Here is a 57671-nt window from a genome sequence, read left to right on the forward strand (position 1 = left end):
GTACCCTATCTAGCGGGCGTTTTTTATATCTGTATACTTGAAAACATCAGCCACCCAAGAAATCTTCTATGCGCCTTCTATCCACACTACTTGTATGTAGTTTTTCCATTAGCGCTTTCTCAGTTAACGCTTTCGCTTACCCCCCTCTAGATAAATTGCCTGATGGCAGTAGCACCAGTGTAATTTTGGAATCCCTGAGAGGCGATTCATACAAAATGAATTCCAACAGTGATGGCTTCTACCCACCCGCCAGTACTTTAAAACTGGTTACGGCTTTGGCGGCTAAGTTGGAACTGGGGGATGACTTTCACTACACGACCGACATAGCTCGTTCTAATGAAGATGTTGTGCTCTCATTCAGCGGTGACCCAACGCTAAAACGACAGCACCTAAAAAGCCTTTTATCTCAATACGCAAAATCTCAATCCAGAACCATCAAGGGCAACTTATACCTGGATAACACAGCTTATACCGGCTATCAGCGAGCGGTGGGGTGGCCTTGGGACATTCTAGGCGTTTGTTACAGCGCGCCCTCTAGTGCAATGACCTTAGACAGCAACTGTGCACAAGCCTCTATTTATACAAAAGATAATGGTGCGACACGCGTTTATATTCCCGCTCACTATCCGATAGACGTGACGACCACCGCTGCCACGGTAACTCGCTCTGGGCAGAAGGCAACACAATGCGACTTGGAGCTCATCACCACACCAGATAACGCTTACAAGCTCTCTGGTTGCTTGGTTGAGCGTAAAAAGCCACTGCCACTTAAGTTCGCCATTCAAAATCCAGAACTTTACACCTATCAAGTTGTTGCATCGCTTCTCAAAGAACTGAAAATAGAAGTAAAAGGTGATGTGATTATTGGTAAAAAAGAGAAAGCAGACAAAACCACGTTAGTCGCTAGTCACAACTCAGAAAAGCTTCCTGAACTGCTCGATATCATGCTCAAGAAGTCGGATAACCTTATCGCAGATAATCTAACTAAAACGCTAGGAGCCACATTTTATGTTCAACCAGGCAGTTTCAATAACGGTACTGAAGCGATAAAGCAGATATTGCTGACCAAGGCTAATATTGACCTCAGTAAAGCGCAGCTCGTCGATGGTTCAGGGCTATCTAGAAATAACCGAATGAGGTCACAGACCATGGCTCAAGTGCTTCGTTATATCTGGGAAAACGATCAACAGCTCAACCTAATTGAGGCTATGCCTACATCAGGTGTAAATGGAACGCTCAAGTACCGTCCAAGCATGAGAAAAGCACCGATTCAGGGCAACATCACAGCCAAAAGTGGTTCTTTGTACGGAACGTACAACATGGCGGGATATGGTTTAGATGAGTCCGGGAAACCAAACTCTTTGTTTGTGCAGTTTATTCGTGATTACTTCCCTGAAGAGCAAGATCCAGACAGACCGGTAGAGGCTCCAATCACCCAGTTTGAGCGTGCTTTCTACAAAGATGTAGTTGAGTTCAGTCAAACACAAAGCAAATCGAAGTAATGTTTGGCTCTGTGTAAACTTCTACTCAAACAATAAAAATGGCGCTGAAGACCTTCAATCTGCAGCGCCATTTTTGTTTCTCAGATGTATTTAGCTATTTTTATAGGTGCCTATTTTTATAGGAGCTAAGCGATACCGAGGAATGAGTTAACCACAGTGAAGTAGATCCACATTCCTGAGATATCAACTATGGAAGCAAGCACTGGGCTCACTAGCACTGCAGGGTCCAACTTGAACAAACGAGCCACGATAGGCAACCCGCCGCCAAGAACCGTCGATATTGTCACCTGAATAAACAGAGCAACAGCGATAGCAAAGGCAATCATGTTGATATCATAACCATCTGTCGCTTGGTTTTCACTAAAGAGCAAAATACGTCCAATCATCACTACAGCAATCGCTAAAGCTAAACAAATAGCAACTCTAAACTCTTTCCATAGAACGTTAGCCCATTGGCGTTTTTTCAACTCACCTGTGGCTAAGGCTCGGATCACCAAAGTCGCTGCTTGTGTTCCGGTGTTACCACCAGCAGCAGCAATTACCGGCATGTAGATTGCCAAAAGTACCAACTGACTGAGAATGTCTTCATACTGAGCAATGATAAGCCCTGAGACGATTCCCAATAGTGCTAACGCAATAATCCAACCGATACGCTGCCTGACGTGGCTCATGACGCCAGTCGAAAGGTAACCCTGTTGAGGTTCTACCTCAGAGTAGATCAGCCCTAGTTGGTGAGCTAGATGTCGAGAGCGCTTCTCAAAGCCTTGCTCCTCTAACTCACTAAGTAGAGCTTGAATCGTACTTAGAGAGCATTGCCCTAATACAAGTACTGCATCTTCAAGCGGCATACAGTTGAGAAGCCTAACTTGCTGCTCACGCCCGTATTGCTGAAATGCATTCGATACAGCTTGGATGTCTTGCTCTGAGTACAGAGCTTCAATAGATAAAAAAGTGTTGTTCATTACCGTCATGGCGAATCTCCCGATTGGCAAAGGTAACGACCATCAAAACAAATAGCCTATAGCTAATACACCAAGAGCGTACAGCTAAGCGCACCAAGAGCTGAAAGCTACTGATGTGTCTACTTGTTAGAATCTAGTGTGTGGAAAAGAATGCGGGGGAAAACAAAGATACCCTACCTGAACGGCAGGACAATAGATCAATACCGAGACAGGTCATTCTTCTCCATTCAAACTAGGAGGATGGTCGGTATTGTTCATAAAAATCTCCAGAATTACTGTCAATTTGACAGCGCGCATAGTGTAGCAATAGGCGTTTCAAAGTTTCGTCAATTTTAAGTCAATAAAAAAGGCATCCGTGGATGCCTTTGGTTCAATTATTGATGTGCATTATTACTTAATAGTAATACGAGCAAACTTACGCTTACCTACTTGGTAAACGGCAGTACCTGCTTCAGGCACGAATTTGCTGTCTTCAATCTTCTCGCCTTCAAGCTTAGCAGCGCCTTGCTTGATCATACGCATCGCATCAGAAGTCGAGTTTACAAGACCCGCTTCTTTTAGAACGTTCGCAATTGGCAGGCCTGCTTCGAATTCAAACTCCGGCATTTCATCAGGAACTTGGTTCTTAGCAAAACGGTTAACGAACTCTTGCTCAGCGGCTTCAGCATCTGCTTCACTGTGGAAACGAGCGATGATCTCTTTAGCAAGAAGCACTTTAACGTCACGCGGGTTCTTACCTGCATCAACGCCAGCTTTCAGTTCCGCAACTTCTTCAAGAGGACGGAAAGACAGCAGCTCGTAGTAGCTCCACATTAGATCGTCAGAGATAGACATGATCTTACCAAACATCTCGCTTGGTGCTTCGCTAATACCGATGTAGTTATGCGCAGACTTAGACATCTTCTTAACACCGTCTAGACCAACAAGTAGTGGCATCATTAGTACCGCTTGTGGTTTTTGACCTGCTGCTTTTTGCAGTTCACGACCCATTAGAAGGTTAAACTTCTGGTCAGTACCGCCAAGCTCAACGTCGCTCTCTAGTGCAACAGAGTCGTGACCTTGTAGAAGTGGGTACATGAATTCGTGGATTGCGATCGGTTGACCACCAGCGTAACGCTTTTTGAAGTCATCACGCTCAAGCATACGAGCAACAGTTTGGTTAGAAGCAAGACGAATCATGCCTTCAGCGCCAAGCTCAGATAGCCATTCAGAGTTGAAACGAATTTGCGTCTTCGCAGGATCTAGAATCTTGAATACTTGCTCTTTGTAAGTTTCAGCATTCTTCAATACGTCTTCGCGGCTTAGCGGTGGACGTGTTGAGTTTTTACCTGATGGGTCACCAACCATTGCAGTGAAATCACCGATAAGGAATGTCACTTCATGACCAAGCTCTTGGAAAGCACGAAGCTTGTTAAAGATAACCGTATGGCCTAGGTGGATATCTGGAGCTGTTGGATCGGCACCCAGCTTAATGCGTAAAGGACGACCTTCTTTTAGTTTTGCAATCAGTTCGTCTTCTGGAATCAGTTCTTCTACGCCACGTTTGATCTCGGCTAGTGCAGCTTCAATACTCGCCATTCTTGTTCACTCCCACAGATTTGGCAAAAATACATTAATTAGACATCTTACTTGAATAGCGATGTATTTTGAAACCAGTTACACTATTCCGTCGTCGATTTTCATAATATTTACAGAACGAACCGGAACATGTTGTCTATTTTTGCACGCCTTCCTATTTTGCACCGGGCTTTTATCGCATTTTTTAGTGCCATAATTTTCGTCGCGATTTTCTTACTCCCCGACGTCAACAGTTTGCGTGACGATTCGGGCGCTTTAGTTGTGGGAAAACATTACCCACTGACTATCAATGCCTCTGCACTTATTAGCTCAAGTGACGCTCCACCGACGGCAGTGCTCAATTGGGAGAAATACACCGTTCGCTCTGGCGAAAGCACCTCTGTTTTATTTGAACGTATTGGCCTCTCATACCGTCTGCTGATCACGCTACTCAATACCAATAATGATATTAAGAAGCAGCTGTCTAACCTAAGACCTGGTGATGTCTTGCAGTTCGGCTTTGATGAAAACAACGACCTTATTCAGTTAAAACGACAACTTAGTGCGTTTGAAAGCTTCAAGATCACTAAATCTGGCGATTCTTTCTCATCAAGTTTCGACAAAAAAGAAGTGGTATACCAATACAATTATGCCGAAGCCAACATCACCTCTAACTTCTGGAACGCTGGCGTCAGCGCAGGTTTAACCGCAAACCAAATTATGGAACTGGCGGGCATCTTCGGTTGGGATATCGACTTTGCGTTAGATATTCGTAAGAACGACAGCTTCAAAATCTTATACCAAGAGAAAGTGGTTGAAGGTGAAGTAGTTGGTCGCGGTAAGATCATGGCAGCCGTATTCAAAAACCAAGGCGATTCATTTACCGCGGTATTGGATGATAAAAGCGGCAACTACTTCGATGAAAATGGTCGTGCGATGAAGAAGGCGTTCTTGCGCTCACCAATTGATTTTCGTCGCGTAACATCGAACTTTAACCCTACCAGGAGACACCCAGTAACCGGTAAGATTCGAGCTCACCGCGGTACTGACTACGCAGCCCCTGTTGGCACGCCTATCTGGGCAGCCGGTGACGGTATTGTTCAGAAGTCAGGTTACAACCAATTCAATGGTAACTACGTGTTCATCCGCCACAGCAACACCTACATCACCAAGTACCTGCACATGAAGCGACGTATGGTGAAAACCGGTCAGCGCGTAAAACAAGGCCAAACCATTGGTACTTTGGGCGGTACAGGCCGTGTGACTGGCCCGCACTTACATTATGAATTCTTGGTTAATGGCGTACATAAAAATGCGCGTACCGTGAAATTGCCTCAATCCAAGTCGTTAACTGGTAAAGCAAAAGCAACCTTTATTGCCAACTCAGAGATTCGATTAAGAAACCTTGAGCGATACGGTCAGTTACTAGCGACTAACTAGGCGTTTGTAGCTTCACTGCAAAATAGAAAAATGCAAAGAGCGCCCATCAAGGCGCTCTTTTTTATGCTCACATACCACAACTAGCTACTGTTTTTCAGGTTTGTTGTTCCGTCCAAGCATTAACAAACAAGGGGTTAATACTAAAGTCAGCACCGTGGCAAACGCCAAACCACCAGCAATAGCGGTCGCAAGCTGTGACCACCATTGTGTACTTGGCGCGCCAAACTCTATCTTTTGATTAATCAGGTCGATGTTCATCTCTAACACCATCGGCATTAAACCTAAGATAGTCGTAACCGTCGTGAGCATTACTGGCCTTAAACGCTGAACACCGGTTCTTAGAATCGCATCTCGCTTGTCCAAGCCTCTTTTGATGAGCTGATTATAAGTATCAATCAACACGATGTTGTTGTTCACGACTATGCCGGCGAGCGCTATTACCCCAATTCCCGACATCACGATGCCAAACGGACGTTGGAAGATCAGTAAGCCAACGAACACGCCAACCGTTGAGAACAGCACCGCACTCAGAATCAAAAACGCTTGATAGAAGCTATTGAACTGAGTAATCAGAATCAAAGCCATTACCGCCAAAGCAACCAAGAAAGCACTTTGTAAAAAGGCTGACGAGTTTTCTTGTTCTTCGTTTTGACCACGGATGCGAAATTCCACGCTACTCGGCAGCCCTAGCTCACTCAATGCTTGTTCGATCTTTGGTAGTTCGAGAGCAAGGTTATACCCTTCTTCCATATCCGCCATGATGTTCACCACACGCTTGCCATCAAGGCGTTTAATGGTGTCTTGCTTATGGTCGGGAACGATCTGAGCGAAATTAGTAATAGGTACTAAACCTGCTGGCGTTTTCACCCTAAGCTGGTCGAAGCGCCCGATATCACGCTTATCATTAGGGTAGCGCACCAAGATATCGACCTCTTCTGAAGAGTCATCGGGCAGATAATCACCAATCTTGAGACCATTAGTCACGAATTGAACGGTATTACCCACTAAGGTCGCATCAGCTGCAAAGCGCGCAGCATCGTCGCGGCGAATATCCACCTTCCAATCGATGCCATCTTTACTCGCAGTATCGCTGATATTGGTCAGTGCTTTATTTCCATCAGCCCAACCTCTCACAATTTTTGCAGCCTGATTGAGCTGCTCTGGAGTTCTTGCCGACAGCTCAATCACTAAGTCATTTTCAACCGGAGGCCCAGCATCAGGGAACTTATATTCAATCTCAACACCAGCGTATTGATCGGTTTGTACCTTCAACTCATCAATAATCGCCTTAACGCTGCGTCGATATTGCCAGTCAACAGGCGTAATTGAGATCAAACCAATCTGGTCGTCACCACCAGTACGCGTGTAAACGGTATCGAACTCATCATGATTGAGCATCATCAGTTCAATATCACGCATGATGTCATCCTTTTCTTGGATAGACAGATCCCCATGCGAGCGAACTTTGACATTAAAGAATGGCGGATCAACTTCTGGGAAGAACTCTGCACCTAGACCCGCTTTTGAATAAGTAAAACCAACTGCAACCGCGAGCAGTGCCGCACTGAACAAAATCTTAAAGGGGTGTTTAATCGCTAAAGAAAGCGTGTGGTAGTAAGCCTTGGTTAAACCAGTAGCCTGTGAAAAGTCACCATTATGCAGTGCGACCATTCGAGCTTGGCTTTTAGACGATACGTATTGAGGTTTGCCAATCAAACCGCCCAGCACGGGCACAAACAACAACGCCATGATCAATGATGCAGTTAAAGTCGCGATCAGAGTTAGTGGTAAGAACTTCATAAATTCGCCCGTCACATCAGGCCAAAACAGTAACGGAGCAAATGCGGCTAAGGTTGTGGCTGTGGATGCGGTTATTGGCCACGCCATCCGTTTCGCAGCATCTCGGTAAGCGGCTTTGCGCCCTTCACCCTCTTGCATTCGCCTGTCGGCAAACTCGGTCACCACAATGGCGCCATCAACCAACATACCCACCGCCATGATCAAAGAGAACAGCACTACGATGTTGACGGTTAGGCCAAACACAGACAGTACTAGCAGCCCGGTAAGAAAGGAGCCTGGGATTGAAATACCCACTAACAAAGCGGTACGCACACCAAGAATGGCGATGATAACGATCACCACCAGAATAATGGCGGATAAGATATTGTTTTGCAGATCATTAAGCATGATCTTCACATCTTTAGATTCATCCCAGGTGTATTTGACCAACAGGTTATTTGGCCATTCCGCTTGCTGCTGAGCACCAGCCATTACCGCTTTGACTAGCTCAACGGTTTCGATGATGTTCTCACCTGCACGCTTCTTGATATCCAACACCACCGCAGATTTGCCATCTAAACGAGCAAAACTTTCAGGATCTCGAAACGCTCGACGAACCGTAGCGACATCGCCAAAAGTGACCACCTGCTTGCCATCCACTTTAATAGGCAACTCAAGCACGTCTTTTAAGGAGTTAAATACCGAAGGGACTTTGACAGAAAAACGTCCGTAGCCAGTATCAACAAAACCTGCGGCCACCACTCGATTGTTCAGAGCGATCAGATTATAGATATCCGCTTGATCTAAGCTGTAGCTCTCCATCAATAACGGATCGACAATGATCTCGACGATGTCAGCGCGATCGCCCGCAATATCGACTTCAAGGATTTGGCGATAGCTTTCTAATTTGTCTCCAAGCTCTCGGGCAATTTGCACTATGGTGCGCTCAGGAACGGTACCGAATAGCACAACAGACAAAACAGGTTGCTCAGAAGCCAGCGTCACCTCATTTACGGTCGGTTCGTCACTGTCTTCTGGTAGTTTTGGTTTAGCCAGATCAACCGCGTCACGCACATCGGCCATTGCTTTGGTGAGATCGACGCCAACATTAAACTCCAACACAACAGAGGCATGCCCTTCTGCTGCGGTTGCTGTCATCTCTTTTACGCCTTCAATCGACCTCAGCTCTTGCTCAATAGGTCGAACCAATAAACGTTCTGCATCCGTTGGCGAGATCCCTTGGTGCCCGACCGAAACATAGATAATTGGGATGGTAATGTCTGGGCTCGATTCCTTAGGTATCGTGATATAGGTGACGACACCGGCTACAAGGATTAACGCTAAAAGGGAGAGCATTGTTCGAGCACGAGACAAGGCTGCATCAATAATTGAATACATCGGTTATCTCCTACTCTGCGGTTACGTTAAAGAGTTCAGCGACTTGCTCAACAGCAATCACCGAATCACCATCACGCACAAACCCTTGGCCTACTGTGATGATATCGACGCGTTGTCCAAGTCCTGTGAGCCAAACTCCATCTTGTTCGGCCTTTACTAGCTGAATGCCTACAAACTTCACCGTTGGTGAGTCATCGACTGAAACCAAGGTTTTGACCCCTAGGTTACCCGCCTCATCCAATGCTAGCATCGCCGGTGTTATCTTTATTGCATCTCTTGTTTCTAGGTTGAGTTTAACTTCGGCACTGACACCTGCTGGTAATAGGCCTTTAGAGTTATCGATTTCTATCTCGATTGGGAAGGTATTAGTAGCAGCAGAAGAGATACGAGAAACATAGCGTAAACGGCCTTCCGCTTCTTCTCGCCCTAACAAACGAACCAAAGCAGATTGATTGACTAGCAAATGTTGGATATGACGCTCACTGACATCCGCCTCAATAACCAAAGGATCGAGGTCAATCACGCCAGCAACAGGATCGCCAACACTAACGAAATCACCGAGCTCCACCATCAAATCTTGAACCACACCCGAAAAAGGCGAAGTAATGACAGTATTCTTTAAAGCCAATTCCGCATTGCGCATCATGGCTTTTGCTTCTGTTAATGAAGCCTCAGCTGTGGTGTAGGCGATTTCACCTTGCAGTCCTCTTTTCTTCAGTGACTGCGCCGCTTTGAACTCTTTCTGCTTCAAGCGATATAACGCAGATGCTCGCTCTAGTTGAATCTCTAAATCACCCTTATCTATCTGGGCAATGGCTTGTCCTGCTTTAACCATCCCCCCCTTAACAACATTCAATCTGACAATCTTACCCGCGACTTCTGCACCTAGACGAGCATGCCTATCGGGCGCCGTTCTTCCATAGAGATCAATCGTTTTAAAGGTCGGTGATGAGGTGAAGGTTTGAAAGGAAACCTTAGCCAGCGGAATTTCTGTTGCTTTTTTCTCAGGCGACTCTTCTGCTTGCCCTACGCCTAAACCAAGCCAGATCGACAACAACACGACTAGAGTCAGAGAAACCAGCCACGGCTGCTTCAATTTCTGAAAAAGTGGTGAGTTAGAAAATAGAGTGGGCATAACAAATCCTTTTGTCCGATGTCATTCAGGCGCGCTAGTTGGCTTAATAGCGTGATGTGCAACTTCCTTATGCACAAAGGTAACCTTAACAGACCAATCCTCAACGAAGTTGGACGCTATCGACAGTTTAAAAAATATGCCGTGTACTAAAAATGAGAGGAATGCTTTGAAAAGTAATAAGTTACTAAGTAAAAACAAAAACGCCGAACATAAGTTCGGCGTTTGAAATGTATCTAATACAGCTTTGAGCTCAAGCTATTTTCAACTCATGCTATACGCTGAATGATGCGCCACAACCACATGTTGTTGTAGCGTTCGGGTTGTTCACAAAGAAGCGTGCGCCTTCTAGGCCTTCAGTGTAATCAACCATGCCGCCCATTAGGTATTGTAGGCTCATTGGATCAACAACCAGCGTTACACCGCTGTTTACAATTGTAGTGTCGCCATCATTTACTTTTTCATCAAATGTGAAGCCGTATTGGAAACCGCTACAACCACCACCTGTAATGTATACACGCAGTTTTAGTTCTGGGTTTTCTTCTTCAGCAATTAGCGTTTGTACGCGGGTAGCTGCTGCATCAGAAAAAGACAATGGGATATTTACTTCGCTCACGACAACCTCTCTTACCTGTGTCAAAAACAACATGATACAAATCTAATTCGAGACCATAGTTGTTGAGTATTTTCTTATATTCCGGTGATTATCTAATACCTGACTGAAACGTTCAAGTATTCACCACAGGATCGGTCCTTTTACTGCTGTAAACTCGCCAATATCTAACAATTAAAACGTGTAACCACACAAAACAACCAGATTCGGGTGATTATCTGGGCGAAAGCATTCCTAGTTGGATTAGGGATAGGTACAATGCGTGCCAATTGGTCCGACAGTCAAAAGAGGATATATCAATGACCAAATCAGCAGAGCTGTACGAAAAAGCACAGCAAACCATTCCTGGTGGCGTAAACTCTCCAGTTCGTGCATTCAATGGCGTAGGTGGTTCTCCAATCTTCGTTGAACGCGCTGATGGCCCACTTATTTTTGATGCTGATGGTAAAGCGTATATCGATTACGTTGGCTCTTGGGGTCCAATGATCCTTGGTCACAACCACGCGGTTATTCGTGACGCAGTTATTGCAGCAGCTCAACGCGGCCTTAGCTTCGGTGCTCCAACCGAAACTGAAATCAAAATGGCTGAACTGGTATCTGAGATGGTTCCATCAATGGAACAGCTACGTATGGTGAGCTCAGGTACAGAAGCAACAATGAGCGCGATTCGTCTAGCTCGTGGCTTCACTGGTCGTGACAAAATTCTTAAGTTTGAAGGCTGCTACCACGGCCACGCAGACAGCCTACTTGTAAAAGCTGGTTCTGGCGCACTGACTTTAGGTCAACCAAGCTCTCCAGGCGTACCGGCTGATTTTGCGAAACTAACGCTAACAGCAACCTTCAACAATCTAGATTCAGTACGTGAAATCTTCGCAGCAAACAAAGGCGAGATCGCTTGTATCATCGTTGAGCCAGTAGCGGGTAACATGAACTGTATCCCTCCTGTAGAAGGCTTCCACGAAGGTCTACGTGAAATCTGTGATCAAGAAGGTGCATTGCTAATCTTTGATGAAGTAATGACAGGTTTCCGCGTTGCTGAAGGTTGTGCTCAGGCTTACTACAACATCAAGCCAGACCTAACGTGTCTTGGTAAAGTGATTGGCGGCGGCATGCCTGTCGGTGCTTTCGGTGGTCGTAAAGACGTGATGCAATACATCGCACCAACTGGCCCTGTTTACCAAGCGGGTACGCTTTCAGGTAACCCTGTTGCAATGGCTGCTGGCTACGCATGTTTGAACCTTCTACGAGAAGAAGGCAACGAAAAGCGTCTAGCTTCAAAAACTAAGCAGTTGGCAAAAGGCTTCAAGCAACTTGCTGACAAGCACGGCATCCCGATGCTAGTTCATCAAGTTGGCGGTATGTTTGGTTTCTTCTTCACTGACCAAGAAACTGTGACGTGCTACGAAGATGTAACTAAGTGTGATGTAGAACGCTTCAAACGCTTCTTCCACCTAATGTTAGATCACGGTGTTTACCTTGCACCTTCAGCATTCGAAGCAAGCTTTACTTCTCTTGCTCATGGTTCAAAAGAACTTGATGCAACACTAGAAGCTGCTGACCGCTCTCTTGCGATCATTGCTGCTGAAAGCAAATAATCGAAAGCACTTTATAAGTCGCTAACCGATTGAATTTAGGGCTGCATTAAATGCAGCCCTTTTTTATATATCGCGCTCACCAGCCACAAATATGACAGCTTATTTAGCCGTCGACTAAGGCTAAAGCTGAACCAAAAGCATTAACGTTCCCAGAAAAGGAAAACCAACAACATCAAGGTACCAAGGAACATTCTGAACCAAGGGATCTCTTTTTTTGTTTGCTGTTCTTCGTCTTGGCATTTCTTATCTTTATTACAGCATCCCATTATCAAAACTCCTCATTGCTAACTCTCTGTTTTGCAGCCATTATAAACTCAGAACGCAAATATAGAGACCATTACCGTGTCAGAAAAACTCAAAATCAATTCCAGCCACTGGGTGATCATCATTGCCCTACTCGCGGCGGCTTATGCTTGTTACTTGCTTATCGAGCCATACGTTAACTCTATCGTGATGGCCTTTATCATTTCACTATTGATGTTCCCAATCCATGAGTGGCTTGAAAAAAAGCTCCCGAATAAAGAAAACATCGTCTCTCTGCTGTCTTGTATCATACTGACCTTCATTATTGTTATCCCTTTATTGGCAGTATTCGCAGCAATTGTTCAGCAAGGTTCTCTGTTCTCTCAGAATACTTACCAATGGGTGACCCACGGTGGCATTCAGACTCTGTTTGCTCATCCGTTAGTGGTCAAAGCGCTGTCATTTGTGAATAACTACCTGCCTTTCGACAATATTGAGCCCCAAGCCATCGCACAAAAAGTCGGTGAGTTTGCGACAAGCTTTGGTTCTAAGCTAGTTGGTATCAGTGCCAAAATCTTAGGTGACGCGACCAATTTCTTGATGGATTTCTTCTTGATGCTGTTCGTTTTGTTCTTCTTATTAAGAGATCACGACAAAATCATCAGTGTGGTTCGTCATATTCTGCCGCTGTCTCGTAGCCAAGAAGACAAACTTCTAACAGAGATAGAACAAGTATCTAAATCAGCAGTAATGGGCTCATTCTTAACCGCAATCGCGCAAGGTTTTGCCGGCGGTTTAGGTATGTGGATTGCCGGTTTCCCAGGTCTATTCTGGGGTACTATGATGGGCTTTGCCTCTTTCATCCCAGTTGTGGGTACCGCATTAATCTGGATTCCAGCAGCAACCTACTTGTTCCTAACTGGTGATACCACGTGGGCGATTTTCCTAACGGTTTACTGTGTAGCGATTGTTGGTTCAATTGATAACCTTCTGCGTCCGCTGCTAATGCAAGGCAGTGCAGGCATGAATACCCTGATGATCTTCTTCTCACTATTGGGTGGTATTCAACTGTTTGGCCTAATTGGTCTTATCTACGGACCATTGATTTTTGCGATTACCATTGTCCTATTCAACATCTACGATGAAGAGTTTAAGGACTTTTTAAACCAGCAAGACAAGAGTTAACGAACTTGACGTCAACTTGATTGGCGAACCCGTATTAAACACTTCAAGCTTTGGGCGGATTATGCGAAAATCCGCCCTCATTTTTTGCTAACGATTCAACAGAGTGTCCTATGTCAGCTTATATTGCACCAAGCCAGATTGCTCAACGCCAACTCGCCTACTTTGAAGGCAAACATGTTTTAGTTGCCGGTGAGGCAGAAGACTTGTTCCCTGTTGAGTTAGCGAAGCATTGTGAATCTGTCTCTGTGTTTACTTCTAATTACAGCTACTACCGTCAATTAGAAGGCTACAACACCATCCAACGTTTTTATGGTGCGGAGTTTACCGAAGAGACCAAAGCCGACTTAGTGATGTTGTACTGGCCAAAAGCCAAAGCGGAAGCGGAATTTTTGTTGGCGATGCTATTTGCCAAGCTAGGCAAAGATACCGAGATCGTCGTGGTTGGTGAAAACCGTTCAGGCGTGAAAAGCATCGAGAAGATGTTTGCTCCTTACGGCAAAGTTGTTAAATACGATTCAGCGCGTCGTTGCTCTTTCTACTGGGGTCAATGCTTCGAGCAACCACAAGCGTTCAACCTGCAAGACTGGTTTAAGACCTACACGGTTAACATTGGTGAGCAATCACTTACGGTAAAAAGCCTTCCTGGCGTCTTCAGTCACGGTCAATTCGATGTCGGTAGCCAACTTCTGTTGGATACTCTGCCAAAACTAAAAGGCAAGGTACTGGATTTTGGCTGTGGTGCAGGCGTATTGGGCGCGATGATGGCATCTCGTAACCCAGATATCGAGCTAGAAATGTGCGACATCAGTGCATTTGCCGTGGCATCAAGCCAAGCAACGCTAGAAGCGAATGGTTTAACGGGTAAAGTCTTCGCATCCGATGTCTATTCTGATACTGCAGAAGACTATCAGTTCATCATCAGTAACCCACCATTCCATTCAGGTTTAGACACTAGCTACAGCGCGACTGAGACCTTACTTTCTCAGGCTCCTAAGCATTTGAAGCGTTCTGGTGAGATGATTATTGTTGCGAATAGTTTCTTAAAATACATTCCAATTATTGAACAAGCGTTTGGAAAATGCGCGACTCTAAATAAGACCACTAAATTCGCGATCTATCACGCAAACAAATAACCTCTCTAGCACAGCGCAGGGTCATTATCTGCGCTGTCTGTTCATATTTTTGTCAAAACTCTATAAAAATGAGCTTTTGCACACGCTTTAAATACCACTTACTTGTCAAAGTAAAAAAACTCGTTAATTTCGTTAAATTGGAACCCGTTAATTCTATTCTCTGTACTTGTTTTCGCCCCTTTTAGCAGTACATCAAAGGAAAGTAGTACCCAATTTATGTTTAGATTCTATCGTAAGCAGAAGTTTAAGCGCCTTCAAAATACCCTAATGCTGGCATTTCTTGTCCTCAGTATTACCCCTGTGACACTTATCGCGATATTTTTCCTCCAATCGCACAGTCAGGATCTCCAGGAACAAAGCACCTCACACCTTGTTTCGGTTCGTGATACTAAGCAGCAGCAAATTGTCGATTACCTACAAGCTCAAGAATCCCAAGTGATGGGCTTTGTTCGCTCAGAATTGGCCAATGCCAGTGGCGGGCGATTTTATGGTTTGATCAATGCATTTCAACGATTGGGGTTAGATATTGACGAGGCACGCAGTAATGCACAGCAGCGCTATATTCAAGGCTCTGGCGATCAAATCAAAACGTCGATCCTCCCTGAATCCAGCAGCTTTATTGGCAGCGAGCGTTATCGCCTGCTCCACAAGCGCTACCATAATGCTTACCTAGAACTGCTTAAACGCTCTGATTTTGACGATATTCTCTTAGTTGATATCAACGGTAACGTCGCTTATTCCGTCTTTAAAAATGACGATTACGGCACCAATCTGCTGACAGGAAAATACAAGGACTCCAACCTAGGTATTACCTTTCAACGACTAGCCAAAGACGTAACCGACCGACGCAAATCTAACGAAGATTACACGCCGGTTATCGTTTCTGACTTTAAAGACGAGAATGGCAAACAGATCGCATGGCTAGGCGCACCTATCGTTCAACAAGGCTACCTACACAGTTACGCGATGTTTAGGCTACCAATCAACGGCATTACTAAGTTGATTGCGGATCTCAACAAGAGTTCGAATATTCAAACGCTGCTTGTAGGTGATGATCACCTGCCGCGTAGCCTTGCTCATTCACAAGAATCTATCAACTTGAGCCTAGATGTTGTCGATAAAGCATTGGCTGGCGAAACAGCGGTTGGCACCTTCGACAACACCCTAGATCAAGCGATCATCGCGGCATATACGCCAATTGAGCTGAAATACGCAACATGGGCTCTTGTCGTAGAGCTGCCAGAGAAAGAGGCGTTTGCCCGTATTCATCAGTTAGAAAAGATCTTCGTGATCGTGATGCTAACGGCGATCATTCTGGTAGTCGTTGCATCGCACTATCTGTCTAACTTCATCACATCCCCACTGCTTAAACTGACGTGGGCTGCCGAAAAAGTATCGGCGGGTGATCTCGATGAAACCATGATCAATACCGAGCGCAAAGATGAGATAGGCCGACTCGCGGTGAGCTTCGAAAGAATGCAGCGATCTATTCGTGAAAAAATGCAGCTCATCAAAAGCCAAAACGATGAGCTTGAGGACAACCTTAAGACCATTCAAAAGCAAAACGAAGAGTTACAACTGGCAAATAAACTCAAAGATGAGTTCTTAGCGACTACTTCACATGAATTGAGAACACCACTGCATGGCATGGTGGGTATCGCTGAAGCGTTGATATCTGGAGCTAACGGCCCTATTCCTGCTAATCAGAAATATCAGTTGGATATCATCATCAATAGCGGTCAGAGATTGGCGACCTTGGTTGATGATCTGCTTGATTATCACAAGATGCGCTATGGCAGCTTAGATATTAAGAAATCAGCCGTTGATTTGTCGGCAGCCACCAGCTTGGTCCTAGAGTTGTCTCATCACCTATTGGGCAATAAGCCAATCCGTATTATTAACCAAGTCCCAAGTGATTTAGGTCTGGTTTCATCGGATCCTCAACGACTTGAGCAAGTGATGTATAACTTGGTCGGCAATGCCATCAAGTACACCTCAGAAGGTAAAATTGTTATCTCTGCCAGCGTTATCGATGACAACATTCGTGTACAAGTTGTCGATACTGGCCAAGGTATACCGGCCGAGTACCTTGAGCACATCTTTGAGCCATTGATTCAAGCAGGCCAAGATGCGAGTAACTACCGCCAAGGTGCAGGGCTTGGACTATCGATCAGCCGTCAGTTGATCGAGCTAATGGGCGGTTCACTGTACGTAAGTAGCCAACCAATGCTTGGCACTACGTTTAGCTTTACCCTGCCCCTAGCGACTCAAGGTGAGCTGGACAGTTACAACGAATCAGGTCACTACTCTCACTTCCAAGCGCCTGATTTAATTGATAACAGCCAACAAGAAAACAGTGTTATCAGTGAAAACCCAGATGGCCCGTTATTGGTTATCGCCGATGATGAGCCGGTTAACCTGCGAGTATTAGACAGCTTCTTGAAGTTAGAAGGTTATCGAGTACGTACTGCATGTGATGGCCCTGAAACCATTGAACTGATTGAGAAAGAGAAGCCAGAGCTGCTTCTGCTCGACATAATGATGCCAGGAATGAGCGGCTATCAGGTTTGTGAAGCACTGCGTAAACAATATGACCATGCTCAGTTGCCAATCATCATGCTAACGGCACTCAACCAAGCAGAAGACCGTGTTCGAGGTTTCGAAGCGGGTGCCAATGACTACTTGTCTAAACCGTTCAACAAACAAGAACTGGCGGCTCGAATTACAGCGCATCTATCAGCAAGCAAAGCCGAACAGAGACGCCTTGAAAACGACCAACTGCAACTCGAACTCAAACATAGAGCGATGGTTGAAGCTAACTTGCTAGAAACTCAAGGCCGCTTATTGGAGCAGCTAGAATCGGCACCTGAAGCCATCATCTGTATTCGCGATGACCAACGCATTCGTTTTGCCAACGAAGCCGCAGCGAAGCTATTCAGACGCGGACAGGAGCAACTCAAACGCTCAATGGCTGACGAGATCATTGCACCTAAATACCTTAAGGTAGAACAAGCCCACTACTGCGGTGACATTGATATCTATATAGATGACACACGTCAGCGCATACCAAGTGACATCCTTAAGCTGCCTGAAGGCTCAGGGCTCGACACCATGTATATCTTTAATGTAGGTGGTGGTGTTAACTCAAACCGAATCAATAACCTTGAAACGGCGGTTGAGGCTCTCTCTAGTTATGCCTTTGAAGGCGACAAAGATAAGTTACAGCAGCTGAAAGAGCTTGGCGGAGAATTTACTCGTCTTGCTGACAAGGCAACCGGTGAAGGTAAAAACAAGCAAGAGTTAATGCGTGAGGTACTGGTCGATGCGATGACGAATGCCATCATCTACTGGGAATCGGTGACTGGTGAAACCAAGTTTGCTTTCGCCGAGAAGAGTGGCTTGTGGCGCGTCTACTTAGACCGCAGTACGCTGCAAACTCGAACGCTAGACAAATACCTACGCGTAGAAACCCTACCGAAAACCCCTCGCTGGCGAACGGTACTGAGCTCAATCGAATTCATACTGGAACACTGTAAAGAACAGACGCCAGAAAGAACCCATATTGAGATGCTAAGAGATAAACTTCAGAAACTACTGACCAGTTAATCCCTGAACCAACATCACGATACTTTGAATAATGGAGCCCACCTAGCGTGGGCTTTTTTGTACGCCTAATAATCACAAAAAGTAGAATCCCAACGCTTGCAACGCACTTTTTTTACGCCTTTAAACAAGGGGGAATTCACGCTAATTACTCACAGTGCGTGCTGGTAACCGTCAGTACTTTTCGTTCTATTCTCAATCATATCTGACCGTTATCTGACTCTTTGTTGCAGTTTGAGAAGCGAGTCACAACAGAACGGCAGATTTAATTTTCTAGGGAAATTTAACGTAAAACTGGCAAGTGACCGAGATCTACAATTATACCAACGTAGGGTAAGGCATTATAATAAAAAGCCTTTAAAGTTAGTGGCCACTTACAACCTGCAAGAACCTCAAAACCAAATGCGAGTCACATCACTTTAACAATTGCGTACGAAAAACCACCAAAGCAACCTATTTTGACGTTAATGACGTGGGGTTGTGTGTTTTTAACGTTTTTGACGGGAAACGAGTTTGATTAATTCATCGATAAGGTGTTTTCTTACTCCTGCCAAAGGCCTACAGGCCACTCTTACCACTTCTCAGAATCAACGATGAATCTGGAGCAACGAAGAAGAGGTAGGCCTTTAACCAGAGTGTGTATCTACTAAACAATTTAGCGACAGATAACATTCAATCCATTAGTGAAATGAAAGCAAATAGTAAGGAACAGCTATGCTTGCCAATATAAAAAAAACAGCAATAGCAACAGCAATTATTGCAACTGCTACAACAGGTTTTGCATCAGTAGCAACCGCTGCAGAACGCAGTGAACTGACCGTTCACCCGAAAGAGTACACTACATTCGTACGTAACTTTAACCCGTACCTTGGTGCTACTAACCTACATACTACAACTGACTTCATGTATGAGCCGCTAGTAGTATTTAACGAAATGCACGGTAACACTCCAGTGTTCCGTCTAGCTGAAAACTTCAAGATGTCAGATGATCTGATGAGCGTTGTTTTCGACATTCGTAAGGGTGTTAAATGGTCTGACGGAGAAACTTTCTCTGCTGATGATGTTGTTTTTTCTTTCAACCTTGTAAAAGAGAAGCCAGAGCTTGACCAATCTGGTATCAACTCTTGGGTAACTTCTGTAGAGAAACTGAACGACAACCAAGTTAAGTTCACACTAACAGAAGCAAACTCAAACGTACCTTACGAGATTGCTAAAGTACCTGTAGTACCTAAGCACATCTGGAAAGACGTTAAAGATCCATCAACGTTTACCAATGAGAACCCGGTAGGTTCTGGTCCATTTACAGAAATCGATACGTTTACAGCGCAGCTATACATCCAGTGTGCAAACCCGAACTACTGGGATGCAGACAACCTAGATGTTGACTGTCTACGTGTTCCACAAATTGCGAACAACGACCAATTCCTAGGTAAAGTTGTAAACAGTGAAATGGACTGGACGTCTTCTTTCGTTCCAGATATCGATCGTACATACGCAGCAGCTAGCCCTAAACACCACTACTGGTACCCGCCAGCAGGTACACAGGCATTCATCGTTAACTTCAAGCACCCTGATGCTGCGAAGCATGAAGCATTGAGCAACGTTGACTTCCGTCGTGCTTTCTCTATGGCTCTTGACCGTCAAACTATCATCGACATCGCATTCTACGGTGGCGGTACTGTGAACGATTTCGCATCGGGTCTTGGCTACGCGTTTGAAGCTTGGTCTGATGAAAAAACTCATGACAAGTACAAAGGCTTCAACACATACAACGCTGAAGGCGCGAAGAAGCTTCTTGCTGACGCTGGCTTCAAAGATGTAAACAAAGATGGTTTTGTTGACACTCCATCAGGCAAGTCTTTCGAACTAATGATTCAATCGCCAAACGGCTGGACTGACTTCAACAACACAGTTCAACTAGCGGTAGAACAGCTAAACGAAATCGGTATTAAAGCAAAAGCTCGTACACCTGACTTCTCTGTTTACAACCAAGCAATGCTTGAAGGTACATACGACGTAGCATACACAAACTACTTCCACGGTGCGGATCCATACACGTACTGGAACAGTGCTTACAACTCATCACTACAATCTGGTGATGGTATGCCTCGTTTCGCAATGCACTTTTACAAAAACGACAAGCTAGATGGTCTTCTAAACAGCTTCTACAAAACAGCTGATAAGAACGAGCAGCTAGACATTGCACACGGTATCCAGCAAATCATCGCTGCAGACCAAGTGACAATCCCTGTGATGTCTGGTGCTTACATGTACCAATACAACACAACTCGCTTCACTGGTTGGTGGAACGAAGAAAATCCAAAAGGCCGTCCAAACATTTGGGCTGGTATTCCAGAGCGTCTACTTCATGTACTGGACCTAAAACCAGTTAAATAAGTAATCGTTCAATCCTTGCGGCGTAACCTCTTACGCCGCTTATAAAAATCCCCACACTCTCAATTGAAAGTATGGCGCTAGTCGTCAGGGGATTTTTCGTTCCAAATTTCGCTAGGAGCGACCTGAATCCAGAAACAGGGAAACAATCTGGGTGAGTAAGGTGTGAGTTATGGGTTATTTTTTAAGACGTTTGTCATTTTATTTTGTCGCGCTATTAGTTGCTGCGACGTTAAACTTTATTATTCCAAGAGCAATGCCTGGTGACCCAGTTACCATGATGTTTGCGAACGCTTCTGTACAAGTTACTCCAGAGCGTATTGCTGCAATGAAAGAACTATTAGGCTTCGTTGATGGTGGCTACTTAGTTCAATACGTGGCGTACATGAAGAACATTCTTAGCTGGGAACTTGGTACATCAATTCAATTCTACCCACTTTCTGTAAACACACTGTTGGGTGGAGCATTCGGTTGGTCGCTTTTCTTAGCCGGCACCGCAGTTATTCTTTCTTTCTCGATTGGTTCAATCCTAGGTATTTTCGCAGCGTGGAAACGCGGCAGTAAGTACGATGCCTTCGTAACGCCAGGGATGCTGATTCTACAAGCCGTTCCTCAAGTTGTTATCGCGATGATTGCACTATTTACCTTTGCAATTGGCTTGAAGTGGTTCCCAACAGGGTATGCCTACACCGCTGGTACTATACCTGATTGGACAAGCTGGGCATTCATTAAAGATGTCGCTTACCACGCCTTCTTACCACTGTTCTGTGCTTCTGTTGTTCAAATTGGTGGCTTCCTAGTAAACATGCGTAACAACATGATCAACCTATTAGCCGAAGACTACATCACCATGGCGAAAGGCAAAGGCCTGAGCGAAAACCGAGTGGTATTCAACTACGCAGCTCGTAACGCGATGCTACCTAGTGTGACAGCCCTGTCAATGTCGCTAGGTATGGCAATCGGCGGTCAGTTAATTATCGAAATCATCTTTAACTACCCAGGTCTTGGCAGCGTACTTTTCAACGCAATTAACGCTCGTGACTACCAAGTACTGCAAGGTCAGCTGCTTATCATGACGCTATTCATGCTGTTCTTTAACCTAGTTGCAGACATGCTTTACGTTGTTCTTGACCCTCGTCTTCGTAAGGGTGGTAAATAATCATGAAAGACTTTTTAAAACTCATTTGGCGTAACCCGATGGCCCTAACAGGCGTCATCATCCTAAGTATTTTTATTCTTGGCGCGATTGCAGCTCCATTAATCACCAAACATGTACCAGACAAGCGTACAGGTAACCCACACGAATATCCTAGTTTCGTGGTGAAGTCTGCACAAACTAACCCTGATGGCTGGGTTGCTCAAAATCTAGCAGACGACCGTCGTACATTGATCATGTCTAAAAAGGCAGACCACGTACTAGGTACAACTCGTATGGGTCGTGACGTTTGGTCTCAAGTGGTATACGGCGCACGCGTATCTCTTGCTGTAGGTTTTGGTGCGGGTCTAACCGTATGTTTACTCGCAACTGTTATTGGTGTTTCTGCAGGTTACTTCGGTGGCCGTGTCGATGACGTTCTAACAGCCGCAATGAACATCATGCTGGTAATCCCTCAATACCCATTACTGTTCGTAGTAGCAGCCTTTATCGGTGAGGCAGGGCCACTCACCATAACCTTGGTTATCGGCTTTATGTCTTGGGCTTGGGGTGCCCGTGTTGTTCGCTCCCAAACCTTAGCACTGCGTGAAAAAGAGTTTGTAAAAGCCGCTGAAGTTTTGGGTGAATCTTCATTCCGCATCATCTTCGTAGAGATTCTGCCAAACCTTATCTCTATCGTTGGCGCAAGCTTCATCGGTTCGGTGATGTACGCAATCATGATGGAAGCAACCATCTCGTTCCTAGGTCTTGGTGACCCGAACACAATCAGCTGGGGCATCATGCTTTACAACGTTCAAACCTCTTCATCAATGCTGATTGGCGCTTGGTGGGAACTGCTGGCTCCTTGTATCGCACTGACACTACTTGTAACTGGCCTTGCTCTACTTAACTTCGCGGTCGATGAAATTGCTAACCCGCAACTGCGTTCTCACAAAGGCATGAAGCGTTGGAAGAAACTAGCAGCTCAAGACAGAGAAGAACGTGAACCAGAACTACCACCACAAAATGCACTTTGGAGCGGAGATAAATAATCATGTCTGAACCACTAATTTCTATCCGCAACTTATGCGTGGATTACATCACAGAGTCTGGCGATGTTCGTGCGTGTAACAACGTAAGTTTCGACATCGCTCCAGGTGAAGTCTTCGGCCTAGCTGGTGAATCTGGCTGTGGTAAATCAACGGTCGCTTTCTCTCTTATGCGTCTTCATAAGCCGCCCGCTTACATCAGTGGTGGTGAGGTTATCTTCAACGGTGAGAACATCCTTGAATACAGTGATGACCGTATGCAGTCGTTCCGTTGGAGTGAGATGTCGATGGTATTCCAGAGCGCGATGAACGCACTCAACCCAGTACTACCGATGGAAGAGCAGTTCTGTGACGTAATCATGCGTCACACCAACATGACTCGCGAGCAAGCTAAGCAGCGTGCTGAAGGTCTACTTGAAATCGTCGATATTCACCCGAGCCGATTGAGTGACTATCCTCACCAATTCTCTGGCGGCATGCGTCAGCGCTTGGTTATTGCTATCGCGTTAGCACTGAATCCAAAGCTGATCATTATGGATGAGCCGACAACCGCACTTGATGTGGTTGTGCAACGCGAAATCCTACAAAAGATCTATGCACTAAAAGAAGAATTTGGCTTCTCAATTCTGTTCATCACCCATGACTTGTCATTGATGGTCGAGTTCTCTGACCGCATCGGCATCATGTACTCAGGTGAGCTAATCGAAGTGGCTAACTCTCAAGATATTCTAGAAAACCCTTACCACCCTTACACCAAAGGGCTGGGAAGTTCTTTCCCTCCACTGACAGGGCCAAAGACAAAGTTAGCAGGTATTCCGGGTAACCCTCTGAACCTGTTAGAGATCCCTGAAGGGTGTCGTTTCCAAGCTCGTTGTGACCGTGTACATGAAAAGTGTACCAAGGTGCCAACCAAGCTGCGTTCTATCGACCCGGGACATTTGTCTAACTGCCACCTGTACGGTGACCCAATAGTACAAAGGAAGCTATAGCTTGCGTGAATAACGAACAAGGCGGCTCGACCGCCTAAAAACAAGCAAAGCGAATAAGGATTCTGGAGACAATTATGAGCAAAGATTTCGGTCAATTATTGGTAGAAGGCAAGAATGTCGTAAAAGACTTCCCAATAAGCAGTACCACCATTCAAACCCCAATGATGCGTGCGATTAACGACGTGTCATTCAAGATGTACAAAAGCCGTGGCCTAGCAGTGGTTGGTGAGTCTGGTTCAGGCAAATCAACAACCGCAAAAATGATCGCAAAAATGTACGCACCTTCAGGCGGCACGATCGAATACAAAGGTCGTGATATCCAAGAGATCTCAAGCAGAAAAGATCTTATGCACTACCGTGAAGGCGTGCAGATGGTATGGCAAGACCCGTTTGGTTCATTGAACCCAACACACAATATCTTCCACCACATTGCTCGACCACTGTTGATCCACAAGAAGGTAACCCCGGGCAATAAGAGAGAACTAGAAGAACGTGTTTACGATCTTTTAGAGCAAGTGGGCCTGATCCCACCAAAAGAGACGGCGAAGAAGTACCCTCACCAACTGTCTGGCGGCCAACGTCAACGTGTCAACCTAGCCCGCAACATCGCGGTAGGTGCCGAAGTTGTACTAGCCGATGAGCCAACTTCAATGCTTGATGTATCGATTCGTGCCGGTGTTTTGAACCTGATGGAAGAGATGAAGTTCGAGAAGCAAATGTCTCTGCTTTACATCACTCACGATATCGCAACCGCTCGTTACATCGCTGAAGACCTTTCGGTGATGTACGTGGGACACATGGTGGAATGGGGCGATACCGATGACGTGATTGCTAACCCTCAGCACCCATACACCCAATTGCTTGTTTCGGCCGTTCCAGATCCTAAGAAGTCGATCCACGAGCAACTTGCAGGCAACAAAGGTGAGATTCCTCTGTGGACACCAGTATCAGCAGGCTGCCCATTTGCAGGCCGATGTACTCACGCAATGGATAAGTGCAAAGAGCAGCTACCAGGGGTTACGCAGCTCGCTGATAACCACTTTGTGCGCTGTTACCTACACGAAAGCTAAGCAATAAAACCCAAGTTAGGGTCTTCGGACCCTAACTATTTATATCCAAAACATTCAAGTACCTAGCCAATAGAAACTAGGACTGTCGGAGAATATTGATGCTGTTATTGACCAACCATATTGGCTATGAGTCCACAGGCCCGAAGCAAGCTATCCTACAAACTAAGAAAGCTCGCCTATCAAGCACTACGGCTCTACTCGTCTGTGCTGACAACCATATGACTGTCGGAAATTTTGATGTGGTTAAACAAGGCCGCGTAGCAAATTGGCATCAAGGGCAATTCTTCACTATTGATTTCAGTTCAGTCACTGAATCTGGTCGCTACTACCTACGTTTTGACAACCTGCGTTCAGAAGTATTTGAGATTGGTAGCAACCTATTAATGAACCACACGTTTTCTGATGTGCTTCATTACTTTAAGTCACAACGCTGTGGCGGGATTTTCGACAAAAAAGATCGACAAGCACAAATTCTAGGTACCGACCGATACGTCGATGTCCACGGTGGATGGTATGACGCATCAGGTGATGTCAGTAAATATTTTAGCCACCTGTCTTATGGTAACTACCTAAACCCACAACAAATTCCGATGGTCGTTTGGAACATGCTAAAAAGCGTACGCTTGACTAGCCATAACCCAGACTTCCCGAAATTCTCCATGACTCGTCTAACGGAAGAGGCTCTGTTCGGTGCCGACTTCTTAGTGCGTATGCAAGACGCTGACGGATACTTCTATATGACGGTATTCGACAAATGGAGCAAAGATATCAACCAACGCGATATCTGCGCTTATGCGACTCAAGAAGGTCATAAATCAACGGACTTACAAGCGGGCTACCGACAAGGTGCAGGTGTTGCTATCGCAGCATTAGCCGCAGCTTCTGAGCTTGAAATCTCTGGCAGCTACTCGAGCCACACATACCTTGAAATGGCGGTTAAGGGTTACTGGCATCTAAAAGAGTACAACCTCCAGTATCTAAACGATGGTGAAGAGAACATCATCGATGAGTATTGCGCCCTACTCGCAGCCAATGAGCTGTATCGCGTAACACAAGACCAGCAATACCTATCAGAAGCAAGAACTTGGGCGACTCGTTTAATCTCTCGTCAGCAATCCGATGATTCATTTGAGCACTTCTGGTCGGCAAACTCTGATGGCTCTCGTCCATACTTTCACGCAGCTGAAGCCGGTCTTCCTGTGATTGCACTATGTGAATACATCGACAATGAAACCGATGCTGAATTAAAAGAACAGGCGCGCACAGTTGTTGAACAAGCTTGTCAGTTCGAAATCAACATCACCGACAAAGTCACCAACCCATTTGGCTATCCAAGACAATACGTTAAATCTGTCGATGGTGATAAACGTGATGCCTTCTTCGTCGCTCAACAGAACGAAACTGGTTACTGGTGGCAAGGCGAGAACGCACGCCTTGGCTCACTCGCAACCATGGCTTACCTAGTTCAACCGCACATTAAAGATAGCGAACTTCAAGAGCGCTTAATCCAGCTTTCACAAAATAGCCTTGATTGGATCTTGGGCCTCAACCCATACCACATATGCATGCTCGATGGTCATGGCCATAACAACCCAGACTACCTACCTCAGCTTGGGTTCTTCAATGCGAAAGGCGGTATCTGTAATGGCATCACAGCTGGTTTTGAAGATGAACAAGACATTGCGTTCAATCCACCAGCACAAAAAGATGACATGCTTCAAAACTGGCGCTGGGGTGAGCAATGGATCCCTCATGGTGCGTGGTTCTTATTAGCAACCGCTGCACAGTTCAACTTCTTAGCTCAGCGTAAGGAGCAATAATAATGACTCTTTACTACGTCGGTATTGATGGTGGTGGTACTTCTTGTCGTGCTCGTATTCGTGACGCTCAAGGCAAACTGATTGGTGAAGCGAAAAGTGGCAGTGGCAACATCCTTTTGGGTGTTGATGTTGCGATGAGCTCAATTATTGATGCCATCACAAAAGCGGCACAACAAGGGCAACTCAACTCAGACCATTTTTCAAATATGCATGTTGGCCTAGCGCTGGCTGGCGCTGAGCAAAAATCAGCATGGTTCGACTTCATGGCTCAACCACACCCTTTCGCAAGCATGACACTAAATACCGACGCTTATGGCGCTTGCATTGGTGCTCACAATGGCCAAGACGGCGCAATCATGATCGGTGGTACGGGTTCTTGCGGTATCTTCCTAAAAGACGGTGAGCAATATGTGGTTGGCGGTCGTGAATTTCCGATTTCAGATCAAGGCGGCGGCGCAGTCATGGGCTTACGTTTGATTCAACAAGTCTTGCTTGCAGAAGACGGTATTCGCAACAAAACCCCGCTGACTCTACATGTGATGAATCACTTTAATAATGATGTGGATGCCATTGTCGAATGGTCAAAAGGTGCTATTCCAAAGGATTACGGTCAATTCTCACCAGTTATTTTTCAACTCGCTAACGAAGGTGACGAACTGGCTATCGATATGCTCAAGCAAACCGCGGCTGATATCGAAATGTTTGTCTTAGCACTGCATCGAAAAGGCGCTGACAAGGTGTGCTTAATGGGAAGTATCGCTGAGCGTATTCTCAACTGGCTATCACCACCAGTACAACAATGGATCGTTAAACCTCAATTCGACGCTATTGAAGGCGCATTGATGTTTGCCGGAAAACCACAACACAACTTGTATCAACAGGCTTAGCAGGGAAGTTATATGAATTATCGCATCGACTTAGCTGTTCTTTCTGAACAAAAAAATAACTGCCGATTTGGCCTTACGGTACATAACTTAAGTGACCTCGACGTAAAAGATTGGTCTCTGCACTTTGCATTTGATCGTTTCATCCTTCCAGAGAGTTTATCGCAAGGAGAGCTGACTCAAGTTGGCAGCTTTTGCTCATTCACACCAAGTTCGTCAGTGTTAAAGGCCAACAACCATTACTACCTTGAATTCAGTATTCAAAGCGCACCATTCCGCTTCTATTCTGATGGCCTTAACGATGCCTTTATCCAGTCACATAATGATGGAGAAACATCGGTACTGCCTGTCGCGATATCACCCATAGTACTGGCTTCGCCATACCGTGAACGCAATCAAATACCTGAAGTTAACGCTGCTGAGATTGCATTGATTCCTCAGCCTAATCAGATCGAATTTCAGCAAGGTAGTTTCGCGCTAAGTAACTTCGCGCTAAATAACGACTGCAGAATTGAGGTTCAATCTCATCTTGCTGATAAGGCAGTCTCTTGGTTCCAGCAAGAGTTGCTCTCGACCTTTGAGCTGTCTCTTTCGACCGCGCTTTCAGCTGAACTTTCAAAAGACGAAAGCGGCAACATTCTATTTCGCAGCAACCCGACGTTAGATGAAGCCGAATACAAACTGACCATCACTGCACAACAGATTATTGCTGAATCAGGCAGCCAGTCGGGCTTTACACACGCTGTGGCAAGCTTGATTCAACTAGTTCAACAACTGGACGCAGAGAACTTCTCTCTACCATGTTGCAAGATAGCCGACCAACCGCGCTTTAAGTACCGCGGCATGATGTTGGACTGCGCTCGTCACTTCCACTCAGTAGAGCAAGTGAAGCGTTTAATCAATCAACTGGCGCACTACAAGTTCAACGTATTTCATTGGCACCTAACTGACGATGAAGGTTGGAGAATTGAGATAAAGAGCCTGCCACAGCTAACAGAAATTGGCGCTTGGCGTGGCCCTGATCATGCACTAGAGCCGCAATATACCCACATTGCGGAAAACTACGGCGGCTTCTACACGCAACAACAAATTCGTGAAGTCATTGAATATGCAGAGCAACGCAGCATCACGGTGATCCCAGAGATCGATATTCCGGGACACTGCCGTGCCGCAATCAAATCACTGCCTGACATGCTGGTAGAGCAAGCGGATACCACTCAATACAAGAGCATTCAGCACTACAACGACAATGTACTAAACCCAGGTTTGCCCGGTACTTACCAATTTCTAGATGCAGTTATTGAAGAAGTCGCAGAGCTATTCCCGAGCGAATTGATTCACATGGGTGCAGACGAAGTGCCACCCGGTGTGTGGACCAACAGCCCTGCTGCTCAAGCATTGATGAAAGAACACCAGTACCAAGACAGCAAAGACCTACAAGGCCACCTATTCCGCTATGCCGAAAACAAGCTTAAGCAACTCGGCAAACGCATGGTCGGCTGGGAAGAAGCACAGCACGGCGACAAAGTGAGTAAAGAGACCATCATCTACTCATGGCTCAGTGAAGAAGCGGCTGTCAATTGCGCTCGCCAAGGCTTTGATGTGGTGTTGCAACCTGCACAGTTTACCTATCTCGACATGACCCAAGATTATGCACCGGAAGAACCGGGCGTAGATTGGGCTGCCGTTATCCCATTAGAACAAGCTTATACCTACGAAGCACTTGCTGAGGTATCCGACACCGACCCAATTCGTAAGCGGATCCGCGGAATTCAGTGTGCTCTATGGTGTGAGATCGTCACCAACCAAAAGCGTATGGATTACATGGTATTCCCAAGAATTAGCGCTTTAGCTGAAGGATGTTGGACACATAAAAACAACCGAAACTGGCTAAATTACCTATCTCGCCTAAAGGGGCATCTGCCATTACTCGACAAACTCAATGTTGATTATCGCAACCCTTGGAAAGCTCAATAAAACAAACCAAAGCGACACTCATATCGAGTGGTTGCTGACTCAAATTAAGGTGCTCAGTTAGATACGACTCAGCATCACTATTTAAAAATTAGCTGCATAGATGCAGTTTGTTAAAAAGGAAATGACAATGAAATACGGCTATTTCGATAACGACAATCGCGAATACGTCATCACTCGCCCTGATGTACCAGCACCTTGGACAAACTACCTAGGTACTGAAAAGTTTTGTACCGTGATTTCGCACAATGCGGGCGGTTACTCGTTCTACAATTCTCCGGAATACAACCGTGTTACTAAGTTCCGTCCAAACGGCACCTTTGACCGTCCTGGACACTATGTGTACCTGCGTGATGATGAGACAGGTGATTACTGGTCTATCTCTTGGCAACCAGTGGCAAAGAGCCTAGATGAAGCGAACTACGAAGTTCGTCACGGCCTGTCATACTCAAAATTCAAATGTGAATACAGCGGCATTACCGCAACCAAGACGCTATTCGTACCTAAGGGTGAAGATGCAGAAGTTTGGGACGTTGTATTAAAGAACAACACTGACAAGCCACGTACTATCAGCACTTTCTCGTTTGTTGAGTTCTCTTTCAGCCATATTCAATCAGACAATCAAAACCATCAGATGTCTTTGTACTCTGCGGGCACGTCTTACCAAGAAGGTGTTCTGGAATACGACCTGTACTACAACACTAACGACTTTGAAGGCTTCTACTACCTAGCTTCAACTTTCTCACCAGACAGCTACGATGGCCAACGTGACAACTTCCTTGGTATGTACCGTGATGAAGCAAATCCAATTGCGGTTGAAAACGGTAAGTGTTCTAACAGCGCTCAAACTTGTTACAACCATTGTGGTTCTCTGCACAAGCAATTTACGATTCAACCCGGTGAAGAAGTTCGCTTTGCGTATGTACTCGGTATCGGTAAAGGCAACGGTGAACGCCTACGTGAGAAGTACCAAGACACAGCAAACGTAGACGCCGCTTTCCAAGGCATCAAAGATCACTGGGACGAGCGTTGCAACAAATTCCAAGTTAAGTCGCCAAACGAAGGCTTAGACACAATGATCAACACGTGGACGCTATACCAAGCGGAAACCTGTGTGGTTTGGTCACGCTTTGCATCATTCATCGAAGTTGGCGGTCGTACTGGTCTTGGTTACCGTGATACGGCTCAAGATGCTATTTCAGTACCCCATGCCAACCCACAAATGACCAAGAAACGTATTATCGACCTGCTTCGCGGCCAAGTGAAAGCGGGCTACGGTCTACACTTGTTCGATCCTGACTGGTTCGATCCAGAGAAAGCCGACGTTGAGCCATCAAAATCACCAACAGTTGTTCCAACACCGTCAGATGACGACAAGATCCACGGCATTGAAGACACATGTTCTGATGACCACCTATGGATCGTTCCGACCATTATCAAATACGTAATGGAAACCGGTGAGCACGACTTCTTCGATGAAGTGATTCCATACGCAGACGGTGGCGAGGCGACAGTTTATGAACACATGAAAGCGGCACTGAACTTCTCTGCTGAATACGTGGGTCAAACGGGTATCTGTAAAGGTCTTCGAGCTGACTGGAATGACTGTTTGAACCTAGGTGGTGGTGAATCTTCAATGGTTTCATTCCTACACTTCTGGGCGCTACAAGAATTCCTAGATCTTGCTAAGTTCCGTAATAACGATGCTGATGTTGCGAAATACACTGAAATGGCAGCTAACGTTCGCGAAGCGTGTGAAACGCACCTTTGGGATGACGAAGGCGGCTGGTACATCCGTGGTCTAACTAAAAATGGCGACAAGATCGGTACCGCTCAACAAGCTGAAGGTCGTGTACACCTTGAGTCAAACACGCTAGCCGTTCTATCTGGTGCTGTATCTCAAGAACGCGGTGAGAAAGCGATGGACGCTGTTGATGAGAACCTTTTCTCAGAATACGGCCTACACCTAAACTCTCCTTCATTTGCAACACCAAACGATGATATCGGTTTCGTAACTCGCGTTTACCAAGGCGTAAAAGAGAACGGCGCAATCTTCTCTCACCCTAACCCATGGGCCTGGGTAGCAGAAGCGAAACTAGGCCGTGGTGACCGTGCGATGAAATTCTATGACGCACTGAACCCATACAACCAAAACGACATGATTGAAACGCGTTACGCAGAACCATACTCGTACGTGCAGTTCATCATGGGTAAAGATCACCAAGACCACGGCCGTGCAAACCACCCTTGGTTAACCGGTACCTCTGGTTGGGCTTACTTCGCGGTAACCAACTTCATTCTTGGTGTTCGTACAGGCTTTGAAGGCTTAACGGTTGATCCTTGTATCCCGACTGATTGGCCAGAATTCGAGGTTACTCGTCAATGGCGTGGCGCAACTTACAACATCACAGTGCAAAACCCGAATGCAGTAAGCAAAGGCGTTGCCTCTATCACTATCAATGGTGAATCAGTTGAAGGCGCTATCCCAGTACAAGCAGAAGGCAGCGTGAACGATGTTGTCGTTGTTCTAGGCTAGTCACGCAATTTAACGAACAGCTCTTGTCTCAAGTCTTTACAGGCTTGAGACAATGAGACTAAAAGGATTTTCTAATGATTAAATTTGGTACAGGTGGCTGGCGCGCTTTCATTGGTGAGGAGTTCACTAGAGAAAACGTCCGTTTGGTAGCGCAAGCACTCGCTAACATCATCAACAACGAAGATGCAGCCAAGAATGGGTTTGTGATCGGCTATGACCGTCGTTTCCTTTCCGATAAAGCCGCATGTTGGTTTGCAGAAGTACTTGCGGCGAACAACATCAAAGTAAGCTTCATCGATAAGTTTGTTCCAACACCTATCGTGATGTTCCAAGCAAAAGAGATGGGATGCACCTACTCGGCGTGTATTACCGCCTCTCACAACCCAGCCGATTACAATGGCATCAAGGTATTCATTGAAGGTGGCCGTGATGCTGATGAGATCATCACAGAGAAGATCGAACAGCAAATCGCAACACTGACCAACGAAGATATTATTCGTGTCGATTTCGAGCAAGCATTAAACGACAAAGAAATCGAGATCATCAACCCGATGAACGACTTTGTTGATTCAATCATCAACTTCATCGATATCGATTCGATCAAGAAAGCTAACCTACGTGTACTGATTGACCCAATGTTTGGCGTTGCAAAAAATGCTCTGCAAACCGTGCTGATTAACGGTCGCTGTGATGTCGACGTCATCAACGATGGCAAAAACCCAGATTTTGGTGGCTTAATGCCGTCGCCAAATGCTGCAACGCTGTATCGCTTGAAGCACTTAGTTGCAGCAGAAGGCTATGACATTGGTATTGGTACTGATGGCGATGCTGACCGTTTGGGAATCATCGATGAGAAAGGTCACTTCATTCACCCTAACGAAGTGCTACTCCTACTTTACTACTACTTGCTGGAATACAAAGGCTGGAAGGGCTCTGTCGTTCGTAACATCGCAACCACACACCTACTGGATAAAGTGGCGGCAGATCATGGTGAGAAGAGCTTTGAGGTTCCTGTAGGCTTTAAGCATATCAGCTCACAAATGGAGGCCGATGACTCTCTGATTGGTGGCGAAAGTTCAGGTGGTTTAACCATTCGTGGTCACATCAAAGGTAAGGATGGCGTATTTGCTTCAAGCTTACTGGTTGAGATGATCAGTGTGACAGGCAAGAAGTTGTCTGAATTACTTGATGAGATTTACTCTAAATATGGCTATGCCTACACCGCAGAAGGCGATTGTAAGTTTAAACCTTCAGAGAAAGAAGCGCTTTACACTAAGATCTACGTCGAGAAGCAACTGCCTGAATTTGAATACGAAATTGAAAAAGTAAGCTATGAAGATGGTGCCAAGGTGTACTTCAAGAATGGCGGCTGGGTGATTGCTCGCTTCTCAGGAACAGAGCCGTTACTACGAATCTTCGCAGAAATGGAAGATAAAGACACTGCAGAACGTGTTCTTCAAAAAGTGAAAGACTTCCTCTCTCTATAGGCTTATAGAGTGCAGCAGTTTTGTATGGGACTTAACAAATCACTGCCTTGTTAAAGCCTATAAGTGAAGAACTCTTGCCCAGTACTTTGATTAAAGTGCTGGGCTTTTTTATCGCGATTCTTGTAACGATTAGTATCGCGTTATATCTCTTTAAAAAGCCAATACGCCTTTGGTATCGACTTTTACGTTGACCGGCATACCCACTTCAAGTGCTTCTGACGAGGTTGCTAATAACTTCTGACCATGCGCTTCGATTACATAACGACAGTGATCACCCATAAATTGCTGTTCTAGCACCGAAATAGCACTATCTTGCTCGTAACTTGCTTGGATATGCTGGGGCCTTAGCAGAAGCTCACATGTATTGCCGAACTCAATCTCCGTTTGCGGTTTGGCTTCAACCATACCCAAACTGGTTTCAAATTCATGCTCCGAAATACGCTGTGCATTGAGGTAGCTACCGCCACCCAAAAAGTCTGCAACAAACTTACTTGAAGGATGGAAATACAACTCAGATGCCGAACCATACTGCTCAATCACACCATGGTTCATTACTGCCATTTTATCTGCAAATGCGAACGCTTCTTCACGGCTGTGAGTTACGAAGATAGCTGTAACACCCTGCTTCTTAAAAATCTTGCGAATCTGAGAAATCAGCTCATGACGAACCTGAGTATCGATGTTTGAGAATGGTTCATCTAACAGTAGCAAGTCTGGCTTGTACGCCAAAGAACGAGCAATAGCGACACGCTGCTGTTGACCACCTGAAAGTTGATGTGGGTAGCGGTCACCGAACTCACCTAAGTGAACCAGCTCCAGCATCTCTTGAACTTTGTCTTTCTTTTGCTGCTCAGAAAGGTCTTTCAAGCCAAAGCCGACATTCTGGTTTACCGTCAGATGCGGAAACAGGGCGTAATCTTGGAAAATCATACCAATGTTACGCTGCTCTGGTGGCAACCAATTCTCGCCATCATCAATGGTTTGACAGTTCAAACTCATCACACCGCTACTTAATGGAAGTAAGCCTGCAATCGCCTTCAGTAAGGTCGTTTTACCGCAGCCACTCGCACCAAGAAGACAAACAATTTCACCATGCTCAACTTCTAACGAGAGCGCTTCCAAAATGGTTTGCGACTCATACTTACAAGTCAGATCTTTAATTGATAATGCACAACTCATTAGTTTTTCTGCTCCAAGGAACGGTTTACGATGATCAGAGGAATTAAACCCACCAACACCAATAATACAGCAGGCATCGCCGCCAATTCTAGGTGCTCATCTGAGGCATAGTTATAAACATAAGTCGCCAATGTCTCGAAGTTGAAAGGACGCAGCAGCAATGCCGCATTCAACTCTTTCATTGATTCGATAAACACCAGTAAGCCAGCGATCAATGCGCCACGTTTAATCAAAGGTAAATGAACACGACGTAACATCTGGTTGGTATTGCAGCCCATGGTTTTAGAAGCCATATCCAATGAAGGGGATACTTTGCTCAAGCTGCTTTCAATACTGCCAATTGCCACTGCTGAGAAACGTACGACCATGGCAAAGATTAGCGCGAACATGGAGCCAGAGAAGATCAAACCAGGTCGCCCCCACTCCATCACTTTCGCAATGTCATTGACCAAGTGATCCATGAACAAAACAGGTACCATCACCCCAATCGCTAACACGGTGCCTGGAACGGCATAGCCCATCGAAGCGAGACGCATATAAGCCTGATTTTTCTTACTCGGACTAACGCGTTGATTAAAGTTAACAATCATCGCGATAATCACGCCAATAATCGCAGCAGCTACCGAAACGTAAAGGCTGTTGATGGCATATTCTCTGAATTCAGGGGTCCAGCTTTGAGCAAAATATTTGTAGGCGTAAATAATGAGCTGGCCAAGAGGGAATAAGAACGCAACGCAAACTAATCCCCAGCACCAGAATAGTGCCAGCCATTTTTTCCAACCAGAAAGGTCGTAACGAAAATCTTCGCGGCTGCTGAACTGATTCTGGAATAGCTTCTGCTTACGGCGACTGTATCGCTCTGAGCTCAACAGTAGGATCACGATAACCAGCATGATTGCCGATATTTTCGCAGCTGCCGTTAAGCTTGAGTAGCCTAGCCAAGTATCATAAACCGCAGTCGTTAAAGTATTTACCGCAAAGTAACTCACGGTACCAAAGTCACCGATGGTCTCCATAGCAACAAGCGATAAACCGACCGCCATTGATGGACGAACAAGTGGTAAGGAGATACGACGGAAGCTTTCCCAAGGCGAGCATTTTAGCAAACGAGCAGATTGTAATAAGGAGACGTTTTGCTCCATAAATGCCGCGCGGCACAGCAAATAAACATAAGGATAGAGAACGAGAGACAGAACAATAATAGCGCCGGATAAGGTTCTAATATCCGGGAACCAATACTCACCGGGTCCCCACCCAGTAAGATCTCGCAGTAGAACCTGAACAGGGCCGGCAAAGTCGAACCAATCGGTAAAGATATAGCCAACAATATAGCCTGGCATTGCTAATGGCAGGACGAGTGCCCACTGCAAAACACGCTCTCCCGGAACACGGCACATTGCCATAACCCAAGCCGACGGAATACCAAAAACTAAAGACAGGAACATGGTTCCTATGACTAAAACCACCGTATTGTAGGCATAGGTAGGCATCACTGTGGACATCAGATGAGAAAATAGCTCATCTGTTTCTCCAACAGCCGTCGTAAAAATCGCTAAGATCGGTAAGACCAGTAATACAGCAATAATGCCGCTACTGGTGTTCCATAAATAATTCTTTTCTTTCATCGCCTAACTACAACGAGGCTTAATGAAACACAAATGCATTTGCAAATACATCTCATATCCTTTTAATGGTGGGGTTATTTATACCCATATACTCTAATGACTTCAAGGTGAGATGCTAATAACTCAAGGGATCAACGGGGTGCTTTGTATCAAAAAGTGATTTTCCAATAACAAACAACCCCAAGTAGCCAAAATGGCGACTTGAGGTTGTCATTTTACTTAGGCCGAAGCCTACCGTAATAAATTATAGATCGAACTTAACTTCGTCTAATAGCTTGATTGCAGCCGCGTGGTGGTTTGCAATTTCGTCTAGAGAAATAGTATCCGCTTTGAACTCGCCCCATGAAGCAACAAGCTCAGAAGGTTTAACGTCTGCTTTCACTGGGTATTCGTAGTTCACTTCTGCGTACATGCTTTGTGCTGTGTCACCAGATAGGAATTCCATCAGCTTAACGGCATTCTCTTCATTTGGAGAGTATTTAGCCATTGCCATACCAGAGATGTTTACGTGAGTACCTGTAGTCTCTTGGTTAGGGAAGTTAATGTAAACAGAGTCAGCCCAAGCTTTTTGCTCTTTATCATTAACCATCTTACCTAGGTAGTAGCTGTTACCAAGAGCAACATCACATAGACCTTCTTTAATCGCTTTAACTTGCGCGCGGTCGTTACCTTGAGGCTTACGTGCTAGGTTTGCTTTTACGCCTTCTAGCCATTCTTTCGTTTCAGCTTCACCTTTGTGAGCAATCATCGAAGATACTAGAGAAACATTGTATGGGTGCTTACCACTACGAGTACAGATTTTGCCTTTAAGTTCAGGCTTAGTTAGATCTTCGTAAGTGAACTCTTCACCTAGACGACCAACACGGTCACGTGAAGAATAAACGCTACGTGTACGAGTTGTTAGAGCGAACCACTCGTTATCTGTATCTTGGTATTGAGCTGGGATGTTCTTTTCAAGTACATCGCTCTCTACAGATTGAACTAGACCTTGTTTAGTTAGCTCAGATAGACGGCTGATATCTACAGTTAAGACAACGTCAGCTGGGCTGTATTCACCCTCTTGAGCTAACTTCTCTGCTAAACCTTTTTTAGCAAACTTAACGTTTACTTTAATACCAGTCTCTTTTGTGAACTCTTTGAACATTGGCTCAACAAGGAAAGGTTGACGGTAAGAGTATACGTTTACTTCTTCCGCAGCCATTGCTGTCGGGGCAATTACACCACACGCTAGAGCTGAAAGTGTTAGCAGTTTCTTCATTGTAAAATCCTTTATATCGAAATGATAATGTCTATCAGTTGCGTTATTATATTCATCATTAACATAATTACAATGACGACCAACAAAAAATCCGTCTACTCAGACCATTCAAACTCTCACTTTTGTAACAAACCATTTCAACTTTGTGTCTTGTCGTTCCCCTTAAACAATGAGCCTAACTTCAACGTTCGTGTTTATATATTGTGCAACCGTAAATACAACAAAGCCCCGCAACAAGAGTTGCGGGGCTTTCTTTGTCCAACCTAACCCATTCAGATTAGGCGACGACTGTTGATTATTTTACTGATACAAACTCAGGGTAAGCGCCGACACCACAATCGTGCATGTCCATACCTTCAAGTTCTTCATCTTCCGTTACTCGGATACCGATTGTTGCTTTAAGCACCGCCCATACTGCTAGGCTAGCACCGAATACCCATGCAAAGATGACTGCTGCACCCATTAGCTGAGCACCAAACGTTGCATCAGCGTTGCTTAGTGGCACAGCCATTAGACCGAAGAAACCACATACACCGTGTACAGAGATAGCACCTACTGGATCATCAATCTTAGCTTTGTCTAGAGCGATGATGCTGAATACAACCAATGCACCAGATACCGAACCAATCGCTACAGCAAATAGAGGTGATGGTGATAGAGGGTCTGCAGTGATTGCTACTAGGCCAGCTAACGCGCCGTTAAGAATCATTGTTAGGTCTGCTTTACCCCAAGTGGTTTTACATACTAGTAGTGCTGCAATTGCGCCTGCTGCTGCTGCTGCGTTGGTGTTAAGGAAGATTTGACCTACTGCTGTTGCGTTCTCAAAATCCGAAACCATCAGTTGAGAACCGCCGTTGAAACCGAACCAACCGAACCAAAGGATAAATGTACCTAGCGTTGCAAGTGGCATGTTTGAACCAGGAATCGGGTAGATTTCACCGTTCTTACCGTATTTACCTTTACGAGCACCGAGTAGTAGAACACCAGCTAACGCTGCTGCTGCACCAGCCATGTGTACGATACCTGAACCTGCGAAGTCACTGAAACCCGCTTCTGATAGGAAACCACCGCCCCAAGTCCAATAACCTTCAACAGGGTAAATGAACGCTGTTAGTACTACAGAGAAGATTAGGAATGACCAAAGCTTCATACGCTCAGCAACCGCACCAGATACTACAGACATTGCTGTTGCAACGAATACTACCTGGAAGAAGAAGTCTGATTCTAGAGAGTGATCTGCGCCTTCACCTTGTGTACCAATTAGAGTACCAAATGATGGCAACCAACCGCCTTCACCGTTGTCGACATACATGATGTTGTAACCAACCACTAAGAAAGCTGTACAAGCAATTGCGTACAAACAGATGTTCTTAGTTAAAATTTCTGTGGTGTTCTTTGAACGAACTAGGCCAGCTTCTAACATCGCGAAGCCTGCTGCCATCCACATTACCAACGCACCTGAAATGAGGAAGAAAAAAGTGTCTAGTGCGTAACGTAGTTCCGTTACTGTTGTTGTAAGTTCCATATTAAAGTCTCCAGTCCTTGTAATTCTTTAAAGTGCTTCAGCATCCATTTCACCAGTACGAATTCGTACGGCTTGGCTTAGGTCATACACAAAAATTTTGCCGTCGCCGATTTTTCCGGTGTGTGCCGCTTGGCTAATCGCTTCAACAACTCGGTCAACATTCTCAGCTTGGGTAGCAATCTCTAGCTTCACCTTTGGTAGGAAATCCACTTGGTACTCTGCACCACGATACAATTCAGTGTGTCCCTTCTGACGACCAAAGCCTTTCACTTCAGAAACAGTCATACCTTCAATACCCACATCAGAGAGCGCTTCGCGTACATCGTCTAATTTGAATGGCTTAACAATGGCATTTATTAATTTCATATTCGTTCCTTAAATTCTTACTTAATCCGTTAATTCTCTTATTACAATCCAAGTAGCGTGCCAAAAAGTTAAGTGCTTGATTTTAAATAAGATGAAGATAATAAGGTCGTAATAACGAAAAAGGCCGCACCAACATGGTGCAGCCTTTTCACTATCTTAATGCGCGATGCTCTTATTGCTCCAGTTTTGGGCAACGGAGCCTTCAAAGCTCTGAATGACTAACAAATAGCTCTTAGGACTAGTAACCTAAAAAATCCATCCAGCGTTCGATGAGCAGTTCGAAATCGTCGATTCCACAGCTTGCTTGGCTTTCACAGTTATAGAAGTCGAACTCACTGCCCTCTTCCATCTCTTGCTCATGCGCTAACACGTTTTCTTGAATCGTTACTTCGTCTTCATTAATCGCAAGGCTAATCTCTTTGCCAAGCAACGTCACTTCATTGCTCAAGTCCTGTCGAGATTGCTCAATCAACGCCATCACATGATCTAATTTTTGCTTATCTTTACCGATCTCTTCTTGAAGCCAACGGCCAACAATCTCATGGCCCATGCTGCATTTCACATAGTATTCACCCATTAGAGTGTTTCTAGTAAATTCAAACTCCATAACTCAACCTATACTGCATTAATACTCAAGCGATACTATTTCTGAGTATACCATTGTCTTGTCAGAAACGAGCGTATTGACGAATTTATCGTTACGATCCAACCTACACAGTCAATGAAGAGGAGGGCTCTATGCAGTTGAACGAAATGATTGCCAAACAAATTGTCGAACGAACCATGAAGATCATCCCACACTCGATTAATGTGATGGATAATAAAGGTCGCATTATTGGATCCAGTGATCCTACTCGCTTATACCAAAAACATGAAGGAGCGGTACTTGCCATCACCGAATCACGAGTCGTTAATATTGACGAAGCCACTGCCGAACACCTAAAAGGGGTTAAGCCTGGAGTTAATTTACCGATTCTATTTCAGGATAATGTCATTGGGGCGATTGGGGTTTCTGGGACACTGCAGCAAGTTCATCATTTTGGTGAGCTGGTGAAGATGACCGCTGAGCTTATTGTTGAACAAGCTGTACTTATGTCTCAAGTAGAATGGAATAAGAGGCATCGTGAAGAATTGGTATTGCAATTAATCCGAGGTAGCACGCTTAATGACATGCAACTGCAATCCATCGCACAGCGTCTGGATCTCGACCTTGCACAACCGCGGATTGCCGCCATCGTCAAGGTGTTACCGATAGGAGACACTGCGCCTTCATTGGAAAACTTACAGCAATTAGTACATTTACTTGAATATCCCGAGCGCGATAATTTAGTCGGTATCTTGTCTGTTTCACAAAACGAAGTGGTGGTACTCAAGCCTATAACCCTGATAGGAAACAGCTGGTCCAAGGATGCAGAAGCCAAGCGCGTGAAATTGCTACTCAAAAGAATAAAGAAAGAAGCTAAGTTTCAAATCAAGATTGCGCTTGGGGATTACTTTACCGGACTTTCTGGTTTAGCACGCTCATATGATACCGCTGAGCTCACTATGCGCAGTGTCGGTAACCGCCCCGGAGACATGTTTTTCTATCAAGACTATCGACTGCCGGCCATTATGAGTAGCCTGTTACAAGATCCATGGATTCGTGAGCAACTGGAGCAATCTTACCTACATCTTCAACAACAGGACAGTAAAGGGATACTGATCAAAACTTTGAAGACATATTTAAAGCAGAACTGTGATTCAGCTCTCACCTGTAACGAACTACATATCCATCGCAATACGCTACGCTATCGAACAGACAAGATAAACCAAATAACATCATTAAATATCAACAATATAGACGATCTATTTCAACTCTACATTGCAATAAATCTATTCCACTGGTCGAGCTAAAAAATGTGCAACTGCACAATTTAAAAGGACCGATTTGAGCACTTATTTGTAGAGAATGACAAAGACTTACCAACCCTATATCTTTATATTTGCCGAAAATGACACATCGTTATCTGGGAAATAGAACATGATTGAAGTTTCAACTCTTGGCGCACTTTCAGCATTGATTGTTGCTATCGCGCTCATTCTTAAAAAAGTGCCACCCACCTACGGCATGATCATCGGTGCTTTGGTTGGCGGCGTGGTTGGCGGCGTTTCTCTCACCGAAACCGTTGAGTTAATGATAGGTGGTGCCCAAGGGATCGTCACTTCAGTGATGCGAATTCTCGCCGCTGGTGTGTTGGCCGGCGTACTAATTGAATCAGGGGCGGCTACCTCGATTGCAGAATCCATCATCAAAAAAGTAGGCGAAACTCGCGCCTTACTTGCTCTTGCCATTGCGACCATGATTTTAACCGCTGTTGGCGTTTTCGTTGATGTGGCCGTTATCACGGTTTCTCCTATTGCACTGGCTATTGCTCGCCGCGCAGACCTTTCTAAAACCGCGATCCTTTTGGCGATGGTGGGCGGCGGTAAAGCAGGTAATGTCATGTCGCCTAACCCAAATGCCATTGCGGCGGCTGATGCGTTCAATGTTCCGTTAACCTCTGTGATGGCTGCAGGCGTGATTCCGGGTCTATTTGGGCTGCTTTTCGCCTACTTCTTGGCAAAGCGCCTCGTCAATAAAGGTTCAAAAGTAGCAGAAAGTGAAGTGGTCAAAGCGGATCAAAGTTCACTGCCAAGCTTTTCTTCTTCAATCGTTGCACCGTTAGTGGCTATTGCCCTACTCGCGCTGCGACCACTCGCTGATATCAATGTTGATCCTCTAATTGCATTACCCTTGGGTGGATTGCTGGGTGCACTGGCTATGGGTCGCTTCAAACAAGCCAATAGCTTTGCGGTTTCAGGCTTGTCACGTATGGCACCGGTTGCTGTAATGCTACTGGGCACAGGAACCATTGCAGGCATCATTGCTAACTCAGGACTAAAAGCTGATCTGATTGAAGTGCTGACGATGTCTGGGCTGCCTTCTTACTTACTTGCTCCGTTTTCTGGCGCACTGATGGCACTATCAACCGCATCGACAACTGCCGGAACAGTAGTGGCATCGAATGTATTTGCCAGCACCATTCTTGAGCTAGGTGTTCCAGCTCTCGCAGGCGCAGCAATGATCCACTCTGGTGCGACAGTACTTGACCATATGCCACATGGTAGCTTCTTCCATGCCACGGGTGGTGCGGTACATATGAGTATTCATGAACGTCTAAAACTCATCCCTTATGAGTCAGCGGTCGGTCTTGTTATCGCCTTCGTCTCAGTAATGATCTTCGGTGTATTTGGTCTGTTTGTTTAAGTTTAAAGGTATCAAAATGAAAATTGTAATTGCTCCTGACTCATATAAAGAAAGCCTATCAGCAATGGGCGTTGCTCAAGCGATTGAAGATGGCTTTAAACAGCTAATACCAAACGCCGAATACGTAAAATTACCAATGGCTGATGGTGGTGAAGGCACAGTACAATCTCTGGTGGATGCGACCAATGGCTCTATCATCCAACATCCAGTGATTGGTCCATTAGGTGAAATTGTCGAAGGCTTCTACGGTATGTTCGGTGACGGTAAAACTGCCATTATTGAAATGGCGGCCGCTTCCGGCCTAGATTTAGTCTCTCCAGAACAACGTAATCCACTAAAAACCACTACCTATGGTACGGGTGAGTTGATCAAAGCCGTATTAGATAAAGGTGTTGAGCATATTATTATTGGCATTGGTGGTAGTGCGACCAATGATGGTGGCTTAGGAATGGCTCAAGCGCTAGGCATTCGTATGCTAGATGCAGAGGGTCACGAGCTGGTGTTTGGTGGTGGTGAACTGTCAAAACTGACAACCATTGATCTCACCAACCTCGACCCACGCCTACAAAACGTACGCTTAGAGGTCGCTTGTGATGTCGATAATCCATTATGCGGACCAAAAGGGGCATCACAGGTATTCGGTCCGCAAAAAGGCGCAACACCAGAAATGGTTGAGCTGTTAGATGCTAACCTTGCTCATTATGCCAGTATCATGAAAAACCAGTTAGGCGTCGATGTCATTGATCTCCCTGGTGCTGGCGCGGCAGGCGGTCTAGGCGCGGCACTTGTTGGCCTGTTAAATGCGGAGCTTCGCCCTGGTATTAACATCGTAATGGACGCCGTCAATTTAGATGAAATAGTCTCAGATGCTGATCTTGTGATTACAGGAGAGGGGCGCATTGATAGCCAAACCATTCATGGCAAAACACCGATTGGTGTCGCTCGCACAGCCAAAAAACATAAACTGCCTGTCATCGGTATTGCCGGCTGTCTAGCCAGTGATTGTGGTGTGGTTCATGAGCATGGTATCGACGCGGTATTTGCGGTAGTGAACCGTTCAGTAGACTTGCCGACAGCTTTGGCTGAAGCGGCTGAAAATATTGAACTTACTGCTCGCAATGTTGCAGCAATGTATACGATTAAGCACTAATCGAGCTCTCTGTAAGCTAAAAGCAATTTTCGCTGTATGCTAAAAGCAATTAAGGCCGCTATTCACAGCGGCCTTAATTATATTTACAACAAAATCAGACGTTACGCAGGCTCTTGGAAGATAACCGTGTCTGCTTTTTCCGTGTACTGACCCATTTTATGGAAGTTCAGGTAACGGTATGTATCAGCAGCGGTTGCATTAATCTTCTCAGCGTACTCTAAGTACTCTTCTTTCGTTGGGATGCGACCTAGAATCGCGCCAACAGCAGAAAGCTCAGCAGAAGCCAGATAAACGTTCGCGCCATTACCTAAGCGGTTCGGGAAGTTACGCGTTGACGTCGACATAACCGTCGAAGCATCAGCAACACGAGCTTGGTTACCCATACATAGTGAACAGCCAGGAGTTTCGATACGTACCCCAGCACGACCGAAGATGCCGTAGTAGCCTTCTTCTGTCAGTTGGTCTTTATCCATCTTCGTTGGCGGAGCCACCCATAGGCGAGTATTTAGCGAGCCGTTAAACTCTTCTAGCATCTTACCAGCGGCACGGAAGTGGCCGATGTTGGTCATACAAGAACCGATGAACACTTCTTGAATCTCTGTGCCTTGAACGTCAGATAGAAGACGAGCATCATCTGGATCGTTTGGTGCACATAGGATTGGTTGATCGATATCAGCAAGGTCAATCTCGATAACGTGCGCGTATTCCGCATCTGAATCAGCAGACAGCAACTCAGGGTTAGCTAGCCACTCTTCCATTGCTGTAATACGACGCTCAATCGTACGAACATCACCGTAACCTTCAGCGATCATCCACTTCAGCATCACGATGTTCGAGTTCAAGTACTCAGAGATAGACTCTTCAGAAAGCTTAACGGTACAACCTGCAGCAGAACGCTCAGCAGATGCATCAGAAAGCTCAAATGCTTGCTCAACAGATAAGTGCTCAACACCTTCAATTTCTAGTACACGACCAGAGAATTCGTTGATCTTACCGGCTTTCTCTACCGTTAGTAGGCCTTGCTTGATGCCGTAAAGAGGAATGGCATGTACTAGGTCACGTAGCGTGATACCCGGTTGCATTTCACCTTTAAAGCGAACCAAGATAGATTCAGGCATATCAAGAGGCATAACGCCTGTTGCTGCAGCAAATGCTACCAAGCCAGAACCCGCAGGGAATGAAATACCTAGAGGGAAACGAGTATGCGAGTCACCACCTGTACCTACAGTATCAGGAAGAAGCATACGGTTTAGCCATGAGTGGATAACGCCATCACCCGGACGAAGTGAAACACCCGCACGATTCATGATGAAATCAGGTAGCGTATGGTGAGTGTTTACATCGACTGGTTTAGGGTATGCCGATGTGTGACAGAAAGACTGCATTACAAGGTCTGCAGAGAAACCAAGACACGCCAGATCTTTAAGCTCATCACGAGTCATAGGACCGGTCGTATCTTGAGAACCGACTGTCGTCATTTTAGGTTCACAGTACTGACCAGCACGAACACCTTCAACGCCACATGCTTTACCAACCATCTTCTGAGCTAGCGTGTAGCCTTTATCAGATGCAGATGGATCGATTGGTTTAGCAAACAGATCCGTTTCAGCTAGACCTAGAGCGTCACGAGCACGACCCGTTAGACCACGACCGATGATCAGTGGAATACGGCCACCAGCACGCACTTCATCAAGAAGTACTTTGCTTAGCTCAAAGTTTGAAATCACAGAACCGTTCTTGTGAACAACACCTTCGTACGGGTAGATATCAATGATATCGCCCATGTTCATGTCTTGTACGTTCAGTTCAATGGGTAGTGCGCCTGAATCTTCCATTGTGTTGTAGAAGATTGGTGCAATTTTACCACCAAGACAAACACCGCCAGTACGCTTGTTTGGTACGAATGGGATATCTTCACCCATGAACCAAAGTACTGAGTTTGTTGCCGATTTACGTGAAGAACCTGTACCAACAACATCACCAACGTAAGCCAGTGGAATGCCATCTTTTTGCATTTCTTCAATTTGTTTGATTGGACCAACGCTACCCTGTTCATCAGGAGTAATGCCATCACGTTCCATCTTCAGCATCGCTTTCGCGTGTACTGGGATGTCAGGACGTGACCATGCATCAGGCGCTGGAGATAGGTCATCGGTGTTCGTTTCACCAGTGACTTTAAATACTTTTACTGTGATTTTTTCTGCTACTTTATCTTTCGCTGTAAACCATTCAGCATCAGCCCAAGATTGAAGTACTTGTTGTGCAGCAGCATTGCCAGCTTTCGCTTTCTCTTCTACGTCATAGAACGCATCGAACATCAGTAGAGTATGAGATAGCGCTTTAACAGCGATTGGAGCAAGCTCAGCATCGTCTAGTAGAGATACTAGAGATTCGATGTTGTAACCGCCTTGCATGGTACCAAGCAGTTCTGCAGCTTTTGCTTTGCTTACTAGTGGCGAAGCTACTTCACCTTTAGTGATAGCCGTAAGGAAGCCAGCTTTTACGTAAGCAGCTTCATCTACACCCGGTGGAATGCGATTTTCTAGTAGGTCAAGAATGATTTCTTCTTCACCTTGAGGTGGATTCTTCAGAAGTTCAACTAGGCCAGCTACCTGCTCAGCATCTAGTGGTTTTGGAACAACTCCTTCGGCAGCACGTTCTTCGACGTGTTTACGGTAGGCTTCAAGCACGACTTTTTTCCTCTCATTGCGGTTCACTTCTTACCTTCATAATTGTTAGTAAAATAAAGAAGTGAACATCCTTGGAAACTTGGCTCTCCATTGCCATTTTTGTCATTCAATTTGTATTGATGAGCGGCGTCATAGAGGCCAAACTGTGGGCGATAGAATAGCAAATTTAACGTTAAATTAAAATCTTATCATTTTGACCAACATAGCAAGTTAAGACGAAAGTCCCACTATTTTTGCCTAATTACGCAGTTAAACGGCTACTCTACGCATGATTATTTGTAGGAAGTACCGACAATCAAATAGACCGAATCATAGTTATCTTCAGTTCGGCCATAAGCCAAAATGATCGGTCCTATTGGCGAATCAACACCAGCAAAAACAGAACCTGCGGTGTACATTGGTGCTTCATCAATGGTTAAATCATTGTTCGACCAAACACCACCATGTTCTATGGATGCACCTACGTAGAACGGTGATTTAAAGAGGCCGAAGTCATTTTCAAACCACTTATAACGATAGATAAGGCTGGTGTAGGCCAAGTTCTGACCTATCATACTATTCCTTGGAATACCTGACAGGTTTAAGAAGCCACCAAGCTCTTTGGGGTCGATTGGAAAAACAGAGTTTTTACTTTCTACAATTCCGTAATCCAGCTTTGCGACTAAAGTATGCTTCTCAATACTCTTTGCTGCCATGAAATTAGCCGAAAACTCATAAACCGTATCACTCTCAGACGTTAAATCCGATTCACCAAGAGAGCTGTCATTATCAAAATCATCATGAGAAACGAGGTACTCTAAATCGACAAAGTAACCCTTGGTCGGTAAGCTGAAATTATCCAAAGTATCCAGTCGGTAACCCATGAAGCCACCAATACGCTTGTAGCCACCACTGCCCAATGAAGGTAACGAAGAAACCTCAACATCCCCATCTGTATAACGAACACCAAATGTCAGCTCCTGCCACAAGGTTGGTTGATAGCCTAATGCCAATTCACCGACATATTCACTATACGTCATAGGGAGATAATCTTTCGTTACGTCCAGTGTCGGTTCTTCAATATCATCAATATCTGCGGGTAGGTTTCTGTTCTCTTTGCTGTAAACAACCGATGCAGAAGTGAACAGTTTTTGACTCGAAAAGAAGGGCGAGTAAAGTTCCGCTTCAATTCGTTTGTCAGTACCCATCTCGACGTTAGTTCTTAGCTCTGCACCATGCTTATTAATATCGGTAAAGTTGGCTGAGACACCGATCGAGTACTGACTGGTAGTAGAGAAATCATCTTCAAGAAAGAATCGAAAGTTGAGGTAGTTTGGGCCCCAAGACTTTTCGTTCACATCGACTTGAAGTTGATCTTCACCGTCAACGTTGTCAAATTCATAAGTGACCAACTCAAATCTATCCAGTGCATAGAGATCTTTCACTTTAGATTCGATTTCACTGGTTTTCAAAACCTCACCAGAATCGAGATTTAAGCGGTTTTCGATCAACTTATCTGAATAGTGGGTGTTGTTGTTGATGACAACCCTATCGACGACAGTCTTATCGCCATGTTTCAGCTGTCTGCGTGCTTTTTGTTTGTCCTCGATATAATGCTGATAATCGGCATTTGAGAGCGATAGCTTAGAAAGTTCATCAGTATGCTGCTTAGCGGCTTCATAGCCCGCGAGGAAAGCCGATGGCATTTTATCAAAGTCAGTCGTCTCCATTTGCCCAACATCAGGACGTAGGAAAACATCATCATCCGTCAGTGTTTCAGCTTGCTCTTGAGTGCTGCGTTGGACCAGATAATTAGAGAGTTGATCAGCTGCCGCTAGAAAATTCGTGAAATCTTCTTTGCCTTTGTAATTGGTACTGATATCCACCGCAATGACAATGTCCGCGCCCATAGCTCTGGCAACGTCGACTGGCATATTATTGGTGACACCACCATCAACCAGCATTCGGCCATCTAATTCATAAGGGGGAAGCGCGCCGGGAACTGACATACTGGCCATCATCGCATCAACAAGGTGACCATGGTCGATGACCACCTCTTCAAGCTCAATAATGTCGGTTGCGACTGAACGGTAGGGAATAGCAAGATGGTCAAAAGAGTCGAGTGGAGATAGGTTACCTGTGGTTTCACGCAGAATACGCAACATGTTCTGACCTTGAACCACCCCTTTCCTAGCTTTGATTTCGCCCCAACCTAAACCGAGATCGGTGTTCAGTTGGTAACGGTCTTCATATTCTTTGTCACGTACTCGGCGATCACTACGGTTAACACGATCACGGTAGCCGCGATTCCAATCAACCGTATAAATAAAACTTTCAATCTCATCAGCACTCATCCCTGTCGCATAAAGCCCACCAACGTAAGAACCCATGCTAGTACCAGTAATGTAATCAACCGGAATTTGCATCTCTTCTAGCGCTTTAAGTACACCAATGTGAGCCGCTCCTTTGGCTCCTCCACCAGCAAGCACAACAGCAACGGTTGGTCTTTTATGAGCTTGTCCAGCTTGCTGAGATTGTTCCACCGGTGTCACAGTCGATGCAAACAGCTGAAAACTGATCACAGTACCGACAATGCCTAAGCTGCTCACTATCCAACGAGAAATCATTATTTAAACTATCCTTGTCATTCTTTTCTTTTACGACTTTACCACTGAAAAAGCTTTTTTAGCCACTGTTTTGGTTGACTTTCACAACCCTTTTTAATGTTTCCATTCTCATCCCAAACCGGCAGTTTAACCGTACCATCACAGTCAAACTCTAAAGCCCCTTGAGAAGTTCGAGTAAAACTTGCCGTCGTAATGCCATTCGGCCAAGGCAACAGTAACTGCTCTGGAGTTCGATGCTTCAGATAATCGGCATAAACACGTAGCGCACCACTAGAGCCCGTGAGTTTAGTCGGCTTATTATCATCGCGCCCTAGCCAGATGGTAGTGACTTCGCGACCATCAACACCCACGAACCAACTGTCTCGGCTGTCATTACTGGTGCCCGTTTTACCGGCTAATCCTGCCCATGCAAACTGACCTTGTAGGAAACGCCCCGTACCTTCAGACACGCCACGTTTCATCGCATACGTTGTCAACCAAGCCGCTTGCTGGTCAACGCTTTGTGATACTCGAGGGATCGACTGATACAGAACCTCACCATCGTTATCAACAACTGAACGAAGCGCAGACAAAGGTGCGATACGGCCAGAGTTGGTGATGGTTTGGTACATCTGCGCTACCTGAAATGGGGTCAATGAGAATGACCCCAAAAACATTGATGGCACTGGACGAATTTCGTTTTTATCGACACCCAGTTTTCCAATCGTATCCGAAACGCTATCAATACCTAACTGCATGCCCAAACGAACCGTTGGTACGTTGTAAGACTTAGAAAGCGCCACATACAAGGGCACATCGCCACGGAACTTACGATCGAAGTTTCTCGGGCTCCACACGCTACCTTTACTGCCTTTCAAGCTCAGTGGCGTGTCTTTCAATGTTGTCGCCAACGTGTACTTCTGAGGCTGCTCTAGTGCGGTTAAGTAAATTGCAGGCTTGACCAAAGAACCAATTGGGCGACTCGCGTTCAAGGCACGGTTAAAGCCATCGTAGCCAGTACGCTTACCACCGACCATCGCCCGGATTTCACCGGTATTTCTATCCACGGCAATAGCTGCTGCTTCCAGCTTATTACCTGCGGTTTTCGATAAATCAGGCACCTTACGAGCAATCGACTTCTCTAACTTGTCTTGAGATACCGGATCCAGAGAGGTAAAGACTCGAATCCCTTTTTTCGCCTCAAATCGATCGCCGACATACTTCTTAAGCTCAATGTTTACTTGTTGGAAATAAGCGGGCTGACGGCTAGCAATGCGTGGGTTGTCTTGAATATCCAAATCACGACTCGCCGCCTCTTCGTATTGTCGCGGAGTTAAGATGTCTTGTTGCATCAATAAGCGAAGAACCAGATCGCGTCGAGTCTTAGCACGCTCAGGATAGCGAACCGGATTGTAATACGACGGTCCTTTCACCATACCCACCAGCAGTGCTAGCTGATCGATGCGCAGCTCTTGAATAGGTTGACCAAAATACAAACGAGACGCTAAACCGAAGCCATGAATCGCTTGCCCACCATTCTGTCCAAGATAAACCTCATTTAAGTAAGCCTCTAGGATACGGTCTTTGCTGTAACGATGGTCTAAGATAAGTGCAATGTAGGCTTCACGAACCTTACGCCACAATGTACGTTCACTGGACAGGAACAGGTTTTTTGCCAACTGTTGTGTCAGCGTACTACCACCTTGTACCGTTCGCCCAGCTTTGACGTTAACGACCATTGCACGAGCGATGGCCAGTGGCGACACACCATCGTGTTGATAGAAGTTTCGGTCTTCGGTTGCCAGTAAGGCATCAACCATCACTTCTGGGAACTGATTGCGTTTTAAGAACAGGCGCTGCTCATCGTTACTTTTCTCAAGCATGCCAAGCATTTTCGGTTCAACACGCAAGTAGCCCATGTCGCCTTTCTTCTCCAGCGACTGAATGCGAGTTAATTCGTTACCATTGAAGTGCAGCATCACATGACGATCCGCTTCCGGTCCATCAACAAACTCGAACGGACGACGAATCATTTCAATCTTGGTCGAAGAAGAAGAGTATTCGCCTGGGTGACGAGGCGCGTTCACCTTACGGTAATTAAGTACATCGAGCTCATTCTTAACCTGAACCAAACTCACCGGAGTTCCCGGAGACAGGTCTAGCACTCGCGCATAAACCACGGTTGGCAAATCAAACAGCTGACCTTCAAAGCGCTGTTTGACCACAGAATCAAGATAAATACCGACGAACAACAGCAATGCCGCAAGCGCTAAGCCCGCTTTCCAAGAAATGCCCCATAGGATCTTCAACCAACCTCTTTTGCCAGATTTCTTAACCTTAGGTTTGGTCTTTTTCGCAGCCGCTCTTGGTTTTCTTGGCTTGGCTTTGGTCGCTGGTGACTTCTTTGCTGGCGCTTTTTTAGGTGGTGCCTTTTTTGGCGTTAACATTTTGGTCATCATCGATTCAACTGTCGTTTAGTTTTAGTGGTTGCTACATGGTTAGCAGGGTCATCCGGCCAAGGATGTTTTGGGTAACGGCCCTTCATCTCTTTTTGTACTTCTTTGTACGCGCCAGCCCAAAAGCCAGCTAAATCTTGAGTAATTTGTAGTGGTCGCTGTGCTGGAGAAAGGAGCTCAAGCACTACTTTTTTACGCCCTTGCGCGATCAATGGCGAGTCTTGTTCGCCAAAGACTTCCTGCATTCGCACTGAGATCACTGGTTCAGATTGATATTGATAACGAATGGCCTTCTTGCTGCCTGTTGGCATCAGATAGTGCGTTGGCAACCATTGGTCGATTTCTTGATTCAAAGGCCAACCAAGATAAGCCGACAATGCTTGCTCAATCGAAACACTAGACAGTCCTTTTGCCGACTTAATGCCATTCAGATAGGGAGATAGCCACTCATCAAGGTGTTCAATCAAACTCGCATCGTCCATCGCTGGCCAATCATGCTCAGGCATCCAAAGCTCTGCACTGCGTACACGCTCAACCAACTGCTTAGCCGAAGCTGTCCAATTTAAGCGATCCAACCCACATCGAGCGACATAATTGAGCAGCGCTTGGCTCGCCTGATTCGCATCGGGATCAGGTAAAGCTTTGGTGCTGATAATCAACTTGCCCAGAGATACACGCTGCTCAGCAACTAAACGGCCACGTTTCTCATCCCAATCGGCGTAATCGGAACGCACAAACAGTTTTGGAAATTCAGCTTCTAACTGTGCGATATCAACCGCGGTGGCTAAGAAAATCTGACTGGCTCGCCCTGTGCTGCGCATCAAATCAATCACTACGATATAGTTATTGTTCGCCAGTGGATCATCATCACGAACCTCAGCACCGTGGCCATTCGCCAAAAGGAAAGCACTGCTGGTCGCGCTTCTCACTTGTGCAATCCGGTCTGGGAAGGCAAAACAAAGCACTAATGGTAGCAATGATTCGTCAGCTTGTGACAAATCTAAGTGATGATTGAGTTTGCTCGCGAGACTTTTCGCTCGCTGCATCACAACGCTATTTTTGGAATGTTTTCTTTGCTTAAGTCGATGCAAAGAGTGTTGAATATCCGTCACATTGCGCTCCGGCTCTTCCAGCAAAGCAGCAGCAACAATCGCGACATTCAACAGAGCAGGACTACCTTGCTGCGCTTTAACCAACATGCTGGCAATACGAGGCTCTAGACCTAAACGTTGGACCTGTTTTCCTAATGCCGTAAATTGACCATTATCGTCTAACAATTCAAGAGTCTGTAAGAGTTGCTTGGCTTGCCCGATAGAAGCTTTGGGTGGAACGTCTAACCATTGCAGTTCATCAGCACTCGCAGCGCCCCATTGCGTCAATTCAGACACCAGCGAAGACAAATCAGAATGAAGAATTTCAGGTTCTGGTATAGCTGGTTGCTGCATCAGCTGCGTTTCGCTGTACAAACGAACGCACAAGCCCTCTTCAATTCGTCCCGCACGGCCCGCTCGTTGTTCAGCTGAAGATTGCGAGATTTTCACTTGCTCAAGCTTAGTAATACCGGTTTTCAGATCGAACTTCGCCACACGTTCAAGCCCAGAATCAACCACCAATCGAATACCTTCAATCGTCAAAGAAGTCTCAGCAATATTGGTCGCTAACACCACCTTTCGACGCCCTTTCTCTGATGGCGCGATCGCTTTCTGCTGTTGAGAAAAGCTGAGTTGCCCATACAGAGGACACACATCGATATCATTGGCGAATTGTTCTAGTTGAGATTCCACCTGCTTAATCGCAGAAACGCCCGGCAAAAAGGCCAGAAGTGAGCCTGACTCTTTCTCCATCAGAGAGCGAATCACGTTAGCCATTTTAGGGGCTAGATATTCATTTGCGTTAAGAGGCTGATAACGGAAATCGACCGGAAAGGTGCGACCTTGTGATTCAACGTATTTGGCATTCGGCAGCAAAGTTTGCAGAGCTTGTTGATCTAAAGTTGCCGACATCACTACCACTTTCAGATCGTCACGCAACGCCTCTTGGATCTCTAAGCTAAACGCCAATGCGGTATCGGCGTGAATACTGCGCTCGTGAAATTCATCAAAGATCACCATATCAACCCCAGTTAATTCAGGGTCGGTTTGGATCATTCTTGTCATGATCCCTTCAGTAACAATCTCTAAGCGAGTCGCACTGCTGCTTTTAGATTCACCACGAACTCTAAAGCCAATGCTCTCTCCCACCTTTTCTCCCAATTGGCTCGCTAAGTAAGTAGCAATATTCCTTGCAGCCAAACGCCTCGGTTCAAGCATGATGATTTTGCCTTGAACGGCGTTGGTCTTAACTAACTGTAAAGGGAAGAATGTTGACTTACCCGCACCGGGAGCGGCCTTTAGAATAAGTTGAGTGTGTGTTTCTACGCCAGCGAGCAGATCTGGCATCACAGCTTCTATGGGCAGTTGTGGCAATGGGAGAACCTTGTGGTGTAATGTTGGCAACATTGTACATAAAAACCTACCTGTCTAAATAAGTAATATGCACTTCAATCCTCCATTAGAGCCAGCGACTCTTATTAAACGCTATAAACGCTTTCTCACTGACATCCAACTTCCAGACGGTAGCGAGCGCACTATCCACTGCGCTAACACTGGAGCAATGACAGGATGTGCGACTCCTGGCAATACGGTGTGGTACTCAACCTCCGATAATGCAAAAAGAAAGTACCCAAACAGCTGGGAGATCTCAGAAACAGACAAAGGTCATCGTATTTGTGTAAATACTGCGCGGGCAAACCAGCTAGCGGTGGAAGCAATTGAAAATGGGACTATAGTTGAACTCTTAGGTTATAACGCGTTACGAACCGAAGTGAAATATGGCAGCGAGAATAGTCGCATTGATATTCTGCTTGAAGATAACGAAAAGCCGCCTTGCTATATCGAAGTGAAAAGCGTCACTTTGCTCGACGAGCTAGAAACGTCAACTAAAGGGCAAGGTTTTTTCCCTGATGCGGTCACAACCAGAGGCCAAAAACATCTGCGTGAACTCACAGAAATGGTCGAATCTGGAAATAGAGCCGTACTTTTATTCACTGTTTTACATTCAGGTATTGAAAAAGTGTCTGCGGCACACCATATAGACGCCAAATATTCGTTATTACTAAAACAAGCACAAGACGCTGGAGTTGAAGTGCTTTGCTATAAAGCAGAGCTCAGCAGTACTCAAATACAACTAAAACAAGCTGTTGAATTTATCAATAGCTAAGCAAAGATGCTGAACTAATCACATTGATTGCAAGTTTGAATAAGAGTATTTGCCACCATTCGTTCTTTCTGCTATAGATACCCGCCTTAAAATTAGCTGCTTTGCAGTTGACTAGGTGTAAATAGGAGATGCTGTATGCCAGAATCTAAGAAAAAAGCGCTAGGCATCCTAGCCATCGCAGGTGTTGAACCGTACCAAGAGAAGCCAGGTGAAGAGTACATGTCACCTGAGCAAACGGAACATTTTACAAAAATTTTAGCAGCTTGGCGCAACCAGCTCAGGGAAGAAGTTGATCGTACTGTGCACCACATGCAGGACGAAGCAGCGAATTTCCCAGACCCAGTTGACCGTGCTTCTCAAGAAGAAGAATTCAGCTTAGAGTTACGTAACCGTGACCGTGAACGTCGTCTTATCAAAAAAATTGAGAAGACATTAGACAAGATCGAAGAAGACGATTTCGGCTTCTGTGATTCTTGCGGTATCGAGATTGGCATTCGTCGCCTTGAAGCTCGTCCAACTGCTGATCTTTGTATTGACTGTAAAACACTTGCAGAGATCAAAGAAAAACAGATGCAAGGTTAATTCTTGCAGATGTAAAGAAAGGGAGCCTTGGCTCCCTTTTTTGTTTGTTATCCAAGCGAAGTATTTCACACGCTTGATAGTAAATAGCAGCTTTAAGCCTTAGTTCTAGGCATTAAAGCTCTTGTCAAACGTCTTAAGAATCGGCTACTGCGGTACCATTTAGATTAGGTTGTTCACTCATGAATTATATCGGGCGCTTTGCACCATCACCGTCAGGTCCTCTTCATTTTGGCTCACTTGTTGCTGCTCTTGGTAGCTACTTTCAAGCGAAATCTAACCAAGGAAAATGGTTAGTTCGTATGGAAGACCTCGACCCACCAAGAGAAATGGCCGGCGCTGCAGACCTCATTCTTAAGACGCTTGAGGCTTACCATCTATTTTGGGATGGTGAAGTCGTCTATCAAAGCCAACGTCATGACTTGTATCAAGCTCAAATCGATCAATGGGTTGCTGACAATCAAGCCTACTACTGCCAATGCACCCGCAAGCAGATAAAGGCTTTGGGCGGCTTTTACAATGGTCACTGTCGAGATGTAGGCCTAATCGATTCAGGTGAACAGGCGGTGCGCTTGTGCATGGACTTTCCAGTGGAGTCCTTTGATGATGTTCGCCACGGCACCATTCAAATCCCTAAAGCACTAGCTGAAGAAGATTTTATTATTAAACGCAGAGATGGATTGTTTGCCTATAACTTGGCCGTTGTTCTTGATGACATCGACCAAGGAGTAACAGAAGTCGTAAGAGGCGCAGACCTGATAGAACCAACAGGTCGACAAATCAGTTTGTATAAGACGCTCAAGCAAAAAACAGTGAGCTACTTGCACTTACCATTGGCAACCGATGGCTTGGGGAATAAACTGTCAAAACAGAACCATGCCACCGCGATAGATCTAGACAACCCAAAACCAACGTTACTCAACGCGATGCGATTCTTAGGTTTTGATATCCCGACGGCCCTTTATGAGGCTTCAATGGATGAGATTTTATTGTGGGGCTGCCAACAATGGAACGTCAGTCAGTTACCTGATAGTTTACAAAAAGAGCACTGTAATTAGCTCGAAACTCACGGCAAATAGCAAAAACGACACATAAAAATGCCATAACCAACCACTGTGGTTAAGCAGACGATGTTCTCAAATGGCTCGCGCTAAGCTATTATTAGCCGCAATTAAACTCTGCACTACCACTTTGGACTAAGAGAAAAACAAAGTTGGCGATACCTACTTTGTTCTAAACTAATGAATACAAACGACAATACCCCAAGCGAACAACGCGGATTCCACGAATTAGCTCTGAATATTTATACTCGTCAAGAGCACAATATTTCACGCAAGCAGATCAGCGACAACGCACTAAAAGTGCTATATCGCCTGAATGGTGCGGGTTTTGACGCATTTCTAGTCGGTGGTGGTGTGCGCGATATCTTATTAGGCTCTCAGCCAAAAGATTTTGATATTGCGACCAACGCAACGCCAGAGCAGATCAAACACCTCTTCAGAAACTGTCGCCTTATCGGTCGCCGTTTCCGCTTGGCACATATCATGTTTGGTCGCGACATCATTGAAGTGGCAACTTTCCGTGGTCACCACCAAGAACCATCGAAGAACGTTTCTGCACAATCGAAAGAAGGCATGCTACTTCGCGATAACGTGTACGGCAGTGTTGATGAAGATGCAGAGCGTCGTGATTTCACAATCAACGCGATGTACTACAACATTGCAGACTACAGCATCCACGATTACGCGGGTGGTGTAGAAGATTTAGAAGATAAACTGATCCGCCTGATTGGCGATCCAGAAACGCGTTACCGCGAAGACCCAGTGCGTATGCTACGTGCAATGCGCTTCGCCGCTAAACTGGATTTCGACATCGAAGAAGACACGGCTGACCCGATTGAAGAGTTAGCTCACCTTCTAAGAGATATCCCAGCAGCGCGCCTTTACGAAGAGTCTCTGAAATTACTGCAATCAGGTCACGGTTTAGAAACCTACCACTTGATGCGCGAGTACAATCTATTCCAACAGATGTTCCCAGCGGTAGCGGAGCACTTCACCGAAGATTACGACTCACACACAGAGCAGATGCTTGATTTGGTTCTCGATTCAACCGACCTTCGCATCGAAGATGGTAAGCGAGTAAACCCAGCATTCATGTTCGCAGCGATGCTTTGGTACCCAATGAACAAGCTGGCAGACAAACTTGTCGCTGAACAGGGTATGGCACACTACGAT

The 57671-nt window shown here is 45.6% G+C and carries 39 protein-coding genes (1 of these 39 running past the window's edge); 23 read left to right on the forward strand and 16 right to left on the reverse strand.

What is annotated here, in order from left to right; all coding sequences use genetic code 11:
- Positions 1–68 precede the first annotated feature (68 nt).
- Positions 69–1502, forward strand: coding sequence for a serine-type D-Ala-D-Ala carboxypeptidase (gene dacB, locus A6D97_RS17430; RefSeq protein WP_065584909.1), 1434 nt, complete (start codon positions 69–71; stop codon positions 1500–1502).
- Positions 1503–1627: 125 nt separating this feature from the next.
- Here dacB and A6D97_RS17435 read toward each other — a convergent pair whose 3' ends face one another.
- Together A6D97_RS17435 and tyrS are read right to left on the reverse strand one after the other, a co-directional pair.
- Positions 1628–2473 (reverse strand): magnesium transporter, encoded by an 846-nt coding sequence (locus A6D97_RS17435; protein WP_065584910.1) that lies wholly within the window; start codon positions 2471–2473, stop codon positions 1628–1630.
- Between the two features lie 381 nt (positions 2474–2854).
- On the reverse strand, positions 2855–4042 hold the full coding sequence (gene tyrS, locus A6D97_RS17440; protein ID WP_017059402.1) for a tyrosine--tRNA ligase: 1188 nt from the start codon (positions 4040–4042) through the stop codon (positions 2855–2857).
- Between the two features lie 129 nt (positions 4043–4171).
- Between tyrS and A6D97_RS17445 the strand changes: the two genes are divergently transcribed.
- Entirely contained in the window at positions 4172–5461 is a 1290-nt protein-coding gene (locus A6D97_RS17445) for a peptidoglycan DD-metalloendopeptidase family protein (RefSeq protein ID WP_065584911.1), read from the forward strand.
- A gap of 84 nt (positions 5462–5545) precedes the next feature.
- Here A6D97_RS17445 and A6D97_RS17450 read toward each other — a convergent pair whose 3' ends face one another.
- From A6D97_RS17450 to erpA, 3 genes are all read right to left on the reverse strand, one after another.
- A complete protein-coding gene (locus A6D97_RS17450) occupies positions 5546–8638 on the reverse strand; it encodes an efflux RND transporter permease subunit (protein WP_017063268.1) in 3093 nt (1030 codons plus the stop codon).
- Between the two features lie 10 nt (positions 8639–8648).
- Entirely contained in the window at positions 8649–9773 is a 1125-nt protein-coding gene (locus tag A6D97_RS17455; protein ID WP_065584912.1) for an efflux RND transporter periplasmic adaptor subunit, read from the reverse strand.
- Positions 9774–10044: 271 nt separating this feature from the next.
- Positions 10045–10386 (reverse strand): iron-sulfur cluster insertion protein ErpA, encoded by a 342-nt coding sequence (gene erpA / locus A6D97_RS17460; protein ID WP_004734539.1) that lies wholly within the window; start codon positions 10384–10386, stop codon positions 10045–10047.
- Positions 10387–10682: 296 nt separating this feature from the next.
- Between erpA and hemL the strand changes: the two genes are divergently transcribed.
- Positions 10683–11978 (forward strand): glutamate-1-semialdehyde 2,1-aminomutase, encoded by a 1296-nt coding sequence (hemL, locus tag A6D97_RS17465; RefSeq protein ID WP_010436060.1) that lies wholly within the window; start codon positions 10683–10685, stop codon positions 11976–11978.
- A 140-nt stretch (positions 11979–12118) separates the two neighbouring features.
- On the opposite strand, the gene A6D97_RS22320 is transcribed toward hemL, so the two are convergent.
- Positions 12119–12244: a hypothetical protein gene (locus A6D97_RS22320; RefSeq protein ID WP_004734537.1), complete on the reverse strand. Its 126-nt coding sequence runs from the start codon at positions 12242–12244 to the stop codon at positions 12119–12121.
- A gap of 76 nt (positions 12245–12320) precedes the next feature.
- On the opposite strand from A6D97_RS22320, the gene A6D97_RS17470 reads away from it, so the two are divergent.
- The 13 genes from A6D97_RS17470 (at position 12321) to A6D97_RS17530 (ending at position 33480) form a co-directional block, all read left to right on the forward strand.
- Complete coding sequence (locus tag A6D97_RS17470) at positions 12321–13406, forward strand: AI-2E family transporter (RefSeq protein ID WP_017059406.1); 1086 nt, start codon at positions 12321–12323, stop codon at positions 13404–13406.
- Positions 13407–13516: 110 nt separating this feature from the next.
- Positions 13517–14539, forward strand: coding sequence for a 16S rRNA (guanine(1207)-N(2))-methyltransferase RsmC (gene rsmC, locus A6D97_RS17475; RefSeq protein ID WP_065584913.1), 1023 nt, complete (start codon positions 13517–13519; stop codon positions 14537–14539).
- A gap of 216 nt (positions 14540–14755) precedes the next feature.
- Entirely contained in the window at positions 14756–18145 is a 3390-nt protein-coding gene (locus tag A6D97_RS17480; RefSeq protein ID WP_065584914.1) for a response regulator, read from the forward strand.
- A 711-nt stretch (positions 18146–18856) separates the two neighbouring features.
- Entirely contained in the window at positions 18857–20539 is a 1683-nt protein-coding gene (locus tag A6D97_RS17485; protein ID WP_017056650.1) for an ABC transporter substrate-binding protein, read from the forward strand.
- Positions 20540–20708: 169 nt separating this feature from the next.
- Positions 20709–21695, forward strand: coding sequence for an ABC transporter permease (locus tag A6D97_RS17490; RefSeq protein WP_017059409.1), 987 nt, complete (start codon positions 20709–20711; stop codon positions 21693–21695).
- A 2-nt stretch (positions 21696–21697) separates the two neighbouring features.
- Positions 21698–22723: an ABC transporter permease gene (locus A6D97_RS17495; protein WP_065584915.1), complete on the forward strand. Its 1026-nt coding sequence runs from the start codon at positions 21698–21700 to the stop codon at positions 22721–22723.
- 2 nt (positions 22724–22725) lie between these two features.
- The gene (locus tag A6D97_RS17500) at positions 22726–23709 is read left to right on the forward strand and encodes an ABC transporter ATP-binding protein (RefSeq protein ID WP_017063265.1); all 984 of its coding nucleotides are present in this window, start codon (positions 22726–22728) and stop codon (positions 23707–23709) included.
- A gap of 74 nt (positions 23710–23783) precedes the next feature.
- On the forward strand, positions 23784–24779 hold the full coding sequence (locus A6D97_RS17505) for an ABC transporter ATP-binding protein (RefSeq protein ID WP_017063264.1): 996 nt from the start codon (positions 23784–23786) through the stop codon (positions 24777–24779).
- Positions 24780–24877: 98 nt separating this feature from the next.
- Positions 24878–26599 carry a glycoside hydrolase family 9 protein gene (locus tag A6D97_RS17510; protein ID WP_065584916.1) on the forward strand — a complete coding sequence of 574 codons (1722 nt, stop codon included), beginning with the start codon at positions 24878–24880 and terminating at the stop codon, positions 26597–26599.
- 2 nt (positions 26600–26601) lie between these two features.
- Entirely contained in the window at positions 26602–27486 is an 885-nt protein-coding gene (locus tag A6D97_RS17515) for an N-acetylglucosamine kinase (RefSeq protein WP_017066804.1), read from the forward strand.
- Positions 27487–27498: 12 nt separating this feature from the next.
- Positions 27499–29460 (forward strand): family 20 glycosylhydrolase, encoded by a 1962-nt coding sequence (locus tag A6D97_RS17520; protein ID WP_065584917.1) that lies wholly within the window; start codon positions 27499–27501, stop codon positions 29458–29460.
- A gap of 127 nt (positions 29461–29587) precedes the next feature.
- A complete protein-coding gene (locus A6D97_RS17525; RefSeq protein ID WP_017066806.1) occupies positions 29588–31993 on the forward strand; it encodes a N,N'-diacetylchitobiose phosphorylase in 2406 nt (801 codons plus the stop codon).
- 74 nt (positions 31994–32067) lie between these two features.
- Complete coding sequence (locus A6D97_RS17530) at positions 32068–33480, forward strand: phosphoglucomutase/phosphomannomutase family protein (protein WP_017059416.1); 1413 nt, start codon at positions 32068–32070, stop codon at positions 33478–33480.
- A 150-nt stretch (positions 33481–33630) separates the two neighbouring features.
- Here A6D97_RS17530 and A6D97_RS17535 read toward each other — a convergent pair whose 3' ends face one another.
- From A6D97_RS17535 to A6D97_RS17560, 6 genes are all read right to left on the reverse strand, one after another.
- Positions 33631–34659 (reverse strand): ABC transporter ATP-binding protein, encoded by a 1029-nt coding sequence (locus A6D97_RS17535; protein WP_065584918.1) that lies wholly within the window; start codon positions 34657–34659, stop codon positions 33631–33633.
- Positions 34659–36284, reverse strand: a complete 1626-nt coding sequence (locus A6D97_RS17540) for an iron ABC transporter permease (RefSeq protein WP_017059418.1) — start codon at positions 36282–36284, stop codon at positions 34659–34661. The genes A6D97_RS17535 and A6D97_RS17540 overlap by 1 nt, the downstream gene beginning before the upstream one ends.
- Positions 36285–36528: 244 nt before the next feature.
- Positions 36529–37542, reverse strand: a complete 1014-nt coding sequence (locus A6D97_RS17545) for a Fe(3+) ABC transporter substrate-binding protein (protein WP_065584919.1) — start codon at positions 37540–37542, stop codon at positions 36529–36531.
- Between the two features lie 295 nt (positions 37543–37837).
- Positions 37838–39067, reverse strand: coding sequence for an ammonium transporter (locus tag A6D97_RS17550; protein ID WP_017059420.1), 1230 nt, complete (start codon positions 39065–39067; stop codon positions 37838–37840).
- Between the two features lie 27 nt (positions 39068–39094).
- A complete protein-coding gene (gene glnK, locus A6D97_RS17555) occupies positions 39095–39433 on the reverse strand; it encodes a P-II family nitrogen regulator (RefSeq protein WP_004738200.1) in 339 nt (112 codons plus the stop codon).
- 238 nt (positions 39434–39671) lie between these two features.
- On the reverse strand, positions 39672–40040 hold the full coding sequence (locus A6D97_RS17560) for a YacL family protein (protein ID WP_019824378.1): 369 nt from the start codon (positions 40038–40040) through the stop codon (positions 39672–39674).
- Positions 40041–40171: 131 nt separating this feature from the next.
- Here A6D97_RS17560 and A6D97_RS17565 point away from each other — a divergent pair, with 131 nt between their 5' ends.
- The 3 genes from A6D97_RS17565 (at position 40172) to A6D97_RS17575 (ending at position 43869) form a co-directional block, all read left to right on the forward strand.
- Complete coding sequence (locus A6D97_RS17565; RefSeq protein WP_017066809.1) at positions 40172–41326, forward strand: sugar diacid recognition domain-containing protein; 1155 nt, start codon at positions 40172–40174, stop codon at positions 41324–41326.
- Between the two features lie 127 nt (positions 41327–41453).
- Positions 41454–42719: an SLC13 family permease gene (locus A6D97_RS17570; protein ID WP_017059423.1), complete on the forward strand. Its 1266-nt coding sequence runs from the start codon at positions 41454–41456 to the stop codon at positions 42717–42719.
- A gap of 16 nt (positions 42720–42735) precedes the next feature.
- On the forward strand, positions 42736–43869 hold the full coding sequence (locus A6D97_RS17575) for a glycerate kinase (RefSeq protein WP_017059424.1): 1134 nt from the start codon (positions 42736–42738) through the stop codon (positions 43867–43869).
- A gap of 101 nt (positions 43870–43970) precedes the next feature.
- Here the strand turns inward: A6D97_RS17575 and acnB are convergent, their stop codons facing one another.
- The 4 genes from acnB to hrpB all read right to left on the reverse strand — a co-directional run bounded on the left by acnB (position 43971) and on the right by hrpB (position 54098).
- A complete protein-coding gene (gene acnB / locus A6D97_RS17580; RefSeq protein WP_017059425.1) occupies positions 43971–46559 on the reverse strand; it encodes a bifunctional aconitate hydratase 2/2-methylisocitrate dehydratase in 2589 nt (862 codons plus the stop codon).
- A 272-nt stretch (positions 46560–46831) separates the two neighbouring features.
- Positions 46832–49165, reverse strand: coding sequence for a patatin-like phospholipase family protein (locus A6D97_RS17585; RefSeq protein WP_065584920.1), 2334 nt, complete (start codon positions 49163–49165; stop codon positions 46832–46834).
- A gap of 38 nt (positions 49166–49203) precedes the next feature.
- Positions 49204–51603, reverse strand: coding sequence for a penicillin-binding protein 1B (gene mrcB, locus A6D97_RS17590; RefSeq protein ID WP_065584921.1), 2400 nt, complete (start codon positions 51601–51603; stop codon positions 49204–49206).
- Positions 51600–54098: an ATP-dependent helicase HrpB gene (hrpB, locus tag A6D97_RS17595; RefSeq protein ID WP_080582206.1), complete on the reverse strand. Its 2499-nt coding sequence runs from the start codon at positions 54096–54098 to the stop codon at positions 51600–51602. Before hrpB ends, mrcB begins: the two co-directional genes overlap by 4 nt.
- Positions 54099–54132: 34 nt before the next feature.
- On the opposite strand from hrpB, the gene sfsA reads away from it, so the two are divergent.
- The 4 genes from sfsA to pcnB form a co-directional block, all read left to right on the forward strand.
- Complete coding sequence (gene sfsA, locus A6D97_RS17600) at positions 54133–54858, forward strand: DNA/RNA nuclease SfsA (RefSeq protein WP_048612328.1); 726 nt, start codon at positions 54133–54135, stop codon at positions 54856–54858.
- Positions 54859–54993: 135 nt separating this feature from the next.
- Positions 54994–55440: an RNA polymerase-binding protein DksA gene (gene dksA, locus A6D97_RS17605; protein ID WP_004738189.1), complete on the forward strand. Its 447-nt coding sequence runs from the start codon at positions 54994–54996 to the stop codon at positions 55438–55440.
- 179 nt (positions 55441–55619) lie between these two features.
- Positions 55620–56495 carry a tRNA glutamyl-Q(34) synthetase GluQRS gene (gluQRS, locus tag A6D97_RS17610; RefSeq protein WP_017059431.1) on the forward strand — a complete coding sequence of 292 codons (876 nt, stop codon included), beginning with the start codon at positions 55620–55622 and terminating at the stop codon, positions 56493–56495.
- A gap of 183 nt (positions 56496–56678) precedes the next feature.
- Positions 56679–57671: the 5' portion of a polynucleotide adenylyltransferase PcnB gene (pcnB, locus tag A6D97_RS17615; RefSeq protein WP_017059432.1), read on the forward strand. Its footprint extends 363 nt past the window's final position; the window shows 993 of its 1356 coding nt (coding positions 1–993); the start codon lies at positions 56679–56681; its stop codon lies beyond the right edge, outside the window.

It is taken from the genome of Vibrio sp. ZF57 (assembly GCF_001691235.1).
Taxonomy (GTDB): domain Bacteria; phylum Pseudomonadota; class Gammaproteobacteria; order Enterobacterales; family Vibrionaceae; genus Vibrio; species Vibrio crassostreae_C.

Bases quoted from the DNA above. Each gene is read 5' to 3' on its own strand.
- dacB (WP_065584909.1), top strand. From the start codon at position 69: ATGCGCCTTCTATCCACACTACTTGTATGTAGTTTTTCCATTAGCGCT.
- A6D97_RS17435 (WP_065584910.1), bottom strand. From the start codon at position 2,473: ATGACGGTAATGAACAACACTTTTTTATCTATTGAAGCTCTGTACTCA.
- tyrS (WP_017059402.1), bottom strand. From the start codon at position 4,042: ATGGCGAGTATTGAAGCTGCACTAGCCGAGATCAAACGTGGCGTAGAA.
- A6D97_RS17445 (WP_065584911.1), top strand. From the start codon at position 4,172: ATGTTGTCTATTTTTGCACGCCTTCCTATTTTGCACCGGGCTTTTATC.
- A6D97_RS17450 (WP_017063268.1), bottom strand. From the start codon at position 8,638: ATGTATTCAATTATTGATGCAGCCTTGTCTCGTGCTCGAACAATGCTC.
- A6D97_RS17455 (WP_065584912.1), bottom strand. From the start codon at position 9,773: ATGCCCACTCTATTTTCTAACTCACCACTTTTTCAGAAATTGAAGCAG.
- hemL (WP_010436060.1), top strand. From the start codon at position 10,683: ATGACCAAATCAGCAGAGCTGTACGAAAAAGCACAGCAAACCATTCCT.
- A6D97_RS22320 (WP_004734537.1), bottom strand. From the start codon at position 12,244: ATGGGATGCTGTAATAAAGATAAGAAATGCCAAGACGAAGAACAGCAA.
- rsmC (WP_065584913.1), top strand. From the start codon at position 13,517: ATGTCAGCTTATATTGCACCAAGCCAGATTGCTCAACGCCAACTCGCC.
- A6D97_RS17480 (WP_065584914.1), top strand. From the start codon at position 14,756: ATGTTTAGATTCTATCGTAAGCAGAAGTTTAAGCGCCTTCAAAATACC.
- A6D97_RS17485 (WP_017056650.1), top strand. From the start codon at position 18,857: ATGCTTGCCAATATAAAAAAAACAGCAATAGCAACAGCAATTATTGCA.
- A6D97_RS17490 (WP_017059409.1), top strand. From the start codon at position 20,709: ATGGGTTATTTTTTAAGACGTTTGTCATTTTATTTTGTCGCGCTATTA.
- A6D97_RS17495 (WP_065584915.1), top strand. From the start codon at position 21,698: ATGAAAGACTTTTTAAAACTCATTTGGCGTAACCCGATGGCCCTAACA.
- A6D97_RS17500 (WP_017063265.1), top strand. From the start codon at position 22,726: ATGTCTGAACCACTAATTTCTATCCGCAACTTATGCGTGGATTACATC.
- A6D97_RS17505 (WP_017063264.1), top strand. From the start codon at position 23,784: ATGAGCAAAGATTTCGGTCAATTATTGGTAGAAGGCAAGAATGTCGTA.
- A6D97_RS17510 (WP_065584916.1), top strand. From the start codon at position 24,878: ATGCTGTTATTGACCAACCATATTGGCTATGAGTCCACAGGCCCGAAG.
- A6D97_RS17515 (WP_017066804.1), top strand. From the start codon at position 26,602: ATGACTCTTTACTACGTCGGTATTGATGGTGGTGGTACTTCTTGTCGT.
- A6D97_RS17520 (WP_065584917.1), top strand. From the start codon at position 27,499: ATGAATTATCGCATCGACTTAGCTGTTCTTTCTGAACAAAAAAATAAC.
- A6D97_RS17525 (WP_017066806.1), top strand. From the start codon at position 29,588: ATGAAATACGGCTATTTCGATAACGACAATCGCGAATACGTCATCACT.
- A6D97_RS17530 (WP_017059416.1), top strand. From the start codon at position 32,068: ATGATTAAATTTGGTACAGGTGGCTGGCGCGCTTTCATTGGTGAGGAG.
- A6D97_RS17535 (WP_065584918.1), bottom strand. From the start codon at position 34,659: ATGAGTTGTGCATTATCAATTAAAGATCTGACTTGTAAGTATGAGTCG.
- A6D97_RS17540 (WP_017059418.1), bottom strand. From the start codon at position 36,284: ATGAAAGAAAAGAATTATTTATGGAACACCAGTAGCGGCATTATTGCT.
- A6D97_RS17545 (WP_065584919.1), bottom strand. From the start codon at position 37,542: ATGAAGAAACTGCTAACACTTTCAGCTCTAGCGTGTGGTGTAATTGCC.
- A6D97_RS17550 (WP_017059420.1), bottom strand. From the start codon at position 39,067: ATGGAACTTACAACAACAGTAACGGAACTACGTTACGCACTAGACACT.
- glnK (WP_004738200.1), bottom strand. From the start codon at position 39,433: ATGAAATTAATAAATGCCATTGTTAAGCCATTCAAATTAGACGATGTA.
- A6D97_RS17560 (WP_019824378.1), bottom strand. From the start codon at position 40,040: ATGGAGTTTGAATTTACTAGAAACACTCTAATGGGTGAATACTATGTG.
- A6D97_RS17565 (WP_017066809.1), top strand. From the start codon at position 40,172: ATGCAGTTGAACGAAATGATTGCCAAACAAATTGTCGAACGAACCATG.
- A6D97_RS17570 (WP_017059423.1), top strand. From the start codon at position 41,454: ATGATTGAAGTTTCAACTCTTGGCGCACTTTCAGCATTGATTGTTGCT.
- A6D97_RS17575 (WP_017059424.1), top strand. From the start codon at position 42,736: ATGAAAATTGTAATTGCTCCTGACTCATATAAAGAAAGCCTATCAGCA.
- A6D97_RS17585 (WP_065584920.1), bottom strand. From the start codon at position 49,165: ATGATTTCTCGTTGGATAGTGAGCAGCTTAGGCATTGTCGGTACTGTG.
- mrcB (WP_065584921.1), bottom strand. From the start codon at position 51,603: ATGATGACCAAAATGTTAACGCCAAAAAAGGCACCACCTAAAAAAGCG.
- hrpB (WP_080582206.1), bottom strand. From the start codon at position 54,098: ATGTTGCCAACATTACACCACAAGGTTCTCCCATTGCCACAACTGCCC.
- sfsA (WP_048612328.1), top strand. From the start codon at position 54,133: ATGCACTTCAATCCTCCATTAGAGCCAGCGACTCTTATTAAACGCTAT.
- dksA (WP_004738189.1), top strand. From the start codon at position 54,994: ATGCCAGAATCTAAGAAAAAAGCGCTAGGCATCCTAGCCATCGCAGGT.
- gluQRS (WP_017059431.1), top strand. From the start codon at position 55,620: ATGAATTATATCGGGCGCTTTGCACCATCACCGTCAGGTCCTCTTCAT.